Consider the following 54679-nt stretch of genomic DNA (forward strand, 5'->3'; position numbering starts at 1 on the left):
ACCACCAAACTATTGCCGTTCAGACTCACCAAACGTAAATTGCTCTCATAGCTTGGCATGTAAAACGGACGATACTGCCCCATACGTCTGACCAACCACTGCTTAAACTCAAACAGCTCTTGTTGGTCCTTTAAGATATTGCGAAAAGGCTTGGCTAAACGTGGGGTTTTCCATGTTGTACGCTGTACGGCAAGTCCTAGCCCAAAGTCGATGATGTCTTGTTGCTGTGAAAATGTGGTTTCTAAGGTATCGCCATTGAGTAGCAACTTTTTAAAACATAGATCTTCACCGTTAAACGTTACACTTGGTACTTCTTCAGCAATATTGGGTAAGTCATCAATGACAAAGGTGGCTGATGCAACACAATGAATCCCTGAGATATTGCGACTCACATCACCTGAAATCCAACCCACTTTAATCGGGTAGAGTCGGCATTCATCAAAGTTAGTACTGACCGCACTGTGCAGCGTTAAGCTGTTGCTATTGATCGAATCAATTTCTAATACTTGCCATTTCTCAGGACTTTGCCAAAGCAATGCAAGTTTGGAAAAGGTATAGCGTGAGGTAGTACAGTTAAGAGCTAATGCACCTTTATTAACATTACCTAGCGTCTGCCCTTCAAACCAAATGGGTACCGCCCATTGATTCCGCATTGCCCCATAGAACAAATTGAAGAACGCAGGGATTTGAGCCACACCCATGGCATAACTGTATTTAAGTGTTTGTCGTGGAAGCTGACGTAATGCAATACGCTCCTCGGTACTATCCACCGCTTCAAAAATATCAGTGACGTACTGCCAATTCTCTACCGCTTCAATCAGTGGACGATAAGGGCAAATAGCAAGTTTGCCTAAACTTGTTGTGATAATCATAAAAACTCCAGATGTAAAAAAACTACCCTTGGGTAGCTTGTCTTACTGCGGTTGAGTTCTCACTCATCCAATTGATAAGAACTCTTGTGCCTTTCGGTGATGCCATTGCATGTTTGAGCATTTCATCAGCATCAAAGAAGTTATAGTTTGAAAGGTTTGTATCACCCGATTGAATCTTATTTTCCACCTGTGCTTGCTGAATTTGTGATGCAATTTGGTTTTGTTGACCAACTGCATCAAGCCCACCCTTACGTAAAGCTTCCGTTTGCCCTACACCACCTAATCGCGCAACATCTTCTTGGCTAAATACAACCTCACCCTTATGGACTACACCCGCAACATCATATTTACCGCCCGAACCTGTATAGCCACCATCACTAAAACCATTTGCACCAACCGATGCAACTTGACTAACTAATGATGCTGTTAGCCCTGCAACTTGTGCATATGCTGCTAAGTTGAGTGGATATGGTGTATCTGCCATTGCATTCGCTAATGCTTCAGGGATTTTTAACCCAATAGATGCAATAGCAAACGCCTTTTGCACCGTAAATGCTGCTTTATACGCTTTACTTTGTTTACCAAATGCATCCTCCATCATGGTTGTCATAGAGCCAAAAATTTGCTCTCCATAACCCAATTCAGTTTGAAGTTGCAACTGCTTTGATGCTTTCTGAATGTTCTCTTCTCGCTGTGCTGCATCTGCCCGAGCTTGAGCACGTTCATCCTCACCCTTCTTAACAATCTCTGTGAGTTGGTCTTGATACTCCTGCTCTGTTAGTAGACCACCTAGTTTCTTCTGCTCTAGATCATCTGTAGAGACTTTCTGATTGTGATCACTAGAATTAATCTCAGTATCTCGCAGGTCATTACTGCCCTTATAAAGATCTCTGATCGTTTTGCTATTTTCACCAAACTTATCTTCTGGTGCTTGTACGGCGCTACGATACATTTCTTTATACGAGTCTCGTTGCTCCTTGGTCATCTTTTCAAGCGATTTGGCTTGGGTAATTTCTTGATACGCAACACGTGCATCAAGTTCCTTTTTACTAATCCCTGTTGTTGCTTTAAGCTGATCTCGCTCAAGATCATAACGAGCAACTACTAAAGCCGTTTCTTTTAAAATTCCCTCTTGAGCAGACAGCAAGCGTTCACGTTGTGCAAATTCATTTTCTTGCACTTCATGTTGATACTTAGTATCAATTGCTGATAAATATGCAGCCTGTTGTTCAGGGTTCACCGCATTCTTTTTAGCTGTGCGCAATGCTTCTGCACGTTCAGCTTCGTAACGTTTACGCATGACCTCAGTTACATTTGCATATCCTTCTTGCGCTGACAACACCATTGCATCATTTTCACGTTTAACGGCGTCAATTTGCTCTTGCTCATCGCGCTTAAGTAACTCTGATGCTTGTTTTTTTTGATTGTCATCTAACAGACTATTTTGTGCAGCCAAAACCTGTTGCTGTGCAAAAGAGTTTTTAATTTGCGTAATTTTATCTGTTTCAAACTCAGAATATTGCTGAAAAACAGCCTTATTATCAGCAAGCAGCTTGGCTTTTTGCTCATCATATTGCTGATTTTCCAAATCAAGAAACTTTTTAAGTTGAACAGGATCACTCGCAAAATTCTCTTTAAGCTCCTTAACTTTGTCTTTATGTTCAAGCAAAAGTTTTTCTGCTGGTTCTCCATAGGCTTTGGCTTGAGCATTTGCATAATCTTTTAATGACTTTTGTGCCTCTATTGCTCCATTTTGAAGTTTAAGCATATCTTCAGTAGTTGGCATCGTCATTGATGGATCTACTTTTGAGCTACCATTCGCCGCTGCTGAAAACTTTAAAACACCATTTGGGTAAGCATTTATTTCATCTCGCTTTTGCGGAGAAACCCACCACTCACCTTTTTTCTTACCCTTACCTTTACGATATTCCATGCCACCTGATGCAGTAACATCTTTGGAAACCCTGCCGGCTTTGATTGCATCAACACCGCCTTGACCGCCATTATATGCAGCCAATGCCATTGGTAAATTTCCTTTATTTTTTTCCAAAAGACCTTTAATAATTTCAATAGCAGCTTGAGTGGCTTTTTGCTGATTATGAACATTTTCATATGGTGTTAAATAAGGCTTTCCTGTCTTACTTGTAATTTGATATGCACCACGAACTCCAGATGGGCTTTGTATATTTGGATCCCCGCCTGACTCTTGTGCAACCAATCCAGTTAATAATCCTGCGGGCAAGCCTGCACGTTTAGCAGCTTCCTCAATATTATTCTCTAAAGCATACTTTTTAGCCCCCTTGAGTCTACTCATATCACTAGGTGACAAAGTGTAATTTTGAGAATCAAATAACTTTTGTTGACTCTCTTGCATTGGCTTTGGTAATGGCTTGGTGTAATCAATAGGTGAGCCATCTACTGATGAATTATCGTAAGCATCTGCAATAGACTCTGCTTTCTCGCGAGGCATACCTGATGCTACTTGTTGCTGAATAAAACTCTGTTTAGCAACTGCTTTTTGAGCATTTTTGATGTATTCCATTTGCTTATTGTTTAAGTTTACATAAGCCTCGCCTGTTTTATTGATTGCTTGAGCATGCTCCTTTTGTCTTTTGGTTTGCTCCTGTGCAAGCTGAATAGCTAATTTAGAAACCTCATTTTGTCTGCCAATTTCCTTACGAGTATCTGCAACAGCACTACTTAATTTAACTAATTTTTCAATTTCCGAACTACTTACAACATTTTTCTTTTCAAGTTTTGCAAATGCCTCCGCAGCCTTGTCGCCACCTGCTTGTAAATCTTTTAAGTAAGCTAAAATTGCCTCACCACTTTTTGCACTAAAATTCAGCCTACCCATTCTCGCAATATCATCAAATGCGTCTTGCATTTTCTCTGTTTGCTTTTTAATCTCATCACTAGCATTGATACTTTTCAGCTTTAATTGTTCGGCATTTAAATCCGAGTATTTTTCTTTTAATTGGGCTACGGACATGCTTTGCTCATCTAACGAATCGCTTGCAGAGTCACTGCTTTTGCTCATATACATGAAAGCACCTGCTGCAACTACCGCTTGAGCAGTCAGTGCCAAAACTCCCATTGGACCACCCAAGAATGCCATTGCGCCACGCAACATTGCCATAGATGCAGAGGTTCTTGCAGCAGTATTTGCCATTCCGGCAAGCGTTGCTCTATATATTCCTGCTCTAATTGCAGTCATTGTAAATGCTTGAGCAGATGCTAAAACCTGAAAAGTTAATCGAGTTGCAAAAACTGAACCAACCACCATTGCAGCCGTTTTTAGCTCATCAAAGTGCTGTTCTGCTGCATTAAATGCAGGTAACACCGCCTCCATAATATTGTTTTTTGTGCCCTCCAAGCGTAAATCAAACATTTGTAAACTTTCTTTTGCCTTTGCAAGCTCTTCAACCATGTTGTCAGATTTAATTGCACCAAATTTTTTAGCCGCATCACCCCACTTTTTAAAACCCTCACCACCGTTTTGTAGCAACGGAATTAACATAGATGAATCACTAATAATTCCTTCCATTTGAAACTTAACTTGACTGGCACTCGCCCCTGATTTCTCTAAAGAATCATAAAAAAGCTGTAATGCTTCAGGTCCTGATAATTTCTTAAATTGATCAATCGTTACCCCAACTTTAGGACCAACAGCAGTAAAGAAATCAACCAATGGACCGCCACCTGTATCAACAAAATTACCAATACGGTCTTGCATGTCTTTCATCTGATCTGCAAATTTCTCTGCACTAATGCCTGCCGTTTTTGCACCTTCTGCAAAATATTGAAATTGAGAAACCGAAGCATTAGATAGTTGAGCAAACTTTTTAATCTCATTACCCACATCAATATACCCATCAATAAAATTGGTAACACTTGCAATTGATACACCTGCCGCTGCTGCACCCAATGCTTTAGCTGCGATAGATGCCGCATCAAAACTTCTTGCAATATTTTGAGATGCAGAACGTGCCTGACGCTCTGCCTGACTAAGTGGTTTTGAGAAACTTGAAATTTTGATAGCTAAATCTAATGTAAGACGACCTAGTGATTGTGTTGCCATGTTGATTTCCTATAGACATAAAAAAACCACCGAACAGGTGGTATACATTTGTATTGAGCGTTAGATGATTTAGAAAAATTATAATTAAGATGGTCTTAGTTACATTTTATAGATATACATACAAATAATAACGGTAAGTAGAATTGCTATAAATCACCATGCTTTCATCTTATTTACCTCTTTTAGACACCAATTAATTAGTTTGAAGATATTTTCTTAACTTTTTAAAGTTAAAACAAAGTAGGCAAGCGCCATTAAAAATGGACTACACGCAATAAGCAAAAGTGCGATACCAATACAGAGTTTCAACCAAAAGGATAATAAAAACTTCATATACTCATTCTCATTTTAAAATACAGCCAATCGCTGTAATTATTGCTGAAATACCAAATAGGCTTACGGCGATAATTACCGCGTTAGCTAATCGCAAACCAACTTTATTTACACCTTCCTCACTCATTTTTCCACCTACCTTTAATTGGCTTTTGGGGTTATAATTGGTCATTAATTCCTATTTCTTCCTGTTTAAGTTGTAGTGAATAAAAAAGCCAAGAATTTGCGGTTCTTGGCTTTTTGCTTTTGTGAAAATAAAAAACCGCCATTACGGCGGTTCTTAAAAGTTAAAAATTTATTTCATGCGCTTAGCTACTGCCTCAATAACACCAGGCAGCGCTTTGGTTGGGATTTGATTAGAATCACCAATTACTTTTTGGATATTATCTTTATTTACAACTACCATATCGTTGCCAATAAACTTAACCTCTGGCTGAGATGTTCTTGCATTAAACGTTAAAAACATACGTTTACCCGCCATACGGTCATTTACCACAGCTCTTGTCATTAACTCGTCATCAAAATCTAATGGTTTTGGCATTCTGCCATTTAAGCGGTTTACCTCGCTCATTAAACTAAAAATATAGCTCATTACTTGGTCTGTGGTGGTTTGCTCTAATTCACTAAAAATGGTTTTATCATCTTGAACAAGTTTAGGCTGACGCAGTTGCATGGTCTCTAAATACTGCTTTGCATCTTCAAAGTGTACAGCGTGTAACTCCGAATAACGTGGAATTTTAAAGTGTCGATTATGACGAGACCACATTTCTGCATAAACTTTTCGTTCACCTTTAGATCTTCTATCTACCACTTCATGCAGTGCAGCTTGTTGCTCGGATGAAATCTTATTACATGAATTAACCTGAGATTTTAAAATCTCTCTATCCAAAACATCCAAAACCCATTTTCTAAATTGCTTAGCTACATTTGTACGAGCAAAAAATGTAATTAGATGACAGCCACGCGAGTTGAAAATACGAGTATCTTTTTCTGAGCTACCGTTGCCAAAGCCCTTGACCCCCATTTTGACGGTCAAGGTCATTTCCGATGTAAATTCATCTGAGTTCCGTTCATAAATTTTAGAAACAGCATCAGAACGTGCATAGCCTAATGCTCTTGCTAACTCACTTGCCGTTAACCAAATTTGGTTGTTGCGTTCAATGGGTGAAAAATTCACATCATTAAAAGATAGTGTTAAACTATTCATATCAATACTTCCAAAGTATGTTGATGACGAGCCCCGCTATCCGCCAAGATTGTACGGGGCTTTTTAATAAACCGTATTTATGGTTTATTATTGGATCACAATAAACCTTTGAGGTTTACAAGTCAACATGCTAATATAATTTTAAATTTATATTAAAGTCGTTTAATACATGAGCAGAGAAGATTCACAATTAAAAATTCGCTTATCTCCTGAATTAAAATCTTTTATTGAGGAGCAAGCAAAAAAGAACCACCGCACTTTAAATGGAGAAATTACAGCCCGCTTAGAAGAAACTAGAACTACTGAAGATGAAGTTAAAGTAAGAATTATCAATCTCCCAGATAATTACAAAAGCAAAAGACTTGTATATGGAAAATTAGCTAATACTTTTAAAATTGATTATTCACAAGATTTAAGCGAAATTAAAAAAGATTTGGAACTTGCTCTTACTGCATTAGAGAGATCATCCTTAAAGCATCGCCTCGCTTGTATCAATAAAAATGTTAGAGTATATGAAGGTGGCTCCCATCTAGATATTATTGATGATGGCAAAGGATCATTAAACTGGCTAATTATTGAAGATCATTGGGTTGATAAAAAAGCACCCTAAGGTGCTTTTCAAAGTTTATCTAAATCCAAATCATTACCTTCATTATAAATAACGAGCAACATTTTATCTATCAACAACATTGTTACATTGGATTTTTCTCGCGAAATCCATCTTTTCTCCCACAAATAGTGACCTTCATCATTTATTACCTCTGCCCCATATTTAATCCTAAAAGCATCTGTCAGAGACTTGTAAGCCCCTAGGGCATACTGTCCATCAAGCAATGTTAGTGTTACTTGGTTTAAACCGTTATCCTTAAAATAAAAAGTAGCTTTATAGTAATTTATTCCTATTTTGTAACTTTTCAATTCCAATAGACTTTTAGCGCCACTCCCAAGTGTTTGAATAGCAATAGGCGAAATTCTATCAGCATCAGAAAATAGTTTTTGAACCTGATTAACTGTCATTCCTGTTGTTGTTGATTGCCATAAGGTTTTAGAGTATGCATGAACTGTAAAACTCAGTAAAAAAGTTGAAATAATTAAAAACTTTTTCATATTTATTCTCGATTAAATATAATTTTTATCAATTAAAAGTTATAACGCATACCAAACTTATAAGTTAGTCCATCAAAATTACCTATGTTATCGTTATAGTGGTTAATACCCCCATGAGATGAACAAGTACCACTTCCCACACTATTACTTGATGAGCCATCATTACAGGTTGATGATGGCGAAACATCCCAAGCCCACTTGTAACCAATACCTGTAAATAGAGCAAAACGTGGTGTAAAGTTATAGCCTGCTTCTAAGCCCACAGGTACCGTTATAAAGGTTGAATTATCAAATCCATCAACTTTTGCAAAGCCAATACCCAAGCCGTAGGTTCCTGTCAAATACAAGCCATTTAAATTAACTAAATTGTATTGACCACCAAAAGACGCTTCATAATAGTCTGCCGAATAATCATCATTTTTTTGAAATTCAAATTTTGACCATATACCATTTTTTGTTGGAACAGCAGATATTCCAATTGCACCACCCTTAATGTCGGCATCAATATTATTCTCAAATTTTCCCTTTTGAGCGGTATATTCAAGCGAAAGAGATTTATTAAACTCAGCTTCACTCATTTGTTTTGGGGCAAGTTGTTGGTCTGTGTTTGGCTGTATATATACTTGATCATCTACACTAGAGCTACTCAAATCATCAGGACTGCTATGATTTACCGCTAATGGTTTCCAATTTTCTGCAGAAGCATTTAAAAACAGCGCACTAGCAACTAAACCAACATAAATCTTCTTCATGTGTACATATTTTTTCCATTAGATAACATAATTTAACAAAAAATGAGCTCTAAATGAAGAATTATTGCTCAAAACATTAAATCCAAGCCACCCTAAGATGGCTATTCAATTTCCGAGTGCTTCATCAAATACGCCGTTAATTCATCAACATCATCGTTTGCAGCTTGAGGCTGTTGCTCATGAGACATCAGCTCAATTAATTTTACATTTTTAACGCCTTTAGCTGCCAAATATGAATGATGAATACGCGCTACTTCTTGCTCGATGCGCCGTCCGATGTTAAGGCTGCCGTATTTTCTGACGTATGCTGCCCATGTTCTGACTTCTGTGAATGGCATGCGTTTGACTTTCGCGATCGTTTGCGACGTTGCGATCGCGATTTCGCAGAGGAGTTCGTCGTCTGGGTCGAGCTCGATGTCTTTCCCAACGCATTGATCTCAACAATCTTACCCCATACCGCATTAGTCAGCTCTTCGCTAAAATGCTCACGAATCTGCTCTTCTGTAAATTGTGGCTTATTATTTTCATCAAGCATTGATGAGGCAAGAATTCCTGCAAGTGCTTCACGTTTTTCACCAAATGCGCGTAGATGCGCAACTGCTGTGCCATAACTAAACGGTTTAAGCGTTGTTTCAAAAATCTGCTCTTCACCATCCACAGAAACTTTAATCTCAACTTTTTTAGGCTCACCAATTAGCTTGCCTGCCTTGATGCTTTCTACTGTTAATTTTTTCATGCGATACCCCTAAAAAAATAGCCCCTAAATTGGGGCTGTTTGTCTGTGTTGTGATTAAGTCGTTGCAGGAATACAAACCAATGCAGTTTTACGTTGCAATGTGACTGTGCAATTTACAAGTGTATCGGCTTCAAATTTCCATGCAGGACTTGAAAGCGTTCCTACACATTTCCAAAATGTACGATTAGTTGGTAACTTAATTTCACCATTTTCAACTTTTGGAATATCGGTATCATTCCCTGGTTCTGCCATAATAAGAGTTACTTCAGTTTTCTTTTGAGCCCAATCGATAACTTTTAAGTGACTTTCGTTAGCTTTATTAAAATCAAAACCCATTGAGCCATCACCAGGATCAGTAAGACCGGGCAAATAAGACTTTGTATCAGATTCATCAAGACAGGTAATTTCCATTTTTCCTGTTGAATCAGAACCAAAATCTATCGTTTTTAAACATTGTAGACGCTCAACTACTGCACCTACTACCGCATAAACACGAGAGCCTTGAACGCGAATTTGTGACATTATTTTCTCCCATTGAGACATAAAAAAACCGCCCATTACGGCGGTCATAAAAGATTTAAAAATTAGTTAGGTAAAATCCACAGCGCATCAAACCCGATATGAAAAATACCTGTTGTTGGATCTTTGGATACATCACGAATGGACGTGACATTACATTCAAGCTCAATTGCATAACGTACAGCTTGAGCTATCTCAATCAATCGCTCATCATCCGTATCGTATACATCAAATTGAATGACGGCCTGATCACCACTTGGACGATCATCAAGATTATTAAATGCTGTACCTGCAATATTCTGCCAAGTGACGTATGGTAGTTGCGGTTCATCGGGCGCAACACCAAAACTCCACGCGCGTACAATATCATCCGACTTTAAAAGTTTTGTCACTCGATCACACTGAGCAAGCAAACTAAAAATAGGTGCAATCATGTTGTATTACTCAGCACTTTAGAAACTTCACTGCTAAATTCTTCGCAGAACTTATTACCAATCGCCTGAATACTGTTATAAAACGCAGGGCGTAGAAACGGTGTTGCAGGCTCATATTTAGTACCAAGCTCTACAAAGCGCCAATGTCGTGTATCACCACCACTTAAACCCGAAATATCTTTTGAGTGTTGGTTACTGCTTGCACCGCCACGCACACCCAAACGCATCACAACATCTGCACCTCGAGGTCGCCCTGACTGCACCACAATATTTTTATAAATCATTGCTGCAGTCTCAGGATCATCAATCAACTTGGCATTTTCACGCGCCTTGTTACGTGCAATATTCATTGCTTTACGTGCTGCTTTACGTGTAATCCGCTTTGCAAGCTTATCATCACCTAACGCACGTAGTTTTCGGCTTGCTTGCTCTAAACCACTGATATGTACTTGAACGCTCACTTAAACCCACTCCTTTTTCCCTGTGGCCAGATTTAAAGTTAAGTATTCACGGCGACTATCAAGATCATGCATCGGGTTACCATCGATCACATAATATTGACCTTCAAACAGCACACGCATAGTTGAATTAATCTTTGCTGCAGTCTTGCTATAACGGATCTTCGCACGTGCTTGGATTGTGCTAGATAATGCACGTGCTTGAAGCTGATCCTTGGTTGAAAGATCAGAAACATTCGCCCAAAGCGTTACAAGTGCTACCCACTGCTTTTGAACTTTACCTGTTTTAGGGTCTTGGCCAAGCGTGGTTTCTTGCTCAATGGTGATGCGGTGTTTTAATTGACTCGATTGCATCATTATTCCACCGTTGGACTACGATACTTATAAAGCAGCATACGCACAGGCTGAGGTAAATAATTACCATCGCTCTGCATATCCTTTTCTAAGTTTCGGTTTTGATCAAAGTACCCACACAATAAAAATACTGCAGTCTTAAATTGTTTAGGATAACCACCTGTAAAAGTATCGGTCACATAGTCCAACACTAATTGCTCTGCCGCTTCACGGTAGGCATCAAGCTCAACATCACTATCATCTGTGTCGTAACGCAAGTGAGCTTTAACTTCATCCAATGTCGTAATACTCATACCCACTCCTTCGCACACAGCTTAAAGTTCTGATGATTAAACTCACCACTGCAGTCTTTTTCACAATGCCAAAGTGAGCCTTTATTTGTTACAAACTCACCTTTTTGATAGTGATTTTCAGCTTTAAATACACCTTTATAAGCTTCTGAAAACGACTTTTTAGCATCACTATCCGTTGGCTGTTTGGTTGCAGATGCAAAAGGATCATCTTTAGCATCACGCTTGGCCAGTGCTGCCAATGAGTAATTTTGTTGTTGAATAAGTGGTGACTCCCCACCTTTAACTGGTAAATACCCTAATTTTTGCCGAACCTCGTTTGGTGCATACACTCCCATACGAATACCCTTTTCAAAGCAATCCATTTGACTAACTGAATCCATCCGAATTAGTACATCAAGATCAAGAAATGCCTGAACGCCATAAGATTTAAGATCCAACCCTTCATCTAGTAAGTTCTCACGCGCCTCGATGTAAGCTTGCAAACAGTCCGAGTAGTAAATTTCGTTCAGATCACCAATCTTGATACCCGATTGCACATCACCAATGGCAACCTTAAACGGTGGCACATGAAAAGCTGTACACACAATCCGCGCTGACATACCGAGCTGTTCAATGAGCTGACTATCTGCTGCAGAAATACCAATTGGCGTGTACTTCAGATCATCACCCATCACAGCAATTTGACCAAAATTGTTGCCCGAATATTTCTGATTCCAACGGTTTTGTACTTCTTGTGCCTTGTCTTTATCAATTGGTCCTGGTGCAGCTAAGATCCCACCTGGTCGTGAGCTATTCTTAAAAAAGTTTTGTGCATTTTCTAAAATAGATAAACCTTGAGCCGATGCAGCCGCACAAGCAACAATTGGCGTTAAACCCACCAATGGGTGATAAAAACAATTAATACGGTCATGGATGATTTCAGAAGCCGGCACAATCTCACTTTTTGATTGACTTAAATTGTCGGTACTCAGCTGATAGAACACATTGCCATGCTCATCAACCAATGGTTTAACCAAATCAGGGTTGAGTACCACCAACCGAATAATCCAACCAAATGCATCACGTTGTTTATAGACGTATGTGTTTCCACGCAACAATAAACTTGTGGTCCATTGCTCCTGCAGTTGTTGCCAATTCTGATAATTATTAGGTCTTTCTAACACACGTTGTAATTTTTTAGGTCGATCTGCCTCAACCAAAACACCTTGCTGCCATTTTTTTAATAACACTGGCATCTTTGCAATATCTTTTGCAATTAAGCTCACACAAGAGAATACAGCGTAAAAACTTGCGTTATCTTTTAGCGTTAATTCTTTATTTTCTTGCCATGCACCTGTATGTGGCTCATGAATTAAAGGACCCCAACCACCATTACTGCCACTTTGGACAGTTTGATAGCCCTTTGTGCGCCCAAATAGTCTGCCCAAGAAGCTCATATTAATACCTACTCAGCACTTGGCTGTGTTTCGTTATCTTTTTTACGTGTTGGCTTATGTGGTTTGGCCACACCTGTTTTAATCAAAATATTGGCTTCAAATGGCGTTACTGTTTTAACATCACCAATATTTGCGTTATGCATCTGCTTTAGATACTTAATTTCCATGCCTGCTCCTATAGCTAAACAATTGTGTTGCTTAGATATAGAAACAGCCCAATTAAGGGCTGTTATTTGGATTAAGCTGAGTAGTCAATCCAACCTGCAGCTTTACGCACAGGCTTCCAACGGATATAACGCTCTGCACGAATGGCAGATAAGTTGTTTTGAAACAAGTTAATTGCCTCAGTGCCATTAGTAATGGTCGCTTCGTTTGAAATTGCAAAGTCCACACCACCATCATCTGCAAGCAAGATTTCTGTTGGCTTGATTAATACAATTTTTTCACCTGCTGTTTGCGAAGTGACAACCGGCAAACCAAGCAATGTTTTAGACCCCGAACCAAAGCTCATACCAGGAAAATAAGTATTACCCAACGCATCACGCAATAAACTCATTTGTGCAGCACGAGTCTCACTCATCACCCAATAAGAACCATCTAAGCTCTGGTTGCCATCAATAAAACCATTGATGCAAGTTAAAAGATCAGTTTGGTATGCTTCTGCAGTAGTACCTGTGGACTTAATACCTGCGATACCATTTAAAATAGATGCAGGACTATCTTCAGATTCTACTTTCGATGGATCCAAGAATTGCCCGTCAATAAATTGACTAATTGTTTTGACTAGATCATCACGCACCAAAGCGTCTGCAGATGGACTAGAAAAACGAATCAACTCATCAGATAAGAGTACAATCCCTGCTAACTTCGACTTAGTTAACGTGATATTGCCAAACTTCATATCAGTTGTAGGTTTTTGCTGACCTTCACCTACCCAATTTACAGAAGTACTGCCTGTTTGCGTTGGGATCTTCACATTAAATGGTACGTTTCGGAAACCTGTCATACGCCCAAGAATGGTTGCAGGACGCAATAGCTCAATAAACTCATTGGTTAAGTTTTGCTGATCCACCAATGCTGCAGCAAAATCAGCACCTGTTGTGGTACCAATATTTGCTTTTGCGCGAATCAGGTTTTGTACACTTTCAGGTGCGTTCCATGACTTCAATACTTCAATCGCATTAGTACCACCGCCACCATTCTTTTGATTGGACTTATGTGCAGCAACCGTTGCTTTAACAGCTAAAGCAAAACCAAGACCTTTAGGTAAATTGGATTTTACAACCACAGGTGTATTATTTGGATCTGCTGATTTGGCAGCATTTTCAGGTGTATCACCTTCAACTGGCTTTGCAGATTTAGCCGCTTGTTCAATTTGGGCAATCTGCTTTTCAGTACGTGCAATGTTCTTTTCAATTGCAGCAATATCAGCTTCATGCTGTTCAATTTCTTTTTCAGTTTCTTCATCTGGAGTTTCACCAGATTCAGCAGACTTTTCTAAAGCTTTTTGAATAGCTAAATTCTTTTCCGCTTTTGCCTTAAGTAATTTTTTTAAATATTCATTCATAGTTTTACTCCACCCTTTGTTGGGCTATCTAGTTTTACAACGATGTGTTTTTTCCCTGATGTATCGCCACCAGGTACGGTGTTTTGAGGTTCTTTGCCCAACGTGGCTTTATGTTCCTCATATGCTTTTGTGAGATCTGTTTCGGCTTCCTTATTGCAAGGAATAGTGACCAATGACAGTTCGTACCAATCCCACTGATTAAATTTGATACCACCCGTTTTAAGGCACTCAGCGGTAGCCCAATCACCTAAAAAACCAACAGATAAACCCTTAACTAAGCCGTACTTCAAAGAGTAGTAAGCTTCATCTATTCGGGTTTTAAGTGTGCCTTCTTCCTTGATTTCGGGAATTTGTATCTCCACTTCAATGCCTTTATCTGTCACGGTTGCACTAATCACCTGTCCGATGGGCGATTTCATATCGTGATGAAATAGCAACGGCATAGGTAAATCATATTTAGCACCATTGGGCACCATGACATCTTTAGCACGGTCAGGATTAGGAGTGCTGGCCACACCCTTAAAGGTGCGTTTTTCCTCATTAATCTCTTTAATTTCAAAATTGCCAAACGACTTTTCCACGTCATTTCTCCAATAAAAAAGCCCACTAAAAAGTGAGCTTTCGTTTTATCTATATGTCTAAAAAAAATAGACGTTATATTCTTTTTTAGTAGGTGTAGGATTCGTAGACATAAGTGCAACGGCATTAAATAGTGCAATCAGCGGATCAATTTTACCCACACCACTTTCTTGTTTACTAATCATCATACCATTACCTTTGTATACAGCTTTTGCATTACCAACACACCATGTCATCAACCCTTGCCCTGGGTGAAATAAGGTTTTTTCAGCAGTTTTACGCTCAGTTGTAATGATATAGCCCATAATCTTATAACCTTGTGCCACACCTATCATCTGATCCTCAGGAATACCAACCTCAAGAAGCCCATCAAGTAAGCCACCTAATCCTTGCGGATCTAAACCAATTTTATAGAGCTTACCTGAGTCATAAACTTTCTTGGCAATTTGGGCGAGCTGATCAATATCCTCACCCACGTTATCCACAATGGTTAGACTGCCTTCTTTTTCATAATCAGCATATTTCGGTGCGTTTTCTTTACGCCTTTTAACTGCAATCTTATTTGCCCATGCATGATTCCAACACCACCAAATACGTGGATCTGATTTCATACGACCAACCGCACCAAATCCAAGTAGATCATCTAGCCCACCACCATCAATCCCAAGCGTAATAACTTCTGAAAGTTCAATTAGCAGATCTAGGGTAATTTCAGGTTTAGCCTGTGCCAACCAATACTCTGCACCTGCCCAACGGTTAGCGCGTAGATTTAAACCAATCTCTACATTTAAATGTTTAGCCAAGAAGTCACGTAAACTTTCTTCACCTGCTTCTTTAACTTTATTGAACTCAGATACAAGATATTCAAGATCAACTGATGCACCCAAATTAGGATTGGTAACATAAAAGTTCTCAGGCTTTAAGTGGTCCCCCGCCTCAAGCATCTTTTTGGGAAATTCATAAATGAGTGGCAAGAAACGCGGATCATCAATAATCCCATCACGGACATCACGCGCATAATCTAAAAGTTGCTTGAATACACCACATGGCACCTCGTCAGACATGGTTGATAGGTAAATCACACATCCTTCAGGTCGTGATGCCAAACCACCTTTTGCTTCACGAAACATGGACTCGGCATTTGCACGTTTACCAAAAAGCCAAACCTCATCAATTAAAATAATGGAAGCTTTTTTACCTGCAGCAGCATTACTCTCTGCAGCAATTACTTTTAATGTTGCTCCAGTACCTAAATGAGTGACCGTTTTTGTATGCTCAGACACATTCATCAATGCACTTAATTCTTCATCCGCTTTGATAAAGTCACGAATAGGATTAAATGAGTTATCAGCAACCTCTTTTGTAGGTGCTAGAAGAATCAATTCAGCAGAAATACGATCATTTAAAATTAATGCAGTCATCATAATGCCTGCAGCAATCGTAGATTTTGTATTTTTCTTGGAAATGATTAAGAAAAATTCACGAATTAATCGCCTTTTTGTTTCAGGGTTATACGCACCAAAGATTGCTTGTACAAATTCAAGCACCCATTCACGTGTTACTTCACCCATCTTAGGGCTATCAATTACATCAACAAGAATGAGTTCGTTAAAAATCCTCAACGCAACATCTGCCACATTCGGAAATAATGGCTTACATGGCATTAGGGATTTTTGCTGAACAATACGCTCCTCCCAATCGGGGCAAGCTGTTGTCCAATTGGGTATGGCTGTCATTTTTTAGCTCGGGAGTTGTGAATTGAGCGTACCAAATTTACTTGTACCTTTAGCTTTATCTTTGGCTTCATCAATTCGGGTTTCTTTTTTACCTTTAGATGCGACTTTTCCATGCACATAAGGTAAGCCTGCAATAGCAGCTGCCATTCTGCGAGATGGTGAAGCTGTTTCATCCATCCAAACTGCTTTTAAAAATTCAAGCGGATCTTCTATCGCACCTATTGGAATTTCCAACTTCTCGTCAGGCTCTACAGAGTCTTGCGTTGGTTTAACTTCTTTTTTCTCAGGAGTTAACTTAACCTCATTTTTGGAGTTAACTTTTACCTTTTTAGCGGTTAACTTTTTGGACTGAGTTAACTCGTCAATATAAGCTAAAACATCAGGATTTTTGTTGAGTTTTGAGGCTTGTTGCGAAGCTGTGCTAGGATTATAACCTGCTGAAATCGCAGCGTCTTTTTTACTCTTACCCTCAACAATAGCTTCGGCAAACTTACTCATTTTTGGAGTCAATGCCATAGCGTCACCTTAACTTTTAGACTTAACTTTTCTGAAAAAGAATTTTTTTATAAATGGGATAGGGTGCGGTGTCCGAGGTCGAGTGATTTTTATAAAAAATACTCCCCCCACCCCTATATTTTTGCACCAAGAAAGTTAGCCTAGAATTTATTTAAAAACTTAGATTCTTGTTGGGTTTTAACTTTATGGCAATCAATACAAAGTGACTGCAGATTACTATCATCATCCAAGCCACCTTGTGCAGTGTTAACAATGTGATCACACTCAAGCTCAGGCGTTACTCGACCACACTCACAGCATGTCCAATCATCACGCTCATGTATGCGTTGTTTAGTACGGCGCCATGGACGACCACCACGACCTTTACCCCATTGTTTTTTAACAGGTGGTTCGTATGGTTTAGATACATGAAGGCGTGGCTTTAATGTCGTTAATTTAGCCATTATTTTCCTTTGTATCTTGAGGCACCAACTGCAACAAAGCTTCTACTTCATCTTGTTTTGAGGGAATAACTTCGATAAATGCTTTCCAACAATCGTTCGGTTTAATATCAATCTGAATGCTATTAATACCCTCTAGATATTCACCATTACTTAACAATACTTTGGTGCCTCGCCCAAGAGGCAAACCGTCAGGTGATTTTTTACTAGGAATAATTGAAACTACATAAGGCATGAAAACTTCTCCTTAATCATCATCCAATGATTTACTTGTACGCTTTGGTTCGTCAGCATCAAACTCTTCAAGTAGTGTTTGGATCTGTACGCTTTGTTCGTTGTTCACTTGAACCAATAGACTGTTCTGTTGGATCAGTAGATTGTTCTGCTCCAACAGCTTTAACATTTGCTGTTGTGTCTGTTCGTTCTGCTTTACCAGTAATTCGAGCGATGGCCAACTTGATTCGTTCTGCACTTTCATCATAAATACCTTTTAAATATTGACGGCGTTCTTCACAGCTTTTACATGCCATGCCCTTTATTCACCCCCTTTAAATCAATGACTGTGAAAGCACATTTATTAAATGTTTCTTCATGTTTGTGCTTAAAGAGAAGAGCTTCTTTTAGAGCTTCCTGTTTACTAATATTGTGGTGATATGTTTGCTCAAAGTACTTACTATCAACAAACCAAAAGTGGTAAACGATTAGGAAGTCAGAATAAGTAACCTCCTCAACAGAGGGTTTTGAGAAAAATCGCATAATATTAATCCTATTCAGACTCACACTGGCAACGACCAATACGGCGATAATCTAATTGCGTAGGACCATCAGCAGGTACTAACGAATAACGAAACCAAGATTGTTTACGATTGTTCGCAGTCTTAACTTCTAGACAGTCTTGATCTTTAGGATCTACACCAACAACAGTTACAACAGATACTTTCTCCTGCACATCCATGCGACCATCACGCATAAGCTTCTGAGTTTCATTAAGTACATAGACTTTATCACCCGCTTTATAATTAAAGTCAGGTAAAATAATTTTGTTGCATTTAGGGCAATTATGATCTTTAGGCATAATGATGCTCACCTTGTTTTAGATAATAAAAAAACCGCATAACATTTCTGTATGCGGTTAAAATTGTGGTTCAGATTAAAACTATAAAAAAACTCGTTTCTTTTATTGCAATCCTATATATCTTTTACACTTTCAGGCATAAAACAAACATCGCCATCCTCATGTCTACACTCTAAACATTGGTGACCAACTTTAAAAGAAGCCTTTCCATTTTGACGGCCATGGACCCAAGTATGAAATTTTTTCGGATCTATGTTCTCTCTAGGTGCAGAATAAGAACTTTCATTCCCACAGTTTCCACACACCACCCTATGATGTCGAACGTCTGATTTATCAGTAGCATTTTTTTTAAAAAATACAGTAATACTCATAATAAAAAATCCTTTTATTAAAAGTTTAAAGTATAGCCAAAAAATATATTATCTACATGTACACTTTTTTAAAAAGTATTAAGGAAATGGGGTCTACCAAATAAAAAGCCCAACAAATAAATGTCAGGCTTTGGTTCTCTAAGTAGTCATGCATCAACCCAAACCACTAAGTTAAGATTAATAATTAAAGCATGACCACTATATAAAAATAGTACCTTATTTCCCGTTATTCTGTCAATTAAGCTCTTTTTCTAATTCACGGCGATATTGCTCAATATATTTAATCGCATCCGCTTTTGCTTCTTGTAACATCATACGAATAGCATCGCCGTACTTTTTCCAACTTTTTCGATATGTATCTGCTGACATAACATTTTCTATTCCAGCAAACCATAAACGACCTTCTTCAGTAAATCTGCTATTCATGCGGTCATGCAAGAAATAATAAAGCTCCATATTGGCAATCTTCCGACAGATCTCAGGCAACTTATCTTTATTACGCTTCTTCTCTACATCTGCCACTACAAAAATAGATGCAGTTAAAAATTTAAGTACCTTAGCGTACTGTGCACCATGTTCCTTCCAATCGCCGTACGCTAATAAAAACGCTAGGTCTTTTTGTAAGTCATCATCCATCAATGCGAACACTCCTGCTTTGTCTTCCCAATTTGGTGGCTTCTCCCCTGTTGCTGATGAGCTAACTTCATACTGTGCAATTTTGGCACGCATCTCACGACCAAGCCACTCAAAAGGACTCATACCATCTAAAGCCACAACTGTTCCCATGAATAACAACCTACTCTAATTATTTATAAATACGTTTATGTACAAGCATTGCAGCATCACGACTATGTTCGTTTGTTTTACCAACCCAACCAGTCGCTCGTTTAAATACATCCGCCTTAAGTTTTGTTGCATTGGCCTTTGGGTGAATCATCAAGCAATCAACGGCGTTTTCTTTACACCAAGTTTCCCATATAGATGCATCACGCTTAACAGATCCAACACCTTGAGCCTTTTCACGGCCACCGGTAAACCATGTACGCAACCGTGCATCCTCAATATATAGACGCACGTTAATACCTTGATGTTCAGCAATAAGCTCTTTTACTTGATCCATTGCTTTTGTAATTGTTAAAGAACAAACCTGTTGAAGCTCACCACCAAGACCATGATCAAAAGCAACGGCGAAACCTGTTTTAACACCTGTATCTATACCTATTAATATTTTCATAATTTAATTGCCGCCACACAAAAAACACAGACATCCGTAATAAAACACCCAGTAACCCATGCCCCTGCGGAATCTTTATTAATTGAGTTCATAATAAAAATGGTTATTAGTGTTTGTAGTGTCAATATGATAAAAACAAGAGTAACTCTTATGCATACCACAGTCCCAAAAGGTAAATATTTATCCATTACTTGCCACCATTAATTCTTTTGCATGCAGCGTTACTTGGCACCCAACCACAATACCCACAAACAAGCCCACCTTTTTGCCTGCCACAAAATGGACACATTAGCGAACCTCAATATTTGGAATAATTACACTTGGCTTAAAAACAACTTTATAAAAATTAGGGCTAACCGTTGTGCCATCTATTTGTTCGGAAAAATAGGTAACATTATCGGAAATACCCAAGTAATGTTTTTTGTATTGGTTATTGCCTGTTTTACACGTTACCTCAAGCTGTTTATCTGCCCCATCTTTATGGATAGAGCACTTACCCTCAATACTTAAGATATATTCGCCGTTGATTCCGTTATAAAAAACGGTACGGCGATTAATTTTAAAATTATCTGCATCTTCTGATAGGTTGCTTGATGCAACACGTGCATCACTACTACAACCCGATAAACCAATAATTGATGAAACAGCAAATACAGCTAATAATATTTTTGGTTTCATTGGCTTTTTCCTGTATTTGGATATTTTGGTAAGCATTCCAATATTTCAGAAATAATTTCCGCATCACCACCAAAGTATCCATCTTGGTTAAAATCGAATTCAGAGAAATCTTCATCATCAAGACCCATAAGGAAATCTATTTGACTTTGTGGCAATTTAACAAGCCATTCTGTTGTGCAGTAGCCATTACCACGCATTACGATTAAGTCTAAAATCTCATAGCCTTGTTTTTTTAAAACAGAACGTATTTTCTTACTACTCATAACAATCCCAACTTATTTAAAATCTCATCTAACTGCTCATCATCCACTGGCATTGTTAGCATTAGATCTATCATCACACCATCATCAATTCCCAACTGCTGAGCGATTGCATCTTGTGACCATTTTGCTTGTAACGCATTCAACGCTTGGCATACGGCGCTTTGTTTTTCAGAGCAAATCACTTGCGTTAAATCTCCTAGATAAATCCCCATTACGACACCAACCCATAATTCACATAACCAACTGCCTGCAAGTCCTTAAGGATTGATTGAGCGTAATCAGGTGAACCTAACTTCATACGCAAACGCTGTTCTAGGTCTTTAGTTTGTTCGCCTACCTCTGCATGCTTGCTTGCAAACGGCGTATGGTTAGCAAGCTTGTGAGCAAATGCACTTACTTGTTTTAAAGACAAACGAATACCTGCAGGTTTTGGCTTTTCAGCTGTAACCGTAGTTTGTTGTTCACGGTGATCAATCACAGGTACAACTGGCTTCGCCTTTGCTTTAGGTTTTTCAGTAGGTGATGTTGGTTTAACAGGTGCAGATTGTTTTTTAGATTTTTGGTATTCAATCTGATTGTTTACACGTTCTGCTTTCAAATGAGCTTGAATCAGTTTGTCAGCAAATAAATATTGCATGGTGTAATCAGAGTGATTTTTATCAGCATTGAATTCTTCAAACGCTTCTAACTCACGTTTAAACCAAGACGCATTTTTGATTTTGTTAAAGTCAATTGAACTGTTCACCTCAGAAATCTGCTTTTTAATTTTTTCTAAAACAAGCCAACCCTTTTTATTTTTTTCTTTAATATTTTCTTTTAAAGATATTTCTTTTAATGGGGTGCATGTTGTGTAGGGGGTACCCCCTGCATGTTGTGCTAGGGGTGTGGGTGCATACTGTGCTAGGGGTTGATCATTTTGAGTATTAGATTTAAGAGCTTTACGCTTATCAAAAGTTAAACCATAAAAAGATGTTGAACCAGTACGACCAATCACTTCTAATAAGCCAAATGATTTTAGTTCGTTAATAAACTTACGTGCTGTACGAACATCTTTAATACCAGACAATGACATGATTGTATCTAGTGCCATAGAACGTTTAGCTTTATGAAAGCCTTTGGTGTGACGGTTAATAACAGTTAAGATCACCACTGCTTTATCGCTTAGCTCTGCAAAGTAACCCTCATCAATTAAGAAGTTGGGTAACGGCGTATATGCATACTCATGATCTTGTTTAAGCTGCTGCTGTTCTGACAATTCACCAAATGTTGCAGACGTACGATTATTTACAACGCCGTATGTATTAGTGATTGTTGATTGTGCATTTTGTGATATAATTGCTGTGTTCATTTTTATCCTAACCGTATGAATTTGAATACTAAAAGCCTGATCTTCCACATCAGGCTTTTTCTTTGTGTGCATCAACATAACGCTGACACTCTTTTTTAATGGCTTTTCGCAATCCGTGTAGATCTGCCATCATTTCGTCAATCACCTCCATTGCTTCATTCATTTCACACGGCGTAATTACTCCGTCTGCCAAAATGTTGTGAATCGTTTGATTTAAATTTCCTGTATTTACGTTTACTGGTAGCAACTGCTCTACCACACTTACTTGATGTTCTTTTGTTTCACAGGCTTTATTTGAAACAAGCATGTATCCCAATTTATGTGCCCATACTTTTAAAACCGCAGGGTTTTGTGTGTACATCAAAATCGCTTCAAACTTTTTTAAGCTCGGCAAATGGTTTTCCATATTGCGGTTCGCATAGTTCAAAATTGTTTTGTGCGAATCGCCAGTAAGCTCGGCAATGTCTTTTGGCTCTACACCTACGGTTTGATGAACCATTTTGTATAAAGCTGCTTTAACTTCGCCGCTTAGTTCAATTTCATTGATTGGTTGCATGTGAATCCTTGTTTTTATTCACGTTTATTTATTTAAGAGAAATATAGATAATTGGTTTTAAGCGATTAGATGGGTTTGATTGCGGATATAGTCAAAATCAACATCAGGACATAAGGAATCACATGAAACTTTGCCACCACTATGTTTATCAATTTGGATTGCTAGTGATGCGTTGCATTTTCGATTGCCGTACGCAATTTGCTTCAAGTAACCTGGTGTAGTGCCACAGTTTTTTGCAAACTCATCACGTGCAGTATTTGCAAGATTTGCTAAATAGCTAACTAAGTGATAATTACGCATAAAAAAGATAACCTTTTTTGCTAAATATTATAAGGTTAAATTTATCATTTGATAATAAGGTTTGTAAAGTGATAATTAGCGGATTTATCTCGTTATTGTTATCATTTGATAACTATTTTTAATGTTTAATAGGCTCCCAAATGAACATCAAAGAGGTGCGCCGCAGAAACCTGCGGAAATTAATTACCAAACTTTTACTTGAAAAACAGTTTGAGACACAGGAACTACTAGCGAAGGCTGTTGAAATAGACAAATCTTATTTATCTCAAATGTTAATGGAGCCATCACAGAAAGGAGCTCGAGGCGTAAGTGAAGCTAAGGCTCGCTTAATCGAGAGCAAACTATCTCTACCCTTTGGTTTTTTAGAAAAAACAGATTTAGAGCAGAATCTGGAAACTACCAAGGCAGAAAGCTTTGAGTTAGCTTTGGATGAATATATTGTTGTGCCTGTATTTGATATTAGAGCTTCTTGTGGCACTGGATATATCAATGATTGCGATGAAACATCAGAAAATAGCTTAGTCTTTAGAACAAGTTTTTTCAGAAAAAAAGGGATTTCACTAACTAGAGGTGATACTGCAATTATTTATGCTGACGGCGAAAGCATGATGCCTTCCATAAACCATTGCGATGCAGTATTAATCGATATTCGGGCACAAAGTTTTGATGATATAACAAGCGGAAAAGTTTATGCTTTCTTTGCAAATAACGAACTAAGAATTAAACGTATATTTAAAAATATTAATGGCAGTTTGAGAATTGCATCAGATAACCCAGACAAGACAACATACCCCGATGAAATTATAAATAAAGAAGATTTACATATGCTTGAGATTAAAGGTAGAGCTGTTTGGAAAGGCGGAGATCTTTAAAAATATAATTCTTACAATTTATGCAAAAAAGTCTGATAATTTTCAGACTTTTTTTATCCTTTTTATTTATCAAAATAATAATAATTAGTTATCTTTTTATTAAAATATTTATCATTTGCTATTGATCATTCATTTATCATTTGATAAATTTAATAACAAGAACTCGCACCCAACCGTCTAAAATCAAGTGCGAGCTACTGCCCATCAAATTAGCAGTGAGTTTATTATGGTTTCAAAAGTACAAGTAAGTCAATGCGTTACTTACAACAAGTCAATTCGCAATCAGTTTTTCAAATCCAAACAACGCCGTGAAAAGTTACACCATATCCTAAGCGGTCTTTTAATCTTATTTGTTTTTTCTTACCTATGTTTCTTGTTTCTGGTTAAGTCGGCGGATCAAGTAGATGAGCAAGCCGTACAAGCTCATGCCTATTTAGCACAGATAGAAGCTCAAAAACTACGTGATCATGCGGGAGAATAACCATGAGCCTATTCCCTGTTGCCATTACTCATGAGCAAGGTCGTGAAATCGAAATCGCTCGTCTACACGCAAAACTAGAAACTACGGCACGCCGTTTAGAAAGACTTAGTCTGCAACAAGACGAAGATGCTTACCGCTTGTATGACGATGGCAAGTTCGTTGCCGTTTTAAAAAATCGTGGCTCTATGTCTTTAGATCTAAAAATAGATAAGACTGCAGGCGTTTCTAACGCAACCATTATTTGCTACTTAAATGAAAATTTAGATGAGCTACTGCACTTAGAAGCCAATACATTAAAACGCATTGACAAAATCAGCACACCCTTTGTTGCTGATACTCAAAACAACTTTGCTGATTTAGCACCAAAAACAATAATAACTGACGCTGTACTGGAGGCGTAATCATGGAAATTTTAACAAATGGTGTGATTGCAGCACGCGAAGCGTTCGATGCAATGATGGCAGGCAAGCCTGTTGTTTGTCGTAAAACTGTTGGCTCCCTACTTGGCGACTATTCACCTATTTCAGATTTTGCAGCAGATATTTTTACTAATTCAGAATTTGAATTTGCCATTCAGATTGAGATTGTAACGGTTGCAGGTATTGAGTTTACTAAACCTTTCACGCTTGATGAGCTGAAAGACGGCGATGTTATTTACGTTATTGACACGACTGGTGAAATCTTAAAAGGCCAATTTAACATTTTAAATGCGGATTTGGTTGCATCGGTTAAAAATGGTTTTGCTCAACGCAATGAAGAAAATGCCATTAATCAAATTAAAGCATGGCATAAAACAATTGGTTTAGATTCTGATCTAGACATCAATATAAAAGAATATTCTTTTTTAGTGCCAAAAGAAGAAAAACCCAAGAATAAACCCAAGGCTACAACCAAAAATAGCCAATCTACGACATCAAATGATGTTGCAGAAGAGTCATCACCTACTCCAGTAGAAACAATACCACCTGCTATAAGTGCAGTACCTGTATGGCGAGAATACAAAGACAAAATTACTGCATGCGAAACATATGAAGAAATAAAGGCTCTTGAAGCTGAAATTCTTGATATTGATTGCATTAAACAAGGAACAGATAAACTCACGATTAAAGGTATCAAAAGTTTAATTAGTGCAGCTTATGAAGAAGTTACTTATAAAAAAGATTTGGATACTTTGATTGCAAAGGTACAGCAAGCACATACAACTGACGAAGCAAACAGCGTTGTAGATCAAACAAAACATTGGTCTATAGAGCAACGTGCACCACTCCTAAAAGCAATTAATGCTCGTCTGGTTCATCTACAAAAAATTAAAGAACAGCCACCTAAGCCTGCAAGTGAAGATGATGGCCCTACCCTTGCTATGCGTATAAGTCGTGCTGAAAGTTTAGAAGAACTTGATCAGCTACAGCTAGAAGTTAATGCGTTAGATCCAATCATCCATAGTCGATTTAAAGACCTTATGGATGTACGAAAAGAACAACTTGCAAAAATGCAGGAGGCTTAAATGAATGTTCGCAATTCTCAATCACAATCTATCGTTATTACGGTGCAAGACATTCAGAAAGCATTGGTTAATAAACACGGCGATGCATACCAAGAAATTATTAGTACGGTTGAAAAAGCAATCGTTAGTCAGGCTCTTATTAAAGCTCGTGGCAATCAAGCAGAAGCTAGTCGTAATCTCGGTATAAATCGCAACACATTACGTTCAAAAGTAAAGAAATACGGACTTGTGTAAATTCTTGAACCATTGGCTAGACAGGCTCTGCCGATGGTTTCTAAACGATGAAGATTATTAAGCAATAGGATACATAAAGATGAGTCAACTAACCCCTGAACAATACCAAAAAAACTATGACAACTTGGAACTTGAAGTTGAGCAAATAAAAGATAGTTTTCTTGAAGATATTTCCCTTAGTGATAAACAAGAGGAACTACTCAATCAGTTAATTAACAAATCAATTGAATTAGGAATGTATAACAAAGCACCCTATATCGCATCATTAAAAACAGAAATTGAAAGCGTAAAACACCTTCATGCTATTGATAAAGAATTGCTTTCTGTTTATCGCAATAAGAAGTATTTTGCGTTTGACAGTGAAAACTTCACATTTCATGACACTTATGATGAAGCCCTTAACCTTGCTAATAGTGCCATTGAAGATTATCGCGAACGTTTAGCAGACTATGGGTTCGATGTACCAAGTGACGGTAATTTTAGTGCTGTGAGCTATGGAATTGTACTTGGTAAATCTAATTACAAGCTCATAGCCACTGTGACGGAAGATCATCATAAAGCATTGGAATATACGCAGTATGAGCTAGGTACTGAAATTTATACATTGGATCTAGAAGCTGATGCAGCCAACTTAGTCAATTCATCAAGCATTGAGTTATATCACGCATGGCAAGACAGCAGTGAACCTGAAAATATTGCCTTTAGAGCTGAGGATGTAGAAACACTTGGCGACTGTTATGAGGTTGGCGACCTTGTCGAAATAGATAAATTTAAGAGCGTTGAGCTTGATAAAAGTAAGTTATGGGGCACATGGACCAAAGATAAAAAACAATTTTTTATTGGGTCTAAAGAAGAATGCCAAGCCATACTCGAAGCACAGGATCAAGACAGTGAGTAAACTAATTCAAAAAACTGCTCAGATTGCATTAGAAGAAATTCAAGAAGCAATGGCTGAACTACGCAACTGCCATGAAGAAATTCGCAAAGGGCTTACCGCTAAAGTGTATGCAGATAAAGCACAGGAAAGATTAACAATTGCAATAAAGCATATGCTTGAAGCAGAAAGTTGGGTTGATGCTTTGAAGTCTGAACAGGAGCAACACAATGCTAAACCGTGATCAGATTGCACATGAGTATATGCTTGAAATTATTAAAGCTGACCGCCCTATTTCTATGGATGGGATTGAAAAGATTGCTGAAAACTGCTTTGTTCTAGCAGACGCAATGATTGCCGAAGCCCAAAAGCGTAAAAATACAGAACGCCCTGCGGTTATTGGTGATGATTGGATTAGTGTTGAGGAGCAGTTGCCTGAAGATGGTCAGCAGGTACTCATTTACAGTAAGGAAACACATATAGCATCGGCTGCTTATCGCAAAGCTATGCCTGAAATTGGGTGTGATAAAGACGATTGGAGTGGGTGGTTTTCAGACGAGGTGGATGAGCCTAATGTAACCCACTGGCAACCGCTTCCAAACCTACCTATTCAGAGTGGCAATAATGTCTAAAAAAGTTGTTCAACCACAAAACCTAGATGCCTTTCGCATCTGGGTAATCAAGCTAGGTTATACCGTTAAAGATTTACCTCACGGCGGTTTTAATTTTCGATTTAAAAAATACCAATATGGATTAGTCACCAAATCATTGCATGGTAATGAACTAGCCATGAAATTGGGTGAAGAATTTGAAGAACATTTGCGAGCTTAAAATGGAAAAACAACAAACATTTGGTGAAGAAGATCGCTTACTTAAAACTAGCGACATCACAAAAATTGTAGGTCTAACACGTACCACTATTTACAATATGCTAGTTGCTGAAACATTCCCTGCACCTGATTGGATTAATCCTGACAATGGATATAAATACTGGTGGAAAAGCACTATTTATAAATACTTTAATAAAAAAGAGCCCCTTGCAAGTTAAGGGGCTTTTTATTTAATGAATACTATTTTTTAACTCATCACAATAATCAGACCATCTTTGCATCATAACTCTACGTTTATCTAGATGCTTGGTACGGTTATATGCACGACCATGAAAGTCACGTACAGCATGTGCAAGCTGTTGCTCAATAATATCTACAGGAAACTCTAGCACTTCATCTAACAATGTACGTGCAATAGCCCTAAAGCCATGCCCCACCATGTCATCTTTTGTGTATTCCATACGGCGTAATGCCATATTGATTGTCATTTCAGATATTGGTCTTTGATTTGATGAACGACCAGGAAAAACATATTTCGAATTATTTGAGAATTTATAGGCATCTTGCAATATTTCTAATGCTTGAGTAGATAAAGGCACAATATGTTCTAACCCTGTGCGATTAGCTGTCTTAGGTGGTATATAGCTCCATGTTGCATCATCAAAATCAATGTCAGCCCATTTTGCATTTCTCAACTCACCAATACGCACAAACACCAACGGTGCTAATTTCAATGCATATTTAACAAGTTCAGAATTTGCCTTATATTCATCAATGTTTTTGAGTAGTTGGCCAAAGTCGCTTGGATTAGTTAATGCAGGAAAATGCTTAACCTCTTTTCGCTTAATAGTGCCTGCTAGATCTGCAGCAATATCTCGCTCACATAAACCTCGCTTTACGGCGAACCTAAAAACCTGTGATGCTTTAGACCGTATTCTTAAAGCATTTTCAATACAGCCCTTAGATTCCTCTTTATCAATTACTTTAACCAGGTGCTTTGTTTTTATATCTGCAATGGGTAATTTGCCAATTTCTCTATAGAGCTTCTGAAAAATACGCTCATTACGTACGACAGTACCAGGTGATAATTTTTCTTTACTCTTATAAAGTTCAGCAACAGCTTGGAATGTATTTTCTCTTTTAGCTTTTTCTACTTCTAATATAGTTTCTTTTTGTTCTTGTGGATCTATATCTCTAGCAATTAACGCTCTATATTGCTCACGAATCTCCCTTGCCTTTGCTAAAGAAAGCTCTGGGTATGTACCAATTGAAAGCGTATTACGTTTTTTTGTAATTGGGCGTGTATAGTCAAATCGCCACATAAATGTGCCGTTTTTTCGTACAATCAGATTTAAACCATTACCATCAGACAAGCGAATATCTTTATCTAAAGTAGTATTTTGGTTAGTTTTTAGCTCTTTTAGCTTTGCTTTGATTTTACTATCGGAGAGTGGGATTACTTGTTTTGGCATATTTTTGCGTTACACGTATGAGTACAAAAATATATGTAACGCAACCTGTACTCTTAAAATGCGTTACAACTTTAATTAAGTTTATACAACTTTATATCGGTTATTACGCTTGAGTCTATTATTATTCAACACTTTATACAACTTTGAACAAGTTTATACATAGTATTTGGTACCCCCAGCGGGACTCGAACCCACTCCACAGGCTTCGGAAACCTGTACTCTATCCAGTTAAGCTATGGAGGCTTAAATACGGGCACATCATAACAAAAATTAAATAAACATACAGCTATCATTTTCTATTTTCTGTCTAGCTTTTAAACAATCTATTAATGCAACGCAGAATTACATCAAGCTAACTTGGTTTATTGCCCTTTATCGCTCACAATATACCCATTACAAGTAATGTGAGATTTTCATGACTGATGCTTTAACGCTTCACGAATTATCTAAAACCTATAAAAATGGCTTTCAAGCACTTAAAGGGGTTAATTTAACTGTGCCTGAAGGTGAATTTTATGCACTTTTAGGACCAAATGGTGCAGGTAAGTCAACGACTATTGGCATTATTAGTTCGTTAACTCAAAAAACAGCAGGCTCTGTCAAAATATTTGGTCACGATTTATCTACAAATCCCTCAGAAGCAAAACAATACTTAGGCGTCGTTCCTCAAGAATTTAATTTTGGTCACTTTGAAAAAACATTCGATATTTTAGTAACACAAGCAGGTTACTACGGTATCCCTAAACATGTTGCTGAAAAACGTGCCGAATATTATTTAGAAAAACTAGGCTTATGGGAAAAACGTGGCGTACAAGCACGTATGTTATCAGGTGGGATGAAACGCCGTTTAATGATTGCACGTGCCATGATGCACAACCCTAAACTCCTCATTTTGGATGAACCAACCGCAGGCGTAGATATTGAATTACGCCGTTCTATGTGGGATTTTTTGACCGAAATGAATGAACAAGGCACTTCTATTATTTTAACCACCCATTATTTAGAAGAAGCAGAAATGCTGTGCCGTCGTATTGCAATTATTGATCATGGTGTAATTAAAGAAGATACCACCATGAAAGCATTTCTAAACCAACTTAATGAAGAATCCTTTATCTTTGATTTAGCATCGCCAATTGAGCCAATTACGTTAGAACTCATTGGCATTCAATTTAACTTAATAGATCCTATAACACTTGAAGTTAAAATGGATAAATCACATGACTTAAATGAGTTGTTTCAACTTTTTGAGGCACTAGGCGTTAAAGTAAACAGTATGCGTAATAAGTCAAACCGTTTGGAAGAACTGTTTGTTAAAATGGTAGAAAAAAACTTACAGGGAGAAAGTGCATGAATATGACACAATTACAAACTGCACTTTGGACATTAGTTGTTAAAGAAATACGGCGTTTTATGCGTATTTGGCCGCAAACGCTTTTACCTCCTGCTATTACGATGAGTCTTTACTTTGTCATTTTTGGAAACTTGGTGGGTTCGCGTATTGGCGATATGGGTGGTTTTACCTATATGCAGTTTATTGTACCTGGTCTTATCATGATGTCTGTGATTACCAACAGCTATTCAAACGTATGCTCAAGTTTTTTTAGTGCCAAATTTCAACATAGTATTGAAGAACTGATTACAAGTCCGATGCCCTTATACCTTATTTTGTGGGGTTATGTCATTGGTGGCGTGGCGCGTGGTGTACTTGTTGGTTTTATTGTGACGTTAGTCAGTTTATTTTTTACAGACCTACATATTCATAGCTTTTTTATCACTATTTACACAGTTGTCATTACAAGTTTACTTTTTTCGATTGCAGGCTTTATTAATGCAGTCTATGCGCGCTCATTTGATGATATTTCCATCGTTCCAACCTTTGTTTTAACTCCACTTACCTACTTAGGTGGTGTATTTTATGCCATTAGTACGTTAAGCCCATTTTGGCAAAAGCTTTCACTCGCAAACCCTATTGTATATATGGTCAATGCTTTTCGTTACGGTATCTTAGGACACAGTGACGTGAATGTTGGGATTTCCTTAACAGCTATTACTTTATTTTGTGGTGCCTTTTATGGCTTTGCTTACTATTTACTATCTCGCGGTTCAGGAATACGTCAATGAGTGTAGAAAAATCATTATTGGGTAAAGACACACAATACCCAACCCATTATCAACCTGAGATTTTGTTTCCAATTGAACGTGCACCTTCGCGTGAAACATATGCTCAAATTGAGCAACAAGGTTGCGATTGGTGGCATGTATTTGAACTTTCTTGGTTAAATATGTCAGGTATTCCTCAGGTTGCCATTGGTCGTTTGTGCTTACCTGCAAATTCACCTTATCTCATCGAATCTAAATCTTTAAAACTTTATTTTAACAGCTTAAACTTTACTCAATTTGAATCTAAAGATGCTTTAAAAACACTGGTTGAAAAAGATTTATCTGAGGCAGCAAAAGCATCTGTAACCCTTACACTCCTAGATGCAAACCATCTTGAAGTTGTGCAACCACAAGGGCAATGTTTGGATAAGTTAGAACCAAAACAGTTATCTTCACATCCCAATGCAAGCTTGCTTCAACTCAGTGATGATCGTTCAATTATAGAGACACAGTATTACTCTAATCTATTAAGAAGCAATTGCCCTGTAACAGGACAGCCTGACTGGGGTACTGTGTTTATTCACTATAAAGGTCAAAAGATTTGTGAAGAAAGTTTATTAGCTTATATTATTTCATTTCGTGAACATAATGGCTTTCATGAGCAGTGCGTAGAACAAATGTATGCCGATCTTTACCATAGCTTTAAACCTGAAAAACTGATGGTATATGCAGCGTACACACGCCGTGGTGGTTTAGACATTAATCCATGTCGTGTATCAGATCCTAGTCTAATTCCTACGCAACCTGTACGTCTAGCACGCCAATAGCGGAGTAAATATGTCACACTTTGGTTTTATTCCTTCTGATGAGTTACTTTATAAAATTCAAACAGCTGTTCGTCAGAAAAACGCGCAAGAGCCACTCTATTTGATGCGCGATGAGATTGCATTAATGGTCAATCAAGAGATTATTGATGCCATTTTAACTAATGGGATTTCTCAATTTCCAAACAGTGAAAAAAAAGAAACTGCAGAAAAGTTGGCAACATTTATAAAATCGAGTGTGGCAAGTTTGCTTAAACAGCTTTTAAGCGAAACACCTAATGCTGAAGTAAAAGCATCCTTAAAATTTTCTCAAAATACCTTGTTTAAAAATGCCGATGGACAATGGCATATGGGACTCATTTTAGAACAACCCCTCGTGACAAGTCTAAAGCACGATTTTGATCTTTTAAAAACAGGGCAAAGAATTAATTTAGAAGTACTCACAGAAAATTATAAGTTTTTTGCCGATGAGGTGATCCGTCATTATATGCATGACTTTAATCAGACACTTAATTTAGGCATGATTAAGCGAAAAGCAGCTGATATGGGATGTACAGCTATCACCAAAGCGGTTCATATGGCAATTGGCAAACTTATTCCACGTTTAACAAAAGATGAATTACAGGCATTAGCGACCTATCACGATACACTATTTTTTTATGAATAACTTAGTGCAGTGTGATAGCATTTCGACTGCTGATCATCACCTGTTTTTACACTGTCATGGCACCAAGTTCACAATATAAATTTTTACGCCAAGCCCCACGCGATGGGTTAAGCACAGCAATGCAACCTTCTCGCTGGCAACGTCTACATATTGACCCATGGCTTTGCTTATTTTTGTTTTTAAATGCGTGCCTTGGGCTTACTGTACTTTATAGCGCATCTGCCCAAGATTTAGGTTTAGTCACTAAACAAGCCATCAGTTTTTGTATTGGCTTTGCTGTGATGGCAACAGTTGCACAAATTCCACCCAAGGTTTTTCAATCATTTTCTCCTTATTTTTACCTATTTGGCGTGATTTGTTTGGTAGGTGTTAAGGTATTTGGTGAAGTACGAATGGGGGCACAAAGATGGTTAAGTATCCCTGGTTTGGGCAGTGTCCAACCCAGTGAATTTATGAAACTTGGTATGCCCATGATGACAGCATGGTTTTTAACACGTTTTGCTATGCCACCCAAACTTAAACATGTTATTGCCACACTCATTCTCATTTTTATTCCTTTCATTCTGATTGCCGAACAACCCGATTTAGGTACATCTTTATTAGTACTTGGTAGTGGCATTTTTGTACTTTTTTTAAGTGGACTTTCTTGGAAATTAATTGCAACTGCTATTGCAGGCGCAGGTGCTGTTATTCCGATTGCTTGGGAGTTTTTATTACATGACTATCAAAAACAACGGGTTCTAACTTTGCTTAATCCCGAAGCTGATGCGCTTGGTACAGGTTGGAATATTATTCAATCTAAAACCGCTATTGGCTCGGGTGGCTTTTCAGGTAAAGGCTTTTTAGAGGGTACCCAATCGCATTTACATTTTTTACCCGAAGGTCATACAGATTTTGTCATTGCTGCCTATTCCGAAGAATTTGGCTTGATTGGCGTTACTATTTTAATTTTGTTGTACTTTGCTATTATCTGCCGAACATTCCAAATTGGCATGGGTAGTTTTCATAACTATGGTCGCTTATTGGCGAGTGCCTATGGATTGTCATTTTTTGTATATGTTTTTGTCAATGCAGGTATGGTGAGTGGTATTTTACCTGTGGTTGGTGTGCCATTGCCATTTATGAGTTATGGCGGTACTGCCATCATTACCCTCATGACAGCATTTGGTATTGTCATGTCCATTCATACGCATCGTTAATTTTAGGTTCACTTCATGTGGTATAAAAAAATTTCAAAAACCATTGCCGTTTGTAGCCTCGCTCTTGTCAGTAGCTCTTTTTGTCTTGCTAACGATTTTGCCTTATCACCTGATTATGCAACATTTAAAGCCAATACTATGCAAACCTATGGGTTAACTGCCGACCAAATTGATCAAGCAATGCTAGGTACTCAAAATCGTCCTAATATTCTTAAAATTATGGAACGACCAGGTGAAAGTAAACCTTGGTATCAATACCAAAGCATGTTTTTAGTTGATGGCACTATCAATAAAGGAGCAAACTTCAAAGCACAATATAGCAATGCTTTACAACGCGCAGAGGCACAATATGGCGTATCTCAAAATGTTATTTTAGGAATTTTAGGTGTAGAGACAGGCTATGGTAGTAATAAAGGCAATATCATAACGCGTGATGCCTTAGCGACTCTTGCTTTTGGTTACCCACGCCGTGCTCAATATTTTCAAAATGAACTTGCAGCCTTAATTGCATGGACATACAAAGAAAATTACCCTATCGCTACGATTACAGGTTCATATGCAGGTGCTGTGGGTTACCCACAATTCATGCCAAGTAATATCACTAAATATGGCGTAGATTATGATGGTAACGGACACATTGACTTACGCAACTCGCCTACTGATGCAATTGGCTCTATCGCAAATTATTTAGCACAACAAGGTTGGGAACGTGATCGTCCTATTGCCTATCCTGCAACTTATACAGGAAACAACCCCGAAGAAATAATTAGTAAAGATTTAACTCAACCTCTACCTTACGGTGTTGTCAAACAATTTGGTATTAGTAGTTTAAATCCTAATATTGATGATTTAGATTTAGTGAATGTTATTCAATTACAGAGCGAAAATGGTCCTATTTATTACGTGACTTTTCCAAATTTTCAAGTCATTACAACTTACAACAAAAGCCGTATGTATGCCACAGCAGTATGGCAACTCGGTACAGCCGTTTTTAACAAATAACTTACAACCAAAACCAACATAAATAGTCAAGATATATTTTTTTAATTAAACGGTTTATGTTGGTCATTTTTATATTTAGTTACATTTAAGTATATTTTTTAACCTAAAAAATGTGCCTTGTAGAGCTTTTTGTAACTATATACTAATCTTTATAGACATGTATTGCTTAGTCTTAATATTATCCTGCCTACGTCAAATAGTTGAGCAAATCAACTAAAAAAGACTTACTTGAATTTTAACAACTTACCACGATGTTAAAGATTCAGTGTCTTTTAGGAGATAAAATACATGCGTCACCCCTTAAAAACGTTGATGTTCTTGAGTTTTGCTGTTACCACGTCTTTTACACATGCAGATATGCTTGAGTCATCATCGCTTAATAATGATTCGGATAGCTCATCAAACCTAGCCGCCCGTGTTGTAAATAAAAACTCAAATTACGATCATATTCCTTCAATCAACAGTCTTTCAATCACTGAGCGTTCAGGTGATAGTATCCGCCGTCAAACACTGGCTGCCAAAGTATCTGCACCACAAGATGAGCCTTCAGTCATTGATAAATTGAACACCGTTGCATCTAATACTGTACGTAAATTTTCGCAAACAGGTGTTGCATCTTGGTACGGTCGCCAATTTCATGGTCGTAAAACAGCAAGTGGTGATACATTTGATATGAATGCACTTACTGCTGCACACCGTAGCTTACCGCTGAACTGTTATGTACGTGTTACGAATAAAGATAACGGCAAAAGTGTTGTTGTTAAGGTCAATGACCGCGGTCCATTCCATGGTAACCGTGTACTAGACTTATCTTATGGTGCAGCTAAACGTTTAGGTGTAACAAACTCAGGTACTGCAAAAGTAAGTATCGAACGTGTGAGTGGACCAAACGCATAACATCCTGCTCTCCTTTTGACTGAATCCAAGCCACATGAAGTGGCTTTTTTTATATTATATTGATAAAGCAATAGAACATCATGAGGCTACAACAAACATTCACTAAGGTATAACGTAAAATTAGTGAAAATAATAAACAAAATAACATACCATAAATATAAGCAGGAACAACTTTACTGTCTTGTACCCAAATAACCTGTACACACATCGCAGTGAACAAGCAAGGTGCCGCATAATTCAGCATACGTACTATATAATTAGGTAATTTCAGCTTAACTTTAGGTTCTAAAAGAATAAATCTATTTAAAAAAACGATAACTGCCATACTTAAAATTAAAATCCATGACATTTATTTTACTTCCTTTGTAAATGCACCTGCTGCCATTCCGATTAAACTTGAAAAAATAAAAGCACTTGGACAAGAAAAATAATTTAAAATACACATACTGCTAGCCGTAATCAGAACTGCTTTAAAATGAGTTTTTGTTTTGATTAAGCTAATAATAATAGGCAAAAAAAGTGCAATAATAAAAAAATCAAAATGGTATTGATTTAAATCATTTACAGTATGAGATAAAAAGATACCCAAGATATTTGAAAAGAACCAAAAAAAATAAAAGCATAAACCTGCACCAAGCAAAAACTGGAACTTTTCTTTTGGATATCTTATGCCTATTGCAAAAAGTTCATCTGTTAATAAAAACCCAAATAAAAGTCTTTTTTGTATAGGCTGATGAATAAGATCATTTCTAAAATGTAATGCATATATTAAATGCTGAAGGGTAATAAAAAATGTACTGATCAAGATAACAAAAACTGACGCATGCGCTTGAATGAGCGTTAAGCTTAAAAGCTGAGCTGCACCTGCAAATATAAGCAATGCCATGGCGCACGTTTTATAAAAAGAGAGTTCCATTTGAGTTGCCATTGATCCTGTTAAAACTCCCCAAGGAACTGTAACAAGTGCAAAAGGTAATATAACAAAACTACCCTTAAAAAATGCTTTCATACCATATCCTCTTCTCCTATTCAAAGTGTCCCAAATACTTCAAATTAAAGATTGAATGATATTGCTCAGATCGGACATCGGACATCGGACATCGGACATCGGACATCGGACATCGGACATCGGACATCGGACATCGGACATCGGACATCGGACATCGGACATCGGACATCGGACATCGGACATCGGACATCGGACAAAAGCTAAATTATTTTAAATAAGAGATATACTGTAATGGTGTTACGCCCACTGCTTTTTTAAAATGACGATTAAAATGACTTTGATCTGAAAATCCACAATTTAGAGCAACGTCACTAATCTTATACCCTTGTTTTAGTTGTTTTCTTGCCTTACTTAAACGAATTTGAATAAGCCAAGCATGTGGAGGTATACCCACAATTTTTTTAAATTGTCTCAAAAAATGCCAAGAACTCAACGAAACTAACTCCGCAAGTTCATTTAAAGAAAAATCATATTCTGGTGTATCTGTCATTAATGATTTAACAAAGTTAATTTTTTGTTCTACTTCTGGCAAATCAATAATCGCTTGTGGTTTACGGCTATAACGAGAAACTAGACAAGCCAATGTAGATAAATACATAGTTTCTTTTAATAAGGTATTCCCATACTGTTCTAATAAGTCAAATAATAAAACAAATTGCTGTGCAAGACCTTGATCATGAATAACAGCATTTGGAAACCACGGAATTTGTTGTTTAATAAAAAAATCTTGTGTGACGTCAGCTATCATTTCTGGTGTTGGATAAATTGCCCGATAACTCCAACCTGAATCCACTGCTGAAGAACCTGTATGCGCTTCATCAGAATTTACCAAAATGATATCGCCTTTAGGTGCAATATGTCGCTGCCCCGAGCGATAAAAAGACTGCGCTCCGTCTTCAATTACACCAATACAATACCCTTCATGTACATGCTTAGAAAATTGCTTTTGATGATATTGTGCCTTAAGTAATTCTAAACCGCCTAACTCTTTAAGATGGCGATAATCTGTAAATTCTTTTTGAGCTTGCATATTTTTTCTCTATCTCTCACCTCACTTTAGCAAACACAGCCATAAAATATAGAACAAAATTGCTTTTTCCTGAACAAAAAAAAGTCCCATTTTCAGGGACTTTTTTTACAGCGATATACTAATTACTTAGCAGCCGCTTGAGCAGCCGCAACTTCGTCAGCGAAGCTCATTTCTGCTTTTTTCTCAATTCCTTCGCCTACTTCAAAGCGAACAAATTCTGCAACAGTTGTACCAGTTGCTTTTAATACTTCAGCAACTTTTTTATCGTTGTCAATTACGTACATTTGACGATCTAAAGCAACTTCGTTCAAGTATTTCTCAACTGAACCAGTTACCATTTTTTCAACGATATTTGCAGGCTTACCAGATTCAATTGCTTTTGCTTCAGCAATTTCTTTCTCTTTTGCTACAAGCTCAGCAGGTACAGCTTCAGCATTTACTGCAACTGGGTTGAACGCAGCAATGTGCATTGCAAGACCTTTACCAGTATCAGCATCACCTGTGTAAGATACAACAACACCAATTTTTAAACCGTGTTTGTAAACTGCAAGGTTGTCACCTTCTACAATTTTTGCACGACGTACTTGGATGTTTTCACCAATTTTTTGAACAAGAGCAATACGCGCTTCTTCAACTGATTGACCATCTTCTAATTTTAATTCAGCAACTTTAGCAACATCTGTTTCACCAGATGCTAAAATTACTTGAGCAACTTTATTAGAGAAGTTCGCAAAGTTTTCGTCTTTAGCAACGAAATCTGTTTGGCAGTTTACTTCTACTAATACTGCTTTATTACCTTCTTGAACGATAGTAATAGCACCATCAGCTGCGATGTTACCTGCTTTTTTAGCAGCTTTTGCTTGACCAGATTTACGAAGGTTATCAATCGCTAACTCGACATCACCATTCGCTTCTGTTAAAGCTTTTTTGCATTCCATCATCGCAAGACCAGTACGGTCACGTAATTCTTTTACCATGCTTGCAGTAATTGCAGTCATGTTATTCTCCTAAAAGGTAGAAAAAAATAAATCTATTAACAAAAACGGCTCAAAGAACCTCTGAGCCGTTTACTTTTTTGACGCTTATTTTGCCACCGTTACGTGTCGCACTTATGACAGTTCAGCGTCAAAACGCATTAAGCTTCAGAAGCTTTAGCTTCTTCGCCTTTCGCTTGAGCATTTGCTTGAGTTTGAGCGTATTCTTTACCAGCAAGAACCGCATCAGCCATAGCTGTCGCGTAAAGTGTTACTGCACGGATCGCATCATCGTTACCAGGAATAACGTAATCTACGTTATCTGGGTTAGAGTTTGTATCAACGATACCGATTACAGGAATACCAAGGTTTTTAGCTTCTTTAATTGCAATCGCTTCGTGATCTACGTCGATTACAAATAATGCGTCAGGTAAACCACCCATGTTTTTAACGCCGCCTAAAGCACGTTCAAGCTTGTCCATTTCACGAGTACGCTCTAATGCTTCACGCTTAGTAAGCTTAGCAAAAGTACCGTCTTGTGATTGAGTTTGAAGATCTTTCAAACGGTTGATAGATTGGCGAAGTGTTTTCCAGTTCGTCAACATACCACCTAACCAACGGTGATCTACGTATGGTTGACCAGCGCGTTGAGCTTGTTCACGGATGATGTTAGAAGCAGCACGTTTTGTACCAACAAATAGAACTTTGTTCTTTTTGCTAGCAAGCTGGTTAGCAAAGTTCAATGCATCATTTAACGCAGGCACAGTGTGCTCAAGGTTAATGATGTGAATTTTGTTACGAGCACCAAAAATGTATTGGTTCATTTTTGGGTTCCAAAAACGTGTTTGGTGACCAAAGTGTGCGCCAGCTTGAAGAAGGTCGCGCATGCTTACGTTGTAATCTGCCATTTTTTTACCTTAAAAATTTGGGTTAAGCCTCCATACGTCCTCATTCTCCACCTTTACAGGCACCCAGAGCAATGTGTCGACATATGTGCGGATTTGATACAGCTTTATCTAAAAAACTTCACGTTTATTCACGAAAAGCATTTGATAAAACGGGTGCGTATTTATACCATAGTCACATACAAATTACCAAAAGTTTTTAGCACTATGAACCACACTTACGAAGCTCCACGCCGTTTGATTAAAACACAAGAAGAGATTGAGAAAATGCGTGTGGCGGGGCGTTTGGCGGCAGAAGTGCTTGATATGATTAAACCTCATATTAAGGCTGGCGTAAGCACCCTAGAATTAGATACGATTTGTCATGATTACATTGTCAATGTACAAGAAGCAATTCCTGCATGTTTGGGCTACGGTGGTGCACCAGGACGTCCTGCATTTCAACATACAATTTGTACATCGGTTAACCATGTGGTTTGTCATGGCATTCCATCTGAAAATAAAATCTTAAAAAATGGCGATATTTTAAATATTGATGTCACTGTAATTAAAGATGGTTACCATGGCGACACCAATATGATGTATGTAATTGGTGGTGAAACTTCTATTTTAGCAGACCGTCTATGCAAAGTTGCTCAAGAAGCGATGTATCGCGGTATTGCAGCTGTAAAGCCAGGTGCATATATTGGTGATGTCGGTGCAGTCATTCAGCAGTATGTAGAATCTGAACGTTTCAGTGTTGTACGTGAATATTGCGGACATGGTATTGGAACAGTATTCCATGACGAACCGCAAGTTTTACACTATGGTAAAAAGAATACAGGCATGCGTTTAGAAGCAGGCATGACATTTACAATTGAACCGATGGTCAATGCAGGCGTATGGCAAACTAAAACGCTTGGTGATAAATGGACAGTTGTCACCAAAGATCATAAATTATCAGCACAATACGAACACACGTTGTTAGTAACTGAAACAGGGGTAGAGATTTTAACCGCTCGCCCCGAAGAAGATTTATCTCGCTTTAAATAAGTAAAAAAAGAGACTGCATAAGCAGTCTCTTTTTTTTATTCAAATGTTTTAAAACGTTGCTCATCTTGCATGAATTCTTTTTCACCTGCAGGCGCTTCAATAGAACCGAAAACAAGCTGTGCACGTAGTTTCCAAGAATGAGGGACATCAAAAACTTGTGCCGTTTCTTCATCAATAATAGGATTATAATGCTGTAAAGATGCACCAATCTTTTCTTCTGATAGTGCTGTCCATACTGCAAATTGGGCAATTGCACTTGAATGCTCAGACCAAACAGGAAAATTATCTGCATAAGCAGTAAATTGCTCTTGTAAATTTTTTACAATATCTTGGTCTTCGTAAAATAAAACCGTACCCTTACCTGCTGCAAAACTTGCAATTTTTTTAGCTGTTCCTTCAAAGGCATTTTCTGGCACTAATTTCTGTAATGTATTTTTTACAATATCCCAAAATTTTTGATGTGATTCATCAAATAAAATTACTGCACGAGATGATTGTGAGTTAAATGCAGATGGGCTCAAGCGAATTGCTTTTTTAATTAATATTTCTATTTCTTGATTACTTTGATTAACTTGAGAACCAATATTATAAATTGTACGACGATTTTCAATTTCTTGAATAAATGACATAAACTGCTCCACAGTTATTATTTTAACTGTTTTAGTCTAGGTGATTTATAGCCAAGAACAAACCTACTCTCTTCAACACTGTGTCCTATTTTTGCAATCATATGTAAAAAGCCAATCTAAAAAAGATTGGCTCTCGCTTTAAAGTTTATTTATCTGATTCAAATAATGCAGCAACAAACGATTTTGCAGAGAATGGTCTTAAATCGTCAATTTTTTCACCCACGCCTATAAAGCGTATAGGTACATGTGTACGACTTGCAATATTAAACAAGACACCACCTTTTGCCGTGCCATCTAATTTGGTAATGGTTATACCTGTTAAACCAACTGCCTGATCAAATTCTTGCACTTGGTTAATTGCATTTTGACCCGTCCCTGCATCAACCACAAGCATAATTTCATGCGGTGCAGTACCATCAATTTTTTGCATTACACGCTTAACTTTTTTAAGCTCTTCCATTAAGTTACTTTTGTTGTGCAAACGCCCTGCCGTGTCAGCAATCAGTACATCAACACCTTTTGCACGCGCACTTTCAAACGCATCAAAAATAACAGAAGCACTGTCAGAGCCATGTCCTTGTGCAACTACTGGAATGTTATTACGCTCACCCCAAATTTGAAGTTGTTCTGTCGCTGCTGCACGGAAAGTATCACCCGCCGCGAGCATGACTTTTTTACCTTCACCTTGTAAACGCTTTGCTAATTTACCAATGGTTGTCGTTTTACCCACACCATTTACACCTACCATCAGAATTACGTATGGTGTTTTATTGGTATCAATATGCAAAGGTTTTACACGCGGTGCAAGCAGTGCCACTAATTCTTCTTGCAATGCTTTATATAAAGCATGCGAATAAATTAAATCACCACGTGCGGTACGCTCTGTTAGATTAGCAATAATTGTTTTTGTTGCTTCTACACCAATATCTGCAACTAATAATTGTTCTTCTACTTCTTCTAAAAGTTCATCATCAATTTCTTTTCCACCAATCAGAATATTGACCATTCCGTCTGTAAAACTTTTACGTGTTTTGGTCAAACCTTCTTTCATGCGTCCAAAAAAACCGCCCGATTTTGGCTGTTCTTGTATTTCTTGTGGCTCCGAAGGTGTTTCTACAATAGGAACATTAACCACAGGTAGACTGGGTAATGTCACATCGTCGTCACTTACCTCTGTATCAATTAGAAATTTATTGGACACATTTTTTTGGTCTTGCATGCTAATCCCTTGAGAAACAGTGCATCATAGAAAAATAAAATTTTAACATATTCAGCAGATTAATTCTTATGTTTTACTTGATACGGTTTGGGTCTAATGCAGGATAAGTTTGGATATTTTTCTTTTCATATTGATAGGCATGAACCACTTGAAAATACTGTTTTTTATTCACTAACGATTGTGATAAAACTTGTTTTGCTAAGGTCTGTGTTTTAGGCAACTCCACTTGCTGAGATAATGCATGAATTTGTTGTAACTGTGCAGAACTCACAGAAGATTTTAAAATAACGTAAGAAAAGACCATAACAATAAGTATAAATGATATTGTTATAAAATTTGGCACATAAGTTTGCCAATCTTGTTTTAAATTTAGCATGACCAACCTCAATTTCAACCAAGTTTATGTTGATCATGCCGATAGTACAATACCGATTTTGTGAAGGCTTATGTAGTTGCTGTAATTGTACTCACAAATGTGAAATACAACACACCTGCCACTAAAATGAGTGCAAGTAACAATACAAAAATACTTACACCTTTTTCAGCATGTGGTGGGTGAATAGGATCATCAACTGCTAGCTTTTCCAGCTCTGCATTATAAATATGATAGAATTCACTTTGCGTTTGTGTATCAAGTACACGCGTAAAGGTTGCAATTTTGGCACGTTGTTTAATACCAATATCGCCTATACGGGCTTCTTGATGATAAATCGCTTCATGTAGTTGTTTACGGTGATATTTCGCCAATGCCTTAATTTGTTCTATATTTAAAGGCAAGTCAAAATTGAAACCATCTATTGTTGCTGTGTTCATATTTTTACCTTTGACGTCCGTTTTTATTTTCTATCTTTTTAACATAAAACCTATTGTGTTTGCATATTAATCATGTAAACTTGAAAAATACTCAAACAACCTTATTGTTAGGTTGACACATTCATTTGAATGTAATAATAGTTTAACACAATTTAGTTAAACTAAAAATGAAGATGCTAGAGATATCTTCTAATCATAATTAGAATAAGGAGCTTAATATGATTCAACAATTCTCTCACCACGACTTAGAACACGTTTACGCAACTGCGGTAAACACAATTCACTCGCAAATGAATTTTTCAGATGCGGTAACTGATTTAGAAAATGCTGCTCGTGCAGGACATGGTAAAGCTGCTCTATTTTTAGCAGAACTTTATAACCAAGGTTTCCGTGTAGAGCGTGATAGTTTAAAAGCGCAATACTGGCAAAAAATGGCAACTATGCGTGCATAATAAAACGTCACTTAGGTGGCGTTTTTTATGCTTCAATTAAACTGAAACCAATATATATTTCTTCTATTTACTGCCAAAATTTCTTCGACAAATTAATACGTCAATTTTCTTTACTGGTTATCTTAATATAGAAATGCCTACGGAAAAACAAACGTCAAGAATCTTGTTAAATCACTCATCAAAATTAGTGCTATTTATGCACCACTATTTATTTGTATATTTTAAAAAAAAGTGATTTAAGCTTTTTTATGCAATTTTAGTCTGCTTTATTCTTAAATAAAAAATAAAGTGTAAACTCATACTTCAATATTATGATTTAAAAATTTTATCCAAAAATATCCAACTACAAGCCCTAAACCCACCACAAATAGCATACAAGCCAAATTAATCAGTGCTAATCCATAATCATGGGTTAATGTACCAAAAAGTACTGCACAAATTGCAGGCGCAATAGCAGCATTTGAACCTTCTGATACAGTAGGTGTTGCAATTAAGGCAAATAAAATAAGACTTGAAATGGCACAAAATCGTGGATAAGGCTTGGTAATCCAGTACCAAGCCAATAAAGTCAAAACAACACCGCCTACATAAGCCCCTATAGCAATACTGCCTTCAGGAAAAATATCTAAATAGGATAACACCTCATGCAAGATACCTGTGTCTGTATTAAGCACCACGTAAGCCCTCTGGTGCCACAGCATTCGGATTAATCAATCCTTCTGGTGGCATTTGAATAAAGTAACCACGAGTCTGTAGCGAATCTAAAACGTGTAATACATTCACACGTGCTAGTTTTCGCTGTTCATGCAATTCAAGTTGCATAACAAAAGTTGCACGTCCAAATGCTTGTCGCATTGCTTCAGGTATCAGAGAAAGTGCATCTTCATGTTTTTCTTGCGATGGATCACGCGGTACATAAAGGTACATCTCATCTTTTTTACTTGAACGATAAATATCACAATGCATAAATCAAACTCTTTTAAATTATTTACGAATCTTCATTTGTTGCGCTAAGTTTTGACTATCTTGCTGTAACAAATTTAGGAGTGGTTGCGTTAATAACGAATAACGCCACCCTGTTAAATAGCTTGGTAATAAGGATATATCATCTTGCTGTAAAACAACATAATGATATAAGTCATTCATCCATTTTTTTCGCATCAAAATAGGTTTGGGAATTTGTGTTTGAGCAACAACTTTATCAATAGTTGCATCTAATTCTTGTGCAATATGCTGAGATACAAATTTAATTGGACGTGCAATTGTTTGTGGCCAATGTTCTTTTTCTGGTAAAAATTTTAATAGATCTAAAATTACTTTGCCATGCTCACGAATCACATTTGGGCGAATGCCTTTAATATTTGCAAGCTGAAAATGGTTACGCGGATTTTTCTCTACCAAATCAATAATCGTGGCATTTTTTAAAATAAAACTACGTGGTACATTTAAAGCACGTACAATCTGTTCACGCCATAATGTGACCTGTTGAATTTGCATAAGCTGACGGCGAGAATGACGATAATTTGCAACATCTTTATAAAGATCTGGTGCAGGTGTTTTTGTTGCAATTTCTTTTGTTAAACTGGCACAGTCTTCTAATACATAACTGAGAATATTTTTGTCATTAAGTTGCTTTTGCAATGCTTGCGCTAAGGCAGGCAAATATTCTACATCGTTGGCTGCATACGTTAGCTGTTCATTTGTGAGTGGTCTTGCTAACCAATCTGAACGTGTTTGATCTTTCTCAATTTCAATATTTAAAATTTGCTTTAAAGCATTTTGATAACTGACTTGCAAGCCGTAACCTAAAAATGCCATTGCAACTTGCGTATCAAATACATTAGACAAATAATCTATATCTGCATAATGGTAAATTAGGTCAATATCTTCACTACATGCATGAAAAATAGTTTGTTTTGCGCCTTTTATTTTTTGCCAAAATAAAGAAAAATCTAAAGAAACACCATCAAGTAAATAGGCTTTTTCTTGGAGATTAATTTGAAATACACCGAGTTTTGGCCATAAAGTATCAACTTTTATAAATTCACTATCTAAAGCATACGTGTCTTGTAAACTCATTTGCGCAAGTACATTGGCAAATTCGTGTGGATACTGAATAAATTGATACATGTCGATAAAAAACGCCTATAAAGAAACAAAGTGCATCACTTAATGATAAGTAGACGCTTATATAACTTAAATTATCCCCTAATTTTCTAATTTTTCACATGGTTAAATGGTTTTTTATTAGACCAACTCGTTAAAAATTACAAATTTATTTAAATTGCATACGGTTATGAAACGCTTGACTGAGTGTATGGCTGTCTACGTACTCTAATTCGCCACCTTGAGGAACGCCTTGTGCGATTCGCGTCATTTGCACAGGAAAATGCTTACACGCTTCTAATAAATAATGTGCCGTTGCCTGCCCTTCTACTGTCGCATTGGTTGCTAAAATCACCTCTTTAATGTGATGATCTTTTAAACGCTCTATAAATGCAGGAATTCCAATTTCTTCAGGTCCGATCCCATCTAAAGGTGACAAATGCCCACCTAACACATGATACTTACCACCAAAACTACCACTTTGTTCAATTGCAAGAACATCAGCAGGCGATTCAACGACGCATATCAACGTATCATCGCGGGTGGGTGATGCACAGATATCACAAATATCATTTTCCGTTAGAGAATGACAGATCTGACATGCATGAATATAGTTTGCTGCTTCACTAAGTGCATGTGCAAGCCCTACAGCACCTTGTCTATTTTTCATTACAAGATGAAGTGCCATACGTTGAGCCGATTTTGGCCCAACGCTGGGTAAAACTCGCAATGCTTGTACCAATTGTTCAAAACGTTGGCTAAACATGCAATTTTTTCCTTAGAACATTCCTGCTAGACCTGGTGGTAATCCCATACCAGAGTTTGCAGATTTCATTTTTTCTTCCGAAATTTCTTCTGCCTGACGTGATGCATCATTCATTGCCGCAGCAATAAGATCTTCAATCATATCAGCATCATCTTGTAATAACTCAGGGTTAATTTCGATGCGTTTTACCACATGACGACATGTCATTGTCACTTTAACTAAACCACCGCCTGCTTCGGCACTTACTTCTGTTTGTGCAAGCTCTTCTTTTGCCTTTTTGGCATTGGCTTCTACTTCTTTTTGCATGCGCTGTGCTTGCTGCATCAACATATTGATATTCATCAATCAATACTCCTTAAATTAAATCTAAACCACGAGATAAGTCGGCAATAATATCACGAATGTCCTCAAGACCGACAGACACACGCACTAAACCTTCTTTAATGCCTGCTGCTTCTTTAGCTTCTGGAGACAATTTGCCGTGTGTTGTGGTTGCTGGGTGTGAAATTGTTGATTTCACATCACCTAAATTTCCTGTAATCGAAATAAACTGCGTGCTATCAATAATTTTCCATGCAGCTTCACGCTCACCTTCTACCTCAAACGATACAATACCACCAAAACCTTGCTGTTGTTTTTTTGCAAGTTCATGTCCTGGATGTGTTGGCAACCCTGAATAATAAACTTTGGTTACTTTAGGATGTGCTTCTAACCATTCAGCAAGTTGCTGTGCGCCTTGAGAATGTGCATTCATGCGTAAACGTAATGTTTCCAATCCTTTTAAGAAGACCCATGCATTAAATGGACTCATAGATGGCCCTAAGGTACGCACCACACCAAACACATCCTCTAATAGATCATGCTTTCCAACGACAGCACCACCCAAAGCACGCCCTTGCCCATCAATGTATTTGGTTGCTGAATATACAATTAAGTCTGCACCAAACTTAATCGGTTGTTGTAAAACAGGCGTACAAAATGTGTTATCTACCACCAATAATGCATCATGTGCATGTGCTAAATTTGCCAAAGCTTGAATATCAGCAACCACTGCAAGTGGGTTTGACGGCGATTCAATAAATAGCATTTTTGTATTTGGACGGATTAACGATTGCCATGCGTTTAAATCTGTCAAATCAACAAAATCAACCTCTACACCAAACTTACAAATATAGCGTTCAAATAACCCAACAGTGGAGCCAAATACATCACGCGAGCAAATAACATGATCACCTGCTTTTAAGTACGCCATCATAACAGCTAAGATTGCACCCATGCCCGAGCCTGTTGCCACTGCACGCTCTGCTCCATCAAGTGCAGCTAAGCGTTTTTCAAACATAGAAACTGTTGGATTAGTAAAGCGAGAATAAATATTCCCAACCTCACGTCCTTGAAACTTATCTGCTGCTTCTTGTGCATTTTTATATACAAAAGACGACGTTAAAAAAATTGGTTCGCCATGCTCCCCTTCAAAAGTACGTTCATGCCCTGTACGAATTGCTAAAGTATCTAAATGATATTGACTCATCACATCCACTCTGTATTTACATCAATTTTCTTCATTGTGATGACTTCACATTTAAATGGTCAAGGTAAATCTTGGGAATGTGGAAAAATTCATTAAAATTAAAAAACCATGAAAAAATGCTCAGGTTTTTGTATTAAAAATACCCAATCCTATTACATTTCTGCTACCAAAGAGCGGTATATACTATTGACTTGATTAAAACAAAAGCATGTTTACCTGTATTTACTCAATTTGTTTTTTTAATAAAGATACTTTTTGTGATTGAATTTTACACTACAGACCCTCATATTAGATGTATAACTTGATGAGGATACCCCATGAAAAAGGTACTATGCTTATTCACCTTGGGTTTATTGAGTGCAAATCTATTTGCTGCACCTGCCCAAACGTGTCAGCAACTTGAAGATGACTACAATCTAATTTATGCATCAAAAGGCTTTTGTTTTAAAGATCAGGATGCTATTTCTAAATATGGTAACGAAAACTGCCATACCACTAAACCAAAGTTTTCAGAGAAAGAGCAACAACGCCTCGATCAAATCAAAACACAGCAAAAAGAACTCAATTGTAAATAACCCATAGAATGCCTAGAATTATAGGCATTCTTTTTTTGAGTTATGGATATGACTTACGATAATCAAAATATTTTTGCAAAAATTCTTCGTGGTGAAATTCCTGCAATTAAAGTATACGAAGATGAACGCACATTGGCATTTATGGATATTATGCCTCAAGCCGATGGACATACATTGGTCATTCCAAAAGTACCTGCCACCACACTTTTAGATTTACCTGCGGATGATGCGGCATATACCATTCAAATTGTACAAAAGGTTGCCCGTGCTATTGAAAAAGCATTAGATACTAAAGGCATTGTACTCATGCAACTCTCTGGTGAGGCAGCAGGACAAACTGTTCCTCATGTGCATTTTCATTTAGTGCCTAGTTCAATTCATGACATGCGCCAACATGCAGCGCAAATGGGCGATCAAGATAAAATAAAAGCGCTTGCTGAAAAAATCAAACAAGCACTCTAATTTAAAGAGGGCAATTACTGCCCTTTTTTTATTTTAAGAAACTAGACACCATACCCAATACTTTTTGAATATCTGCATTTGCTTCTTGATGACTTGAATCTTCGCCTTTAGGTGTTAATGCATCTACAATTTGTGGCAGAACACTTGAAATTGCACCATAAACTGCTTGTGTTGTAGATTGTGTCTGATCAGCAACTTGTTGCACATCTTGTTCGTTAAACAACCCTTCCATATGGTCTGTAGACACTTTTTCACTGTTTGCTTGTTCTGGGTCTACCCAACTTTGTACCTGATTTGTTAGACCTGCACCACGCAACTTATCTAAAGCAGCTTGTAAACCACCTTGCTGTTGAATCCAAGATAAAATTAAAGGCACAACCGCTACTAATAAAGATTGCGCACCACCACTTGTTGTATTGTTATTATTACCACCCAACACAGAGCCTACTACACTACCCAACATACCACCTAAACCACTGTTATTTGATTGTTGATTTTGGTTTTGACCAAGTTGCCCCAAAACAGAACCTAACATCCCCCCCAAACCACCTTGTGAGTTTTGCGAGCCACCTAATGCTTGTTTTGCTAATGCTTCTACAATATTTGTTAAATCTGTCATAATTTAAACCTCTATAATTAAGTTACCAACGAAATTTATCCCAATTTTGCGGATTTGCCCAAAATTTAGCATTAAACCAATCAGGCACATGTTTATACGTTAAAATATTAAACTGCCAAACTTGCATCTCTTGTTGATGTACCACCTGTGTAAAACCAAGTGAACGTAATTGCTCTCCTGAATGACACACCACAATCACTGCTTTAGCAAATAAGTCTCTCAACCTTACCACGCTATGCAAATCAATTTCATGACCACATACCATGCAAGCCACATCATAACGCTGTGTAAAAGGCAGACTTAACAACATAGATACGTTAACATAGTCGCCATCTAAGCCATCAAAATGCTCACTATTCTGAGCAATATACAGTGCAGATTGCGGTTGCTCTTCTAATAAATCGTTGAGCATGTCACGAACAACATGTTGATAAACCATAAACTGCACCTTTTTCCTAGCGAGAGATAATATGGAACTACAAGGCATTTGCCATAAAATGCATGCCGATCTTGTTGATCAACGTATCACAGAACACCAAACCGAACAGGCAGATGTGTCTTACACGTTTATTCTAGACAAGTCTAAAGTGGATTTTCCATTTTCTCTAGGTGAAAAAATCCAAATTGAATGGACAGGGCAAATTATTTGTACCGCTTGTGGTACTCAAACCCCAAAATCATATGCGCAAGGTCATTGCTTTAAATGCTTTAAAACCAAAGCAGAATGCGACTTATGTATTATGAAACCCGAAACATGTCATCATCATTTAGGCACATGCCGAGAAGAAGATTTTGCACAGCGGGTCTGCTTTCAACCACATATTGTTTATTTGGCAAACTCAAGCGCCTTAAAAGTAGGCATTACACGCATTAGCCAAATGCCAACACGCTGGCTAGATCAAGGCGCATCACAAGCACTTCCAATTATGCAAGTAGGTTCGCGCCGTCTATCAGGACAGCTTGAAGTGATGTTTGGTGAATTAATTGCAGATAAAACCAATTGGCGTGCATTACTCAAAGGTACTGCCGAACCTTTAGATCTTATTCAAATTAGAGATGACTTACTTACACAGTTCGCCCCTAAAATTGAGAAAATTCGCCAAGAATTTAATGCCAATAGCGAGACTATTTCTGTACTTGAACAAGAACGCGTCAAAGAATTTATTTATCCTGTACTTGAATATCCAACTAAAATTAAATCACATAATTTAGATAAAACCCCACTTGTAGAAGGTACCTTGCAAGGCATTAAGGGGCAATATCTTATTTTAGATACAGGCGTGATTAATATGCGCAAATATACAGGGTACGATATTATTTTAAGAGCTTAAGCAGCGCTTGTACGGGATCTTGTGTATCACCAGAAATAAGCTGTTTATGCATCGTTAAATGTTGCATCATCTGAATTTTTGATGTGTTTTCATTCATCAAACGTTCAATTTGCACAGCAAGCTGTTCTGGTGTTGCCTCTTTTTGTACAAGTTCTTCAATTACTTTTTTACCTGCAATAATATTAGGTAAAGAATAATATGGAATTTTAATCATCCATTTAACTAATAGATACGTCAGCCAATGTAGCTTATAAAAAGTGACCATTGGTTTATGTAAAAGCATCGCTTCTAAGGTGGCAGTACCCGATGCCAATGCTACAATATCACTTGCCAACATCACTATACGCCCAATATTAGACGCTGAATTTTCTAAAATTTGAACACGGTTTTGAAATGCAACATCATAATTTTGTAAGATATTTTCAATTTGTGTTTTACGCTGTGCATTAATTGCAGGGACTAAAAACTGATACTCGGTATGGGTACGACTCAAAATTTGTCCTGCTTCAAATACCAAAGGTGCTAAACGTTCAACTTCTCCACGGCGACTACCAGGTAACAATGCAATGTACTTTTGATGTTTATTTAATCCCAAATCCTGTTTAGCTTGAGACGTATCATTTTCTAAAGGAAGTTGTTTTGCTAAAGGATGCCCTACAAAAATCGCAGGTACTTGGTATTGCTCATAAAATACTTTTTCAAATGGAAATAAGCACATCACTAAATCAATACTTTGTTTAATTCCAAAAACACGTTTTTGTCGCCATGCCCATACAGATGGACTTACATACTGAACCGTTTTAATCGGTAGTTGTTGTTGTCTTATTTTTTTGGATAAACGTAAATTGAAATCAGGCGCATCAATCCCAATAAAAATATCAATAGGGTTTTGCGTCCAACGGTCAACCAAACCATCACGCACAGCAAACAACTGTTTAATATCTTTTAAAACTTCTACAATACCCATTACGGCTAATGTTTCCATCGAATAAAAGCTCTGAAAACCCTCAGCCTGCATTTGAGGACCACCAATACCTTCAAACTCCACATCAATGCCCTGTGCCTTAAACTCACGAATAAGCGATGCGCCTAAAGTATCTCCAGAAACTTCGCCCACCACAATTCCTATTCTTAGTGTTTTGTTCTGCACAAGCACCTTCCTACTGACAAAATAAAGTCTATTATAAATGCAAATCATCAGAAAAAATACAATATAAACAATAAGTTAAATTGATTAAAAATCAAATTTTTCTTTTAACAATCAATAACATAGCATTAGCTAGAACAATACTTTATAATAGATACAACTGTATAAAGAATGCACGCTCATCTTTATATAGAGCATGTGCAAACAAATATGCAGTTGGATTATAAAAATGTTTAAGGAAAAAATATGCCAACAGCAAGAACAGTAACATCGCCTAAAAAATTTATTATTGGCAACGGACTATTCAACAATTTGGGGCAATATATTCAGGATTTTGGCTCTAAAGCCCTGATTATTTACGATGCTTTTTTTGAAGAGAAAGTAAAAACAGAGGTTATTCCTGCACTTCAACAAGCCAAAATTGACAGTGTATTAGAAGTCTTTTCTGGTGAATGTACAGAAAAAGAAATCCATCGCTTAAAAGACCTTGCAAGTACACACCATGTAAATGTAATTGTAGGGATTGGTGGCGGTAAAACGTTGGATACTGCAAAATCAACGGCGTTTTATAAAAAAGAACCTGTGATTATTTGCCCAACGATTGCCTCTACAGATGCACCATGTACTGCCCTTTCTGTGATTTATAACGAACAAGGGGAATTTGAACGTTATTTATTTTTACCTCAAAACCCAGATGCTGTAATTGTGGATAGCCATGTGATTGCGCAAGCCCCTATTCGCTTTTTTAGTGCAGGCATTGGTGATGCACTTGCAACCTACTTTGAAGCGCGTGCGTGTTACAACGCAGATGGCATTAACCTTGTCTTACAAAAACCATCACGTACAGGTTTGGGCTTAGCACATATGTGTTATACCTTATTAAAAGATAATGTAGCACAAGCCATGGATGCCGTAGAAAATAAAGTCGTAACACCCGCGTTAGAAACTATTTTGGAAGCAACAATTTATCTAAGTGGCGTAGGTGCAGAAGCAGGCGGACTTGCAGCAGCACATGCTGTCAATAATGGCATGTCTGTTATTACAGATTTGCACAAGGCACAACACGGCGAAAAAGTCACTTTTGGCTTACTTACACAATTGGTTTTAGAAAATGCACCTCAACAAGAGATTGAAGATGTCATTCATATCATTAAAACTGCCAAACTACCTTTAACTTTAGAAGATTTAGGATTACAAACTTTTGAAGCCCAAAAATGGCGTAAGGTTGCTGAAATTGCCTGTGCAGAGGGTGATACCATGGGTAACATGCCACGCAAAGTTTCAGTAGATGATGTTTATAATGCTATTGTGGCAGCCAATGCCCTCGCACATCGTTATAAATAAAGCTCAAAATAGGTGATTCATTCACCTATTTTTAACACACGTTAATGTAAATAATTATCATTTGCTTTTTAATCCAAAGAATAAGTAAATCACTTATACAGACAGCCACTTATTCCAAAAAAAACTAACATATGAACTATCTTAGATATTGGCAAGATAACAATGATGGAAGCCATTCAATTTATATTAGCAGGGGTGCTTGTTGGATTTTGCGTCGGCATTACAGGCGTGGGCGGTGGTTCGCTCATGACACCTATGCTTATTGGCATATTTAAAATTGAACCGCATATTGCAATCGGTACAGACCTGATCTATGCCTCTATTTCCAAATTTTGTGGCTCGTTGGTTCATGCAAAAAAATTAAATGTGGTCTGGTCTATTGTAATTTGGCTCTCTATTGGCAGTATCCCTGCTTCTTTTGCTACGCATTGGGTACTTGAACATTATCTTAGCCAATCTACCGAATATAAATCTGTACTGACGATGGTGTTAGGCTTTATGCTTACACTTACAGGGATTTCAATTATATTTAGAACT

The 54679-nt window shown here is 37.5% G+C and carries 76 protein-coding genes and 1 tRNA gene (1 of these 77 cut by a window edge); 25 read left to right on the forward strand and 52 right to left on the reverse strand.

Annotated elements, in window-relative coordinates; genetic code table 11:
- From PCI70_RS03650 to PCI70_RS03665, 4 genes are all read right to left on the reverse strand, one after another.
- A partial coding sequence (locus PCI70_RS03650) for a hypothetical protein (RefSeq protein WP_269914003.1) occupies positions 1-872 on the reverse strand: 872 nt, incomplete at its 3' end.
- Between the two features lie 22 nt (positions 873-894).
- Positions 895-4953 carry a transglycosylase SLT domain-containing protein gene (locus tag PCI70_RS03655; protein WP_269914004.1) on the reverse strand — a complete coding sequence of 1353 codons (4059 nt, stop codon included), beginning with the start codon at positions 4951-4953 and terminating at the stop codon, positions 895-897.
- A 343-nt stretch (positions 4954-5296) separates the two neighbouring features.
- Positions 5297-5458, reverse strand: a complete 162-nt coding sequence (locus PCI70_RS03660) for a hypothetical protein (protein ID WP_269914005.1) — start codon at positions 5456-5458, stop codon at positions 5297-5299.
- 123 nt (positions 5459-5581) lie between these two features.
- Complete coding sequence (locus PCI70_RS03665; protein ID WP_269914006.1) at positions 5582-6493, reverse strand: BRO family protein; 912 nt, start codon at positions 6491-6493, stop codon at positions 5582-5584.
- A 169-nt stretch (positions 6494-6662) separates the two neighbouring features.
- Between PCI70_RS03665 and PCI70_RS03670 the strand changes: the two genes are divergently transcribed.
- Positions 6663-7103 (forward strand): Arc family DNA-binding protein, encoded by a 441-nt coding sequence (locus PCI70_RS03670; RefSeq protein ID WP_269914007.1) that lies wholly within the window; start codon positions 6663-6665, stop codon positions 7101-7103.
- 8 nt (positions 7104-7111) lie between these two features.
- Here PCI70_RS03670 and PCI70_RS03675 read toward each other — a convergent pair whose 3' ends face one another.
- The 28 genes from PCI70_RS03675 to PCI70_RS03810 form a co-directional block, all read right to left on the reverse strand.
- Entirely contained in the window at positions 7112-7600 is a 489-nt protein-coding gene (locus tag PCI70_RS03675) for a hypothetical protein (protein WP_269914008.1), read from the reverse strand.
- 32 nt (positions 7601-7632) lie between these two features.
- Positions 7633-8352, reverse strand: a complete 720-nt coding sequence (locus PCI70_RS03680; protein ID WP_269914009.1) for a hypothetical protein — start codon at positions 8350-8352, stop codon at positions 7633-7635.
- Between the two features lie 101 nt (positions 8353-8453).
- Entirely contained in the window at positions 8454-8582 is a 129-nt protein-coding gene (locus tag PCI70_RS03685; RefSeq protein ID WP_269914010.1) for a hypothetical protein, read from the reverse strand.
- A 20-nt stretch (positions 8583-8602) separates the two neighbouring features.
- Complete coding sequence (locus PCI70_RS03690) at positions 8603-9088, reverse strand: phage tail assembly chaperone family protein, TAC (RefSeq protein WP_269914011.1); 486 nt, start codon at positions 9086-9088, stop codon at positions 8603-8605.
- A 54-nt stretch (positions 9089-9142) separates the two neighbouring features.
- Positions 9143-9610, reverse strand: a complete 468-nt coding sequence (locus PCI70_RS03695) for a phage tail tube protein (RefSeq protein WP_269914012.1) — start codon at positions 9608-9610, stop codon at positions 9143-9145.
- Between the two features lie 62 nt (positions 9611-9672).
- On the reverse strand, positions 9673-10041 hold the full coding sequence (gene gp17 / locus PCI70_RS03700) for a tail completion protein gp17 (RefSeq protein ID WP_269914013.1): 369 nt from the start codon (positions 10039-10041) through the stop codon (positions 9673-9675).
- On the reverse strand, positions 10038-10502 hold the full coding sequence (locus tag PCI70_RS03705; protein WP_269914014.1) for an HK97-gp10 family putative phage morphogenesis protein: 465 nt from the start codon (positions 10500-10502) through the stop codon (positions 10038-10040). The genes gp17 and PCI70_RS03705 overlap by 4 nt, the downstream gene beginning before the upstream one ends.
- Positions 10503-10853, reverse strand: a complete 351-nt coding sequence (locus tag PCI70_RS03710) for a phage head closure protein (protein WP_269914292.1) — start codon at positions 10851-10853, stop codon at positions 10503-10505.
- Between the two features lie 2 nt (positions 10854-10855).
- Positions 10856-11146 (reverse strand): head-tail connector protein, encoded by a 291-nt coding sequence (locus tag PCI70_RS03715; protein ID WP_269914015.1) that lies wholly within the window; start codon positions 11144-11146, stop codon positions 10856-10858.
- Positions 11143-12582 (reverse strand): phage portal protein, encoded by a 1440-nt coding sequence (locus PCI70_RS03720; RefSeq protein ID WP_269914016.1) that lies wholly within the window; start codon positions 12580-12582, stop codon positions 11143-11145. Before PCI70_RS03720 ends, PCI70_RS03715 begins: the two co-directional genes overlap by 4 nt.
- 8 nt (positions 12583-12590) lie before the next feature.
- On the reverse strand, positions 12591-12749 hold the full coding sequence (locus PCI70_RS03725) for a hypothetical protein (RefSeq protein ID WP_269914017.1): 159 nt from the start codon (positions 12747-12749) through the stop codon (positions 12591-12593).
- Between the two features lie 71 nt (positions 12750-12820).
- On the reverse strand, positions 12821-14149 hold the full coding sequence (locus PCI70_RS03730) for a phage major capsid protein (RefSeq protein ID WP_269914018.1): 1329 nt from the start codon (positions 14147-14149) through the stop codon (positions 12821-12823).
- On the reverse strand, positions 14146-14730 hold the full coding sequence (locus tag PCI70_RS03735; protein WP_269914019.1) for an HK97 family phage prohead protease: 585 nt from the start codon (positions 14728-14730) through the stop codon (positions 14146-14148). The genes PCI70_RS03730 and PCI70_RS03735 overlap by 4 nt, the downstream gene beginning before the upstream one ends.
- A gap of 57 nt (positions 14731-14787) precedes the next feature.
- Positions 14788-16464, reverse strand: a complete 1677-nt coding sequence (locus tag PCI70_RS03740; RefSeq protein WP_269914020.1) for a terminase large subunit — start codon at positions 16462-16464, stop codon at positions 14788-14790.
- Positions 16465-16467: 3 nt separating this feature from the next.
- The gene (locus PCI70_RS03745; protein WP_269914021.1) at positions 16468-16980 is read right to left on the reverse strand and encodes a terminase small subunit; all 513 of its coding nucleotides are present in this window, start codon (positions 16978-16980) and stop codon (positions 16468-16470) included.
- Positions 16981-17120: 140 nt separating this feature from the next.
- Positions 17121-17423 (reverse strand): HNH endonuclease, encoded by a 303-nt coding sequence (locus PCI70_RS03750; protein WP_269914022.1) that lies wholly within the window; start codon positions 17421-17423, stop codon positions 17121-17123.
- Entirely contained in the window at positions 17416-17655 is a 240-nt protein-coding gene (locus PCI70_RS03755) for a hypothetical protein (RefSeq protein ID WP_269914023.1), read from the reverse strand. Before PCI70_RS03755 ends, PCI70_RS03750 begins: the two co-directional genes overlap by 8 nt.
- A gap of 67 nt (positions 17656-17722) precedes the next feature.
- Positions 17723-17950: a hypothetical protein gene (locus tag PCI70_RS03760; RefSeq protein ID WP_269914024.1), complete on the reverse strand. Its 228-nt coding sequence runs from the start codon at positions 17948-17950 to the stop codon at positions 17723-17725.
- A 236-nt stretch (positions 17951-18186) separates the two neighbouring features.
- On the reverse strand, positions 18187-18495 hold the full coding sequence (locus tag PCI70_RS03765) for a hypothetical protein (RefSeq protein WP_269914025.1): 309 nt from the start codon (positions 18493-18495) through the stop codon (positions 18187-18189).
- A 113-nt stretch (positions 18496-18608) separates the two neighbouring features.
- A complete protein-coding gene (locus PCI70_RS03770; protein ID WP_269914026.1) occupies positions 18609-18866 on the reverse strand; it encodes a hypothetical protein in 258 nt (85 codons plus the stop codon).
- A 234-nt stretch (positions 18867-19100) separates the two neighbouring features.
- Positions 19101-19652, reverse strand: a complete 552-nt coding sequence (locus PCI70_RS03775) for a hypothetical protein (RefSeq protein WP_269914027.1) — start codon at positions 19650-19652, stop codon at positions 19101-19103.
- 19 nt (positions 19653-19671) lie between these two features.
- Complete coding sequence (locus PCI70_RS03780; RefSeq protein WP_269914293.1) at positions 19672-20103, reverse strand: hypothetical protein; 432 nt, start codon at positions 20101-20103, stop codon at positions 19672-19674.
- 285 nt (positions 20104-20388) lie between these two features.
- A complete protein-coding gene (locus PCI70_RS03785) occupies positions 20389-20778 on the reverse strand; it encodes a beta-sandwich lipoprotein (RefSeq protein ID WP_269914028.1) in 390 nt (129 codons plus the stop codon).
- Positions 20775-21041, reverse strand: a complete 267-nt coding sequence (locus PCI70_RS03790; protein ID WP_269914029.1) for a hypothetical protein — start codon at positions 21039-21041, stop codon at positions 20775-20777. The genes PCI70_RS03785 and PCI70_RS03790 overlap by 4 nt, the downstream gene beginning before the upstream one ends.
- Positions 21038-21253, reverse strand: a complete 216-nt coding sequence (locus PCI70_RS03795; protein WP_269914030.1) for a hypothetical protein — start codon at positions 21251-21253, stop codon at positions 21038-21040. Before PCI70_RS03795 ends, PCI70_RS03790 begins: the two co-directional genes overlap by 4 nt.
- Positions 21253-22467 carry a hypothetical protein gene (locus PCI70_RS03800; protein WP_269914031.1) on the reverse strand — a complete coding sequence of 405 codons (1215 nt, stop codon included), beginning with the start codon at positions 22465-22467 and terminating at the stop codon, positions 21253-21255. Before PCI70_RS03800 ends, PCI70_RS03795 begins: the two co-directional genes overlap by 1 nt.
- On the reverse strand, positions 22439-22945 hold the full coding sequence (locus tag PCI70_RS03805; protein WP_269914032.1) for a phage regulatory CII family protein: 507 nt from the start codon (positions 22943-22945) through the stop codon (positions 22439-22441). Before PCI70_RS03805 ends, PCI70_RS03800 begins: the two co-directional genes overlap by 29 nt.
- A 57-nt stretch (positions 22946-23002) precedes the next feature.
- Entirely contained in the window at positions 23003-23245 is a 243-nt protein-coding gene (locus PCI70_RS03810) for a transcriptional regulator (protein WP_269914033.1), read from the reverse strand.
- 140 nt (positions 23246-23385) lie between these two features.
- Here PCI70_RS03810 and PCI70_RS03815 point away from each other — a divergent pair, with 140 nt between their 5' ends.
- The 10 genes from PCI70_RS03815 to PCI70_RS03860 all read left to right on the forward strand — a co-directional run bounded on the left by PCI70_RS03815 (position 23386) and on the right by PCI70_RS03860 (position 28258).
- Positions 23386-24117 (forward strand): S24 family peptidase, encoded by a 732-nt coding sequence (locus tag PCI70_RS03815; protein WP_269914034.1) that lies wholly within the window; start codon positions 23386-23388, stop codon positions 24115-24117.
- A 226-nt stretch (positions 24118-24343) separates the two neighbouring features.
- Entirely contained in the window at positions 24344-24598 is a 255-nt protein-coding gene (locus PCI70_RS03820; RefSeq protein WP_269914035.1) for a hypothetical protein, read from the forward strand.
- Between the two features lie 2 nt (positions 24599-24600).
- Positions 24601-24999 carry a hypothetical protein gene (locus PCI70_RS03825; protein ID WP_269914036.1) on the forward strand — a complete coding sequence of 133 codons (399 nt, stop codon included), beginning with the start codon at positions 24601-24603 and terminating at the stop codon, positions 24997-24999.
- A 2-nt stretch (positions 25000-25001) separates the two neighbouring features.
- Entirely contained in the window at positions 25002-26102 is a 1101-nt protein-coding gene (locus PCI70_RS03830; protein ID WP_269914037.1) for a hypothetical protein, read from the forward strand.
- Positions 26103-26336, forward strand: coding sequence for a helix-turn-helix domain-containing protein (locus PCI70_RS03835; protein WP_269914038.1), 234 nt, complete (start codon positions 26103-26105; stop codon positions 26334-26336). It begins immediately after the preceding gene.
- Between the two features lie 79 nt (positions 26337-26415).
- Positions 26416-27234, forward strand: a complete 819-nt coding sequence (locus PCI70_RS03840) for a hypothetical protein (protein ID WP_269914039.1) — start codon at positions 26416-26418, stop codon at positions 27232-27234.
- The gene (locus PCI70_RS03845) at positions 27227-27454 is read left to right on the forward strand and encodes a hypothetical protein (RefSeq protein WP_269914040.1); all 228 of its coding nucleotides are present in this window, start codon (positions 27227-27229) and stop codon (positions 27452-27454) included. Before PCI70_RS03840 ends, PCI70_RS03845 begins: the two co-directional genes overlap by 8 nt.
- Positions 27441-27842 (forward strand): DUF551 domain-containing protein, encoded by a 402-nt coding sequence (locus PCI70_RS03850; protein ID WP_269914041.1) that lies wholly within the window; start codon positions 27441-27443, stop codon positions 27840-27842. The genes PCI70_RS03845 and PCI70_RS03850 overlap by 14 nt, the downstream gene beginning before the upstream one ends.
- Positions 27835-28041, forward strand: coding sequence for a hypothetical protein (locus PCI70_RS03855; RefSeq protein WP_269914042.1), 207 nt, complete (start codon positions 27835-27837; stop codon positions 28039-28041). Before PCI70_RS03850 ends, PCI70_RS03855 begins: the two co-directional genes overlap by 8 nt.
- 1 nt (position 28042) lies before the next feature.
- A complete protein-coding gene (locus PCI70_RS03860) occupies positions 28043-28258 on the forward strand; it encodes a helix-turn-helix transcriptional regulator (RefSeq protein ID WP_269914043.1) in 216 nt (71 codons plus the stop codon).
- A 12-nt stretch (positions 28259-28270) separates the two neighbouring features.
- On the opposite strand, the gene PCI70_RS03865 is transcribed toward PCI70_RS03860, so the two are convergent.
- On the reverse strand, positions 28271-29512 hold the full coding sequence (locus PCI70_RS03865) for a tyrosine-type recombinase/integrase (protein ID WP_269914044.1): 1242 nt from the start codon (positions 29510-29512) through the stop codon (positions 28271-28273).
- Positions 29513-29679: 167 nt separating this feature from the next.
- A tRNA-Arg gene (locus PCI70_RS03870) sits at positions 29680-29755 on the reverse strand.
- Between the two features lie 172 nt (positions 29756-29927).
- Here PCI70_RS03870 and PCI70_RS03875 point away from each other — a divergent pair.
- The 7 genes from PCI70_RS03875 to PCI70_RS03905 all read left to right on the forward strand — a co-directional run bounded on the left by PCI70_RS03875 (position 29928) and on the right by PCI70_RS03905 (position 36201).
- Positions 29928-30863: an ABC transporter ATP-binding protein gene (locus PCI70_RS03875; RefSeq protein ID WP_269914045.1), complete on the forward strand. Its 936-nt coding sequence runs from the start codon at positions 29928-29930 to the stop codon at positions 30861-30863.
- Positions 30860-31633 (forward strand): ABC transporter permease, encoded by a 774-nt coding sequence (locus tag PCI70_RS03880; protein ID WP_269914046.1) that lies wholly within the window; start codon positions 30860-30862, stop codon positions 31631-31633. Before PCI70_RS03875 ends, PCI70_RS03880 begins: the two co-directional genes overlap by 4 nt.
- On the forward strand, positions 31630-32439 hold the full coding sequence (gene queF / locus PCI70_RS03885) for an NADPH-dependent 7-cyano-7-deazaguanine reductase QueF (protein ID WP_269914047.1): 810 nt from the start codon (positions 31630-31632) through the stop codon (positions 32437-32439). The genes PCI70_RS03880 and queF overlap by 4 nt, the downstream gene beginning before the upstream one ends.
- Positions 32440-32449: 10 nt before the next feature.
- Positions 32450-33103, forward strand: coding sequence for a hypothetical protein (locus tag PCI70_RS03890; RefSeq protein ID WP_269914048.1), 654 nt, complete (start codon positions 32450-32452; stop codon positions 33101-33103).
- 56 nt (positions 33104-33159) lie between these two features.
- Positions 33160-34302, forward strand: a complete 1143-nt coding sequence (gene rodA / locus PCI70_RS03895; protein WP_269914049.1) for a rod shape-determining protein RodA — start codon at positions 33160-33162, stop codon at positions 34300-34302.
- A gap of 15 nt (positions 34303-34317) precedes the next feature.
- Positions 34318-35304, forward strand: a complete 987-nt coding sequence (gene mltB, locus PCI70_RS03900) for a lytic murein transglycosylase B (RefSeq protein WP_269914050.1) — start codon at positions 34318-34320, stop codon at positions 35302-35304.
- A 312-nt stretch (positions 35305-35616) separates the two neighbouring features.
- Entirely contained in the window at positions 35617-36201 is a 585-nt protein-coding gene (locus tag PCI70_RS03905) for a septal ring lytic transglycosylase RlpA family protein (RefSeq protein WP_442865155.1), read from the forward strand.
- 49 nt (positions 36202-36250) lie between these two features.
- Here PCI70_RS03905 and PCI70_RS12155 read toward each other — a convergent pair whose 3' ends face one another.
- The 5 genes from PCI70_RS12155 to rpsB all read right to left on the reverse strand — a co-directional run bounded on the left by PCI70_RS12155 (position 36251) and on the right by rpsB (position 40122).
- Positions 36251-36550 (reverse strand): AzlD domain-containing protein, encoded by a 300-nt coding sequence (locus tag PCI70_RS12155; RefSeq protein WP_442865149.1) that lies wholly within the window; start codon positions 36548-36550, stop codon positions 36251-36253.
- Positions 36551-37210 carry an AzlC family ABC transporter permease gene (locus PCI70_RS03910; protein WP_269914052.1) on the reverse strand — a complete coding sequence of 220 codons (660 nt, stop codon included), beginning with the start codon at positions 37208-37210 and terminating at the stop codon, positions 36551-36553. It abuts the gene before it with no gap.
- A gap of 205 nt (positions 37211-37415) precedes the next feature.
- A complete protein-coding gene (locus tag PCI70_RS03915; protein WP_269914053.1) occupies positions 37416-38240 on the reverse strand; it encodes a helix-turn-helix transcriptional regulator in 825 nt (274 codons plus the stop codon).
- A 122-nt stretch (positions 38241-38362) separates the two neighbouring features.
- Positions 38363-39238 (reverse strand): translation elongation factor Ts, encoded by an 876-nt coding sequence (gene tsf, locus PCI70_RS03920; protein WP_269914054.1) that lies wholly within the window; start codon positions 39236-39238, stop codon positions 38363-38365.
- 137 nt (positions 39239-39375) lie between these two features.
- Positions 39376-40122: a 30S ribosomal protein S2 gene (rpsB, locus tag PCI70_RS03925; RefSeq protein ID WP_269914055.1), complete on the reverse strand. Its 747-nt coding sequence runs from the start codon at positions 40120-40122 to the stop codon at positions 39376-39378.
- 204 nt (positions 40123-40326) lie between these two features.
- On the opposite strand from rpsB, the gene map reads away from it, so the two are divergent.
- Positions 40327-41151 carry a type I methionyl aminopeptidase gene (gene map, locus PCI70_RS03930; protein WP_269914056.1) on the forward strand — a complete coding sequence of 275 codons (825 nt, stop codon included), beginning with the start codon at positions 40327-40329 and terminating at the stop codon, positions 41149-41151.
- Positions 41152-41186: 35 nt separating this feature from the next.
- Here map and PCI70_RS03935 read toward each other — a convergent pair whose 3' ends face one another.
- From PCI70_RS03935 to PCI70_RS03950, 4 genes are all read right to left on the reverse strand, one after another.
- The gene (locus tag PCI70_RS03935; protein WP_269914057.1) at positions 41187-41780 is read right to left on the reverse strand and encodes a nitroreductase family protein; all 594 of its coding nucleotides are present in this window, start codon (positions 41778-41780) and stop codon (positions 41187-41189) included.
- Between the two features lie 145 nt (positions 41781-41925).
- The gene (ftsY, locus tag PCI70_RS03940) at positions 41926-42999 is read right to left on the reverse strand and encodes a signal recognition particle-docking protein FtsY (protein ID WP_269914058.1); all 1074 of its coding nucleotides are present in this window, start codon (positions 42997-42999) and stop codon (positions 41926-41928) included.
- 73 nt (positions 43000-43072) lie between these two features.
- A complete protein-coding gene (locus PCI70_RS03945; RefSeq protein WP_269914059.1) occupies positions 43073-43375 on the reverse strand; it encodes a hypothetical protein in 303 nt (100 codons plus the stop codon).
- A 68-nt stretch (positions 43376-43443) separates the two neighbouring features.
- Complete coding sequence (locus PCI70_RS03950; protein ID WP_269914060.1) at positions 43444-43812, reverse strand: hypothetical protein; 369 nt, start codon at positions 43810-43812, stop codon at positions 43444-43446.
- 218 nt (positions 43813-44030) lie between these two features.
- On the opposite strand from PCI70_RS03950, the gene PCI70_RS03955 reads away from it, so the two are divergent.
- Positions 44031-44264, forward strand: a complete 234-nt coding sequence (locus tag PCI70_RS03955; RefSeq protein ID WP_269914061.1) for a hypothetical protein — start codon at positions 44031-44033, stop codon at positions 44262-44264.
- Positions 44265-44560: 296 nt separating this feature from the next.
- Here PCI70_RS03955 and PCI70_RS03960 read toward each other — a convergent pair whose 3' ends face one another.
- From PCI70_RS03960 to PCI70_RS03985, 6 genes are all read right to left on the reverse strand, one after another.
- Positions 44561-44965: a hypothetical protein gene (locus tag PCI70_RS03960; RefSeq protein WP_442865151.1), complete on the reverse strand. Its 405-nt coding sequence runs from the start codon at positions 44963-44965 to the stop codon at positions 44561-44563.
- On the reverse strand, positions 44931-45230 hold the full coding sequence (locus tag PCI70_RS03965) for a YcgL domain-containing protein (RefSeq protein ID WP_269914063.1): 300 nt from the start codon (positions 45228-45230) through the stop codon (positions 44931-44933). Before PCI70_RS03965 ends, PCI70_RS03960 begins: the two co-directional genes overlap by 35 nt.
- An 18-nt stretch (positions 45231-45248) precedes the next feature.
- Positions 45249-46394 (reverse strand): ribonuclease D, encoded by a 1146-nt coding sequence (locus PCI70_RS03970; protein ID WP_269914064.1) that lies wholly within the window; start codon positions 46392-46394, stop codon positions 45249-45251.
- A 145-nt stretch (positions 46395-46539) separates the two neighbouring features.
- Positions 46540-47136 carry a recombination mediator RecR gene (gene recR / locus PCI70_RS03975; protein ID WP_269914065.1) on the reverse strand — a complete coding sequence of 199 codons (597 nt, stop codon included), beginning with the start codon at positions 47134-47136 and terminating at the stop codon, positions 46540-46542.
- A gap of 12 nt (positions 47137-47148) precedes the next feature.
- Complete coding sequence (locus PCI70_RS03980) at positions 47149-47478, reverse strand: YbaB/EbfC family nucleoid-associated protein (RefSeq protein ID WP_269914066.1); 330 nt, start codon at positions 47476-47478, stop codon at positions 47149-47151.
- A gap of 13 nt (positions 47479-47491) precedes the next feature.
- The gene (locus PCI70_RS03985; protein WP_269914067.1) at positions 47492-48664 is read right to left on the reverse strand and encodes an O-succinylhomoserine sulfhydrylase; all 1173 of its coding nucleotides are present in this window, start codon (positions 48662-48664) and stop codon (positions 47492-47494) included.
- 317 nt (positions 48665-48981) lie between these two features.
- Between PCI70_RS03985 and PCI70_RS03990 the strand changes: the two genes are divergently transcribed.
- The gene (locus tag PCI70_RS03990) at positions 48982-49239 is read left to right on the forward strand and encodes a YARHG domain-containing protein (protein WP_269914068.1); all 258 of its coding nucleotides are present in this window, start codon (positions 48982-48984) and stop codon (positions 49237-49239) included.
- A gap of 48 nt (positions 49240-49287) precedes the next feature.
- Entirely contained in the window at positions 49288-49701 is a 414-nt protein-coding gene (locus tag PCI70_RS03995) for an HIT family protein (protein ID WP_269914069.1), read from the forward strand.
- Positions 49702-49729: 28 nt separating this feature from the next.
- Here PCI70_RS03995 and PCI70_RS04000 read toward each other — a convergent pair whose 3' ends face one another.
- Positions 49730-50320: a YidB family protein gene (locus tag PCI70_RS04000; protein ID WP_269914070.1), complete on the reverse strand. Its 591-nt coding sequence runs from the start codon at positions 50318-50320 to the stop codon at positions 49730-49732.
- 22 nt (positions 50321-50342) lie between these two features.
- Positions 50343-50759, reverse strand: coding sequence for a DUF6231 family protein (locus PCI70_RS04005; RefSeq protein ID WP_269914071.1), 417 nt, complete (start codon positions 50757-50759; stop codon positions 50343-50345).
- Positions 50760-50790: 31 nt separating this feature from the next.
- Between PCI70_RS04005 and PCI70_RS04010 the strand changes: the two genes are divergently transcribed.
- The gene (locus PCI70_RS04010; RefSeq protein WP_269914072.1) at positions 50791-51651 is read left to right on the forward strand and encodes a DUF2797 domain-containing protein; all 861 of its coding nucleotides are present in this window, start codon (positions 50791-50793) and stop codon (positions 51649-51651) included.
- On the opposite strand, the gene lpxB is transcribed toward PCI70_RS04010, so the two are convergent.
- Complete coding sequence (gene lpxB / locus PCI70_RS04015) at positions 51635-52801, reverse strand: lipid-A-disaccharide synthase (protein ID WP_269914073.1); 1167 nt, start codon at positions 52799-52801, stop codon at positions 51635-51637. The genes PCI70_RS04010 and lpxB overlap by 17 nt on opposite strands.
- Positions 52802-53044: 243 nt before the next feature.
- Between lpxB and PCI70_RS04020 the strand changes: the two genes are divergently transcribed.
- Both PCI70_RS04020 and PCI70_RS04025 read left to right on the forward strand, forming a co-directional pair.
- Positions 53045-54142, forward strand: coding sequence for a glycerol dehydrogenase (locus PCI70_RS04020; protein ID WP_269914074.1), 1098 nt, complete (start codon positions 53045-53047; stop codon positions 54140-54142).
- Positions 54143-54304: 162 nt separating this feature from the next.
- Positions 54305-54679, forward strand: the start of a protein-coding gene (locus PCI70_RS04025) for a sulfite exporter TauE/SafE family protein (RefSeq protein WP_269914075.1). 507 nt of this gene lie beyond the right edge of the window; 375 of the gene's 882 nt are visible here — the first part of the coding sequence; its start codon is at positions 54305-54307; its stop codon lies beyond the right edge, outside the window.

It is taken from the genome of Acinetobacter sp. HY1485 (assembly GCF_027568475.1).
Taxonomy (GTDB): domain Bacteria; phylum Pseudomonadota; class Gammaproteobacteria; order Pseudomonadales; family Moraxellaceae; genus Acinetobacter.

Excerpts from the sequence above, each read along its gene's own strand:
- PCI70_RS03655 (WP_269914004.1), bottom strand. The coding sequence starts at position 4,953 with ATGGCAACACAATCACTAGGTCGTCTTACATTAGATTTAGCTATCAAA.
- PCI70_RS03660 (WP_269914005.1), bottom strand. The coding sequence starts at position 5,458 with ATGACCAATTATAACCCCAAAAGCCAATTAAAGGTAGGTGGAAAAATG.
- PCI70_RS03665 (WP_269914006.1), bottom strand. The coding sequence starts at position 6,493 with ATGAATAGTTTAACACTATCTTTTAATGATGTGAATTTTTCACCCATT.
- PCI70_RS03670 (WP_269914007.1), top strand. The coding sequence starts at position 6,663 with ATGAGCAGAGAAGATTCACAATTAAAAATTCGCTTATCTCCTGAATTA.
- PCI70_RS03675 (WP_269914008.1), bottom strand. The coding sequence starts at position 7,600 with ATGAAAAAGTTTTTAATTATTTCAACTTTTTTACTGAGTTTTACAGTT.
- PCI70_RS03680 (WP_269914009.1), bottom strand. The coding sequence starts at position 8,352 with ATGAAGAAGATTTATGTTGGTTTAGTTGCTAGTGCGCTGTTTTTAAAT.
- PCI70_RS03690 (WP_269914011.1), bottom strand. The coding sequence starts at position 9,088 with ATGAAAAAATTAACAGTAGAAAGCATCAAGGCAGGCAAGCTAATTGGT.
- PCI70_RS03695 (WP_269914012.1), bottom strand. The coding sequence starts at position 9,610 with ATGTCACAAATTCGCGTTCAAGGCTCTCGTGTTTATGCGGTAGTAGGT.
- gp17 (WP_269914013.1), bottom strand. The coding sequence starts at position 10,041 with ATGATTGCACCTATTTTTAGTTTGCTTGCTCAGTGTGATCGAGTGACA.
- PCI70_RS03710 (WP_269914292.1), bottom strand. The coding sequence starts at position 10,853 with ATGCAATCGAGTCAATTAAAACACCGCATCACCATTGAGCAAGAAACC.
- PCI70_RS03715 (WP_269914015.1), bottom strand. The coding sequence starts at position 11,146 with ATGAGTATTACGACATTGGATGAAGTTAAAGCTCACTTGCGTTACGAC.
- PCI70_RS03720 (WP_269914016.1), bottom strand. The coding sequence starts at position 12,582 with ATGAGCTTCTTGGGCAGACTATTTGGGCGCACAAAGGGCTATCAAACT.
- PCI70_RS03725 (WP_269914017.1), bottom strand. The coding sequence starts at position 12,749 with ATGGAAATTAAGTATCTAAAGCAGATGCATAACGCAAATATTGGTGAT.
- PCI70_RS03730 (WP_269914018.1), bottom strand. The coding sequence starts at position 14,149 with ATGAATGAATATTTAAAAAAATTACTTAAGGCAAAAGCGGAAAAGAAT.
- PCI70_RS03740 (WP_269914020.1), bottom strand. The coding sequence starts at position 16,464 with ATGACAGCCATACCCAATTGGACAACAGCTTGCCCCGATTGGGAGGAG.
- PCI70_RS03745 (WP_269914021.1), bottom strand. The coding sequence starts at position 16,980 with ATGGCATTGACTCCAAAAATGAGTAAGTTTGCCGAAGCTATTGTTGAG.
- PCI70_RS03750 (WP_269914022.1), bottom strand. The coding sequence starts at position 17,423 with ATGGCTAAATTAACGACATTAAAGCCACGCCTTCATGTATCTAAACCA.
- PCI70_RS03755 (WP_269914023.1), bottom strand. The coding sequence starts at position 17,655 with ATGCCTTATGTAGTTTCAATTATTCCTAGTAAAAAATCACCTGACGGT.
- PCI70_RS03760 (WP_269914024.1), bottom strand. The coding sequence starts at position 17,950 with ATGGCATGTAAAAGCTGTGAAGAACGCCGTCAATATTTAAAAGGTATT.
- PCI70_RS03765 (WP_269914025.1), bottom strand. The coding sequence starts at position 18,495 with ATGCCTAAAGATCATAATTGCCCTAAATGCAACAAAATTATTTTACCT.
- PCI70_RS03770 (WP_269914026.1), bottom strand. The coding sequence starts at position 18,866 with ATGAGTATTACTGTATTTTTTAAAAAAAATGCTACTGATAAATCAGAC.
- PCI70_RS03775 (WP_269914027.1), bottom strand. The coding sequence starts at position 19,652 with ATGGGAACAGTTGTGGCTTTAGATGGTATGAGTCCTTTTGAGTGGCTT.
- PCI70_RS03785 (WP_269914028.1), bottom strand. The coding sequence starts at position 20,778 with ATGAAACCAAAAATATTATTAGCTGTATTTGCTGTTTCATCAATTATT.
- PCI70_RS03790 (WP_269914029.1), bottom strand. The coding sequence starts at position 21,041 with ATGAGTAGTAAGAAAATACGTTCTGTTTTAAAAAAACAAGGCTATGAG.
- PCI70_RS03795 (WP_269914030.1), bottom strand. The coding sequence starts at position 21,253 with ATGGGGATTTATCTAGGAGATTTAACGCAAGTGATTTGCTCTGAAAAA.
- PCI70_RS03800 (WP_269914031.1), bottom strand. The coding sequence starts at position 22,467 with ATGTTGATGCACACAAAGAAAAAGCCTGATGTGGAAGATCAGGCTTTT.
- PCI70_RS03805 (WP_269914032.1), bottom strand. The coding sequence starts at position 22,945 with ATGCAACCAATCAATGAAATTGAACTAAGCGGCGAAGTTAAAGCAGCT.
- PCI70_RS03810 (WP_269914033.1), bottom strand. The coding sequence starts at position 23,245 with ATGCGTAATTATCACTTAGTTAGCTATTTAGCAAATCTTGCAAATACT.
- PCI70_RS03815 (WP_269914034.1), top strand. The coding sequence starts at position 23,386 with ATGAACATCAAAGAGGTGCGCCGCAGAAACCTGCGGAAATTAATTACC.
- PCI70_RS03820 (WP_269914035.1), top strand. The coding sequence starts at position 24,344 with ATGGTTTCAAAAGTACAAGTAAGTCAATGCGTTACTTACAACAAGTCA.
- PCI70_RS03825 (WP_269914036.1), top strand. The coding sequence starts at position 24,601 with ATGAGCCTATTCCCTGTTGCCATTACTCATGAGCAAGGTCGTGAAATC.
- PCI70_RS03830 (WP_269914037.1), top strand. The coding sequence starts at position 25,002 with ATGGAAATTTTAACAAATGGTGTGATTGCAGCACGCGAAGCGTTCGAT.
- PCI70_RS03835 (WP_269914038.1), top strand. The coding sequence starts at position 26,103 with ATGAATGTTCGCAATTCTCAATCACAATCTATCGTTATTACGGTGCAA.
- PCI70_RS03840 (WP_269914039.1), top strand. The coding sequence starts at position 26,416 with ATGAGTCAACTAACCCCTGAACAATACCAAAAAAACTATGACAACTTG.
- PCI70_RS03850 (WP_269914041.1), top strand. The coding sequence starts at position 27,441 with ATGCTAAACCGTGATCAGATTGCACATGAGTATATGCTTGAAATTATT.
- PCI70_RS03855 (WP_269914042.1), top strand. The coding sequence starts at position 27,835 with ATGTCTAAAAAAGTTGTTCAACCACAAAACCTAGATGCCTTTCGCATC.
- PCI70_RS03860 (WP_269914043.1), top strand. The coding sequence starts at position 28,043 with ATGGAAAAACAACAAACATTTGGTGAAGAAGATCGCTTACTTAAAACT.
- PCI70_RS03865 (WP_269914044.1), bottom strand. The coding sequence starts at position 29,512 with ATGCCAAAACAAGTAATCCCACTCTCCGATAGTAAAATCAAAGCAAAG.
- PCI70_RS03875 (WP_269914045.1), top strand. The coding sequence starts at position 29,928 with ATGACTGATGCTTTAACGCTTCACGAATTATCTAAAACCTATAAAAAT.
- PCI70_RS03880 (WP_269914046.1), top strand. The coding sequence starts at position 30,860 with ATGAATATGACACAATTACAAACTGCACTTTGGACATTAGTTGTTAAA.
- queF (WP_269914047.1), top strand. The coding sequence starts at position 31,630 with ATGAGTGTAGAAAAATCATTATTGGGTAAAGACACACAATACCCAACC.
- PCI70_RS03890 (WP_269914048.1), top strand. The coding sequence starts at position 32,450 with ATGTCACACTTTGGTTTTATTCCTTCTGATGAGTTACTTTATAAAATT.
- rodA (WP_269914049.1), top strand. The coding sequence starts at position 33,160 with ATGGCACCAAGTTCACAATATAAATTTTTACGCCAAGCCCCACGCGAT.
- mltB (WP_269914050.1), top strand. The coding sequence starts at position 34,318 with ATGTGGTATAAAAAAATTTCAAAAACCATTGCCGTTTGTAGCCTCGCT.
- PCI70_RS03905 (WP_442865155.1), top strand. The coding sequence starts at position 35,617 with ATGTTCTTGAGTTTTGCTGTTACCACGTCTTTTACACATGCAGATATG.
- PCI70_RS12155 (WP_442865149.1), bottom strand. The coding sequence starts at position 36,550 with ATGTCATGGATTTTAATTTTAAGTATGGCAGTTATCGTTTTTTTAAAT.
- PCI70_RS03910 (WP_269914052.1), bottom strand. The coding sequence starts at position 37,210 with ATGAAAGCATTTTTTAAGGGTAGTTTTGTTATATTACCTTTTGCACTT.
- PCI70_RS03915 (WP_269914053.1), bottom strand. The coding sequence starts at position 38,240 with ATGCAAGCTCAAAAAGAATTTACAGATTATCGCCATCTTAAAGAGTTA.
- tsf (WP_269914054.1), bottom strand. The coding sequence starts at position 39,238 with ATGACTGCAATTACTGCAAGCATGGTAAAAGAATTACGTGACCGTACT.
- rpsB (WP_269914055.1), bottom strand. The coding sequence starts at position 40,122 with ATGGCAGATTACAACGTAAGCATGCGCGACCTTCTTCAAGCTGGCGCA.
- map (WP_269914056.1), top strand. The coding sequence starts at position 40,327 with ATGAACCACACTTACGAAGCTCCACGCCGTTTGATTAAAACACAAGAA.
- PCI70_RS03935 (WP_269914057.1), bottom strand. The coding sequence starts at position 41,780 with ATGTCATTTATTCAAGAAATTGAAAATCGTCGTACAATTTATAATATT.
- ftsY (WP_269914058.1), bottom strand. The coding sequence starts at position 42,999 with ATGCAAGACCAAAAAAATGTGTCCAATAAATTTCTAATTGATACAGAG.
- PCI70_RS03945 (WP_269914059.1), bottom strand. The coding sequence starts at position 43,375 with ATGCTAAATTTAAAACAAGATTGGCAAACTTATGTGCCAAATTTTATA.
- PCI70_RS03950 (WP_269914060.1), bottom strand. The coding sequence starts at position 43,812 with ATGAACACAGCAACAATAGATGGTTTCAATTTTGACTTGCCTTTAAAT.
- PCI70_RS03955 (WP_269914061.1), top strand. The coding sequence starts at position 44,031 with ATGATTCAACAATTCTCTCACCACGACTTAGAACACGTTTACGCAACT.
- PCI70_RS03960 (WP_442865151.1), bottom strand. The coding sequence starts at position 44,965 with ATGCTGTGGCACCAGAGGGCTTACGTGGTGCTTAATACAGACACAGGT.
- PCI70_RS03965 (WP_269914063.1), bottom strand. The coding sequence starts at position 45,230 with ATGCATTGTGATATTTATCGTTCAAGTAAAAAAGATGAGATGTACCTT.
- PCI70_RS03970 (WP_269914064.1), bottom strand. The coding sequence starts at position 46,394 with ATGTATCAATTTATTCAGTATCCACACGAATTTGCCAATGTACTTGCG.
- recR (WP_269914065.1), bottom strand. The coding sequence starts at position 47,136 with ATGTTTAGCCAACGTTTTGAACAATTGGTACAAGCATTGCGAGTTTTA.
- PCI70_RS03980 (WP_269914066.1), bottom strand. The coding sequence starts at position 47,478 with ATGAATATCAATATGTTGATGCAGCAAGCACAGCGCATGCAAAAAGAA.
- PCI70_RS03985 (WP_269914067.1), bottom strand. The coding sequence starts at position 48,664 with ATGAGTCAATATCATTTAGATACTTTAGCAATTCGTACAGGGCATGAA.
- PCI70_RS03990 (WP_269914068.1), top strand. The coding sequence starts at position 48,982 with ATGAAAAAGGTACTATGCTTATTCACCTTGGGTTTATTGAGTGCAAAT.
- PCI70_RS03995 (WP_269914069.1), top strand. The coding sequence starts at position 49,288 with ATGACTTACGATAATCAAAATATTTTTGCAAAAATTCTTCGTGGTGAA.
- PCI70_RS04000 (WP_269914070.1), bottom strand. The coding sequence starts at position 50,320 with ATGACAGATTTAACAAATATTGTAGAAGCATTAGCAAAACAAGCATTA.
- PCI70_RS04005 (WP_269914071.1), bottom strand. The coding sequence starts at position 50,759 with ATGGTTTATCAACATGTTGTTCGTGACATGCTCAACGATTTATTAGAA.
- PCI70_RS04010 (WP_269914072.1), top strand. The coding sequence starts at position 50,791 with ATGGAACTACAAGGCATTTGCCATAAAATGCATGCCGATCTTGTTGAT.
- PCI70_RS04020 (WP_269914074.1), top strand. The coding sequence starts at position 53,045 with ATGCCAACAGCAAGAACAGTAACATCGCCTAAAAAATTTATTATTGGC.